We start from the raw sequence: 55,351 nt of genomic DNA, 5'->3' as shown, positions 1-55,351 counted from the left end.
CGGGTGGCGCAGTTGCAGCCGATCATCGAGCAGACCGCGAACGAACTGCTCGATGAGATGGCCGGGCACGATCAGGTCGATCTGCTGGGGGCCTTCGCGGTCCCGCTCCCGGTCACGGTGATCAGCCACCTGCTGGATGTGTCCATCCAGGACCGCGACACCTTCCGCGCCTGGAGCCGGACGCTCGTCGGAACGCCCGATCGCGGCAGCGACCCGGCCCGGGCCTACAGCGAGATCAGCGAGTTCCTGCGAAATATGCTGCGGGACAAGCGCGCATATCCCGGCGATGATCTGCTGTCGACCCTGATCACCGATGACGATGCGCAGCTGAGCGAGCCGGAGATCGTGGGAATGGCCCTGCTACTCCTGGTCGCCGGCCACGAAACCACGGTGAACCTGATCGGCAACGGCACTCTCGCCCTGCTGCACAATCACTCCTGGCTGGAGCGGCTGCGCGCCGATCCGGAGCTGATTCCCGGCGCGATCGAGGAATTCCTGCGCTTCAACGGCCCGGTCGATATGGCGACGCCCCGCTTCACCGTCGAGCCGATCACAGTGGGCGACACCGTCATTCCGGCCGGAGAGATCGTCTACATCGGCCTGGCCGCCGGCAATCGCGACCCCCGCCACTACCCCGACCCGGACGATCTGGACCCCACCGCCGACCGCGCGGGCCACCTCGCTTTCGGCCACGGCATCCACTTCTGCGTCGGCGCTCCCCTGGCCCGCCTGGAGGGCAGGATCGCCTTCACCACTCTGCTCCAGCGCTTCCCGCATCTCAGCCTGGCAGTCGAGGACTCCCGGCTGCGCTGGTATGCGAATCCGGTGATCCACGGGCTCACCGCCTTGCCGGTCCGGCTACAGCCTTAGCGCGTTCATTGCCGGGCGAGGATCGTTGCGGGCGAGCCTGATTCGCTGATCGGTTGCGATCAGAAACGTCACCGGAACCTGTCGGTGGGGCGACTTACGCTGAATCGGCACGTTTTTGCATTGCCTATCAGCGTAAAGAGTTGATCTTCATGGCTGTATTTGCGATTTACGGGGCCACGGGCCATACCGGCCGCTTGGTCACTGCCGAACTCCTCGCTCGCGGAAAGGATGTCATCGTGTCCGGGCGAGATCCGGACGCACTTGCCGGATTGGGCCGGGCCCGGGCGATGGCCGCGCCACTCGATGATCCCGGGGCGCTCCGAGCACTCGCCGAGGCCGCCGATGTGCTCATTCACTGCGCGGGGCCCTTCGCCACCACCGGTTTGCCGGTCGCCACCGCCGCGGTCGACGGCGGTTGTCACTACATCGATCACTCCGTCGAAGTGCACTATGTGAAGCAGCTTTTCGACACCTTCCCCGAGCGAGCACAGCGCGCCGGAATCACCATGCTGCCCAGCGTGAGTTTCTACGGCGGGCTGGGTGATCTGCTGGCGGGCGCGGTCGCGCGGAATATGTCCGATATCGACCGCGTCACCGTGGCCTACGCGGTGCACAACTGGAAGATGACGCACGGGGCGGTGGAAACGGCCCGGCTGCTGTTCGCCGATACCGACCGCATCGGATTCGAGGACGGCGCACCGCGGTTCGGATTCGTGGAACCGCGCAATGCGATCTTCGCCTTCCCGCCGCCGGTCGGGCCGCGCGCCATGATCGCCCCGGTGCCGTTCCCGGAAGCGGTCACCGTGCCCCGGCATGTGCGCACCCGCGCGGTGGAGGCCCAGCTCACCGCCCGCACCTTCGAGGAGGAGCAGGCGTTCAGCAGTGAGAACCCGCCGCCGACGAGCGGGCCGCGAGTGAATTCACCATTACCGCACAGGTTCTGGGGGCGCACGGTGCGGCGGCCGGAAATCTGCGCGGGCGCGATCTGTGGCTGGCCGCCGCACTGACCTCGGTCGAGGCCGCGGTCCGGCTCACGGAGGGCGCGGCCAAGAGCGGAGTGGCAAGTCCCGGTGAGGCTTTCGACTCGACGGAATTCCTGACCACCCTCGCCGACCGCGGCGTGTTCACCCTCGAACTACCGGAACAGCGGTGAGCGGCATGGGTACGGAACCGATCCTCGTCACCGGGGCCGGCGGTGGCAGTCAGGGCGGCACCGGCCGGACCGTCGCCGAAGCGCTGCTGCGGGCGGGCCTTCCGGTGCGTGCGTTCGTGCACCGCGACGATGGCCGTGCCGCCGGGCTGAAGGATCTCGGGGCGGAAATCGTCGTGGGTGATCTCCGCGAGATCACCTCGGTCCTGCCGGCGCTGGAGGGCGTGCGGCGCGCCTACTTCACCTATCCGGTTACCGCCGGAATGCTCGATGCCACAGCGGTTTTCGCGGCTGCGGCACGGGCGAACGAGGTGGAACGGGTGGTCGCGGTCTCCCAGCTCGGCTCGGCACACAATGCGGGCACCCCGCATATGCGCCGGCACTGGGTGGCCGAGCAGGTACTCGATCGTGCGGAGATCGGCGCTGTGCATCTGCGCGCCGCGGTCTTCTTCGAGAACCTGCGCGTGGCCATCGGCGATCGTGGCGAACTGGCGCTGCCACTCGGCTCCGCCGATACCGTGCTGCCGCTGATCGCGGCCGACGATGTCGCCGACGTGGCCGCCGGAGTACTGCGCACGGCGGACCCGGTGGATCCGGTGCTGTGGCTGGCCGGTGAAATCCGCACCACCGGTGCGGCGGCGGCAGCCCTCGGCGTCCCGTACGTCGACGTCGACCCCGAGCGGTGGGCCGAATCCGCCCGGTCGATCTATCGGGACGAGGTCACCGTCGAACACCTCACCCAGCTCTGGACCATGTTCGCCGCCATCGGCTCCGGCCACGAGCTGTTCCAGGTCACCGAATCCATCGAGAGGTACGCCGGTCATCCCCCACGCACCCTGGGGGCAACCGAACGGTAGCCATTGTCCTGGCCGCCCGAACCGCCCCGGTTTGCTACACGATCGCCGCACGGCACGCCGAGCTTTCCACTCCTGCCCGGGGTGGCCGCACAGTCGTGGCAGTCTTCCCCAAGCTCGCGCGACAGCGGGCAGCGACAGACCTGGGAGGGTTCATATGGCGAAGATCGGTAGGCGGAAGCGGTCACGAATGACCACGCAGGCGTTTTTGTCCGGCGCGGGCACCCGACCGGCGGAGGCGCCGGTGAAGAAGAAGGCCGAAGCGCGCGCGGCCAAATCGGCCGAGGTGAGCGCTGCCAAGCCCGCCGCGGCGAGCGCGCCGAAGGCGGCCCCCGCCGCAAAGCCGGTCCCGGCGAGTGCGGCGGGTGCGCCGGATATCAAGGCGCTGGCCGACAAGGTGAAGGAGCGCCGCCGCGAAAAGAGCTGGACCCAGAACGATGTCGCCAAACAGGGCGGACCGGCCACCGGTACGGTCAGCCAGATCGAGCGCTGCCTGATCGAGGAGCCCACGGCGGAGACGCTGACCAAACTCGACGCGGGACTGGAATGGCCGGCCAATACCGCCGAGGCCATCCTGCGCGGGAACCTGGTCGGCGCGTAGGTCCGCTGCCGTCGGCGCGCGCTCAGCGCGCCGGTCGCGGTCCGATGATCGACGCCCGCTCCATCACGCGGATCGCGGGCCAGTAGTCGCTCGCGGCATAGTGCTGGACCGCCCGGTTGTCCCAGAAGGCAATCGAATCGGGCTCCCACTGGAACCGGCACTGGTGTTCGGGCGCATCGGCCTGGCGGCACAGCCGGTCGATCAGCGCCCGGCTCTCGTCCGCGTCCATTCCGTCGATATGCGAGACGAAGACCCGATTGACGTAGAGGTGACGGCGGCCGGTGGCGGCATGCGTGCAGACCACCGGATGAGTGACCGCGGGGTGCTGCACACGCATCTGCGCGCGCTGCTCCTCGGGCACGAAGCGGCCGAACGCCTGGGTGTAATCGTGGACGGCGTCGAGGTTTTCGATCAGCTCCTTGGTCTCGTCATCGAGTGATTCGTAGGCGGCGTACATATCCGAGAACAGGGTGTCGCCACCGAGCGCCGGGATCGAAATGCCGTGCAGGACCGCTCCCATGGACGGCTGCGGGCGCCAGGTCACATCGTGATGCCAGGAGTTCTCGAAACCGGCCACCTCAGCGCTCTTCTCGAAGCGCACCAGTTCCGGCTGGGCGGTGTTGGACGGAATGAACGGGTGAATCTCCAACTCGCCGAACCGCTTCGCGAAGGCGATGTGCTGCTCGGGCGTCATCGGCTGATCGCGGAAGAAGATGACCTTGTATTCGTGCAGCGCCTGCCGGATCTCCGCGATCACCTCGGCGGCGAGCGGCGCGGTGAGGTCGACACCGCTGATCTCCGCACCGATGCTCGCGCCCACCTGCCGCGCCTCGAGATGCTGCCAGCGCAGCGCGGAGAGCCGATCGCGTTCGGCGGCCACATGCGTGAACGGACCCACGATCAGCGGGTACCCGTCCAACCGCGACGGCTGGATCATGCGGTGGCCGACATCGGCGGTCTTCGCGGTCGTTTCCATCAGAACCATCTCCTCGTGCATGCGTAGTCGTATGACTACAGCGCCCGAGTGCTAACGTAGTCAGATGACTACACGTAGTCAATCGTCTACAGCAGACTCTCAGGATGATGCCGACGTCCCGATGGGCCGCGCGGAGGTGGTCGCAGCGGTACTGACCCATGCCGCCGATCTCTTCGCCGAACGCGGACCGGCCGCTACCTCGATTCGCGATATCGCCACCCGCTCCGGCGTCAATCACGGCCTGATCTTCCGGCATTTCGGGGCCAAGGATCAGCTCGTCGCCGCGGTATTGGACTACCTCGGGGCGCATTCGGCCGAGCTCATCGAAGCGAAGGCCGACCGCGCGGTGCTGGAGGCGCAGGTCGAGCGGCAGTGGAAGGTGCTGGCCCGGGCCATTCTCGACGGCTACGAGGTCGGCAAGCTGCAGCAGCGCTTCCCGACCATGTCCAGCCTGGTCGACCAGATCAGGGAGCGCCACGACAACGATCGTGAGGCCCGGCTCGCCGTCGCCAATACCGTTGCCCTGGAAATGGGTTGGCGACTGTTCGAGCCGTTCCTGCGCTCGGCCACCGGATTACAGGGGCTCTCCGAATCGGAACTGCGCGAGGCGATCAATGCCGAGACCAAGCGGATCATCGAACCGCACTGATCGCCCGGAGAAATCCTTGTGGTTCAGCGTGATTCGACCAGTTCGATCGTCGCGTCCAGCACCGCCAGGTCGGTGGAACCGGGGACCAGGATGAATTCGTCCAGCCCGGCGGCTTCCGCGCCGTCGAGTGCGCGGTGCACCGCGGCGGCATCGAAGGTGGTCATCGCCGCGGCGGTGGTCCCGGCGGTCTCGGATCCGAAGAAGGCCAGATAGTCGGCGGTGAACTCGCGCAGCACCGCGGCCGGGTCGGGTACGCCGAGTACGTAGAAGCAGCCACTCACCAAGCGGGGCGCGGTATCTCGCGCGGCGGTGGCCCAGGCCTTCCGGGCCGAATCGGCAGCCCAGGCGATCTCGGCGGGTACGCCGCTGAGGCTGAAGGCGACCACGCCGTCGGCCCACCGGGCCGCGCGGGCGAGCGATTTCGGTCCGAGCGCGCCTGCCAGTATCGGCGGGCCACCCGCTTGCACACAGGGCGGGCCGATGGGGTCGCCATCCGGCGTGGACGGGGTACCGGACCAGAGTTCGCGCAGTTCGGCGACTCCACGCTCCAAGCGGTCGTGACGGTAGCCGAAATCCGCTGCGAGACTGCGGTAATCATCGGGCCGGGCACCGACGCCGACTCCCACCGTCAAGCGCCCGTCCGACAGGACATCGATTGTCGCGGCTTGTTTTGCCACCAGAGCGGGCGGATGCGCGGGCAGCACAGCGACATTGGCGATAATCCGGACGCGCTCGGTCAGTGCCGCGGCCGCCGCCAGCGTCGTCCACATCTCCGGATTGTGGAAGGACATCCGCTCACCACACGAAATACTGGAGAACGGTCCCTGTTCGGCCTGCAGGCACCAATCCACGGTCGAGCGCCGGTCATAGCCCCGGCACATGGTGGGCAGTGCGATACCAATATCCATCCGACCACTGTGCACCGGCCGCGCGGTCGAGATGGCTCGAATGCGACACAGCCCCAGAGTTCGGGCAACCATCATCGGCGCGCAAGGTTGCCGTCACAGTGGGCGGTTAGCTTTCGTCGAATTCGGTCCGGCGGTGCCGGACTGCGGCGAATGGAGTTTGGGTGATGAAGGTCAGAGCTGGTGTGGCGGTGTTGAGTGCGTGTACCGCGGTTGGGCTGATCGCAAGCGGGTGCTCCAGTAGCACTGGGGATTCCAGTGGACGTGACGAGCACGTGCTTTTGTTGTCGGTCGACGGGATGCACGAGTCGGATCTGACGAACTACCTGGCGGCGCACCCGGATTCGACGCTGGCGAAGATGGTCGGGCGAGGCGTGCACTATACCGACGCCCAGACTCCGATTCCCTCGGATTCCTTCCCCGGGCTGATGGCAATGCTGACCGGTGGAACTCCCAAAACCACCGGCGTGTACTACGACGACTCGTGGGCCCGGGATCTGCTGCCCGCAGGCACCACCGACTGCGCGCACACCGCCAAAGGCGCACAGGTCGCGCTGACCGAAGACGCGGACAAGAATTCGCACCGGATCGACGGTGGTCAGGGGCTGACCGGTCTGCCCGACGGTATCGGCAAAATGACCGATGATCCGAGCGCGGTCTTGGATCCGGCCAAGCTGCCGGTCGACCCGGCGAGCTGCAAGCCGATCGCGCCGGCCGACTATCTGAAGGTGAACACCGTCTTCTCGGTGCTGCACGCCGCCGGGGACCGCACCGCGTGGTCGGACAAGCATCCGGCGTACCAGATCGCCAACGGTCACGGCGGCAAGTCGATCGATGACCTGTTCACCCCGGAGATCGACAGCAGCTCCACCGACAACCCGGACGACAAGACCTGGACCCAGAAGAACGATCTCACCCGTCGCTACGACACCTACAAGGTGGACAGCGTGGTGAACGAGATTGCGGGCAAGGATCATTCGGGCGCGCGAGATGCCGGCGTGCCGGCGCTGTTCGGCATGAACTTCCAGACCGTGTCCACAGCGCAGAAGCTGCCCGACTCGAAGGGCTACCAGGCCGACGGTAAGCCGGGCGAACTCCTCAGCGGCGCACTCGACTTCGTCGACCAGCAACTGGGCCGCATGGTGACGGCACTGGATCAGGCCGGGCTGCGGGACAAGACCACGATCGTGCTGACCGCAAAGCACGGCCAGGCTCCCGTCAAGGCCGACACCCTCACCCGCATCGACGACGCCAAGATCATCGACTCGATCGATACCGAATGGGCCGCAACCCATCCCGGTGCACCGAAACTGATCATCCACTCGGTGAACGACTCAGCGCTGCTCATGTGGATGTCGGATCGCTCGGCCGCCGCGGCCGCGTTCGTGAAGCAGAAGCTGCTCGCCGCCACGGGTCTCGGCACCGACATCGCCGGAAATCCCAAGCCGTTCACCGCCTCCGGCGTCGACAAGGACAAGCTCTACGTCGGCGCCGACGCCGCAGCCTTCTTCGGCGTGAACTTCGATGACCCCCGCGTCCCCGACGTATACGCAGGCGTTACCCCCGGCACCGTCTACACCGGCGGCAAATCCAAAATCGCCGAACACGGCGGCATGACGCCGGACGACCGCCACGTCCCACTTATTGTGGTAGGCAATGGGATCGGCAAGCAGGAGCAGAAGGGCGAGGTCGCACTGACTCAGATCGCGCCGACCATCCTGCACCGCCTCGGCCTCGACCCCGTCACACTCGACGCGGTAGCAGCCGAACACACCGCGGTGCTGCCCGGGGCTTAGATCCACAAGGCCCGTGCGCACTTGGCCGGGATCCACTGAAAACCGCTGGGGTGCCGGCGGTGTGGATCCCGGCTGAACGCACGCCCGCGGTTCTGTTGCACAGTCGCCTTCGCAGTGCGAAGTTACCGCGTCACGACGGCACTCGCGTAGCCGTGGGCGCGGCCGCTGAGTTCGGCGTCGAGCGATTCCTGGGCGAACCGCATCTGCTCTCGATATCCGGGCAATTCCAGACGCCGCATCCCCTCCTCCGGCGCGACACTCTCAACGATGGCAGTGATCCACCAGATATTGCCGAACGGGTCACGAACACGTCCCCCACGCTGACCGAAAGCATTGTCGGACAACGCAGTCACCTCGCGAGCACCGGCCCGAAGGGCAGCGCTGAACGCGATATCGGCATCGGGGACGAATACCCGCAACAGAGACGGCATGTCGGGCCAGTCCTGATGCTGGTCGAAAGCGAGCAGAACCGTGTCGCCGACCCGAATCTCAGCATGCCCGATACTCCCGTCCTCGAGCGGCACCCGTCCCAGTTCGATGCCTTCGAAAGCAGCCGTGACGAACTCGAGCAAAGCCGCCGTGTCCGTGGTGACAATCCAAGGGGCAACAGCGGTGTATCCGGCGGGGGCGGTAGTCATCATCAGTTCCTTTCCTCGTGGTCGCTCTGATTGTGGAAGGCAACTAGGTCAGAAAATGTCCTAGTAACCGCCGGCAAATGCTCCTGGCGCATTGGTCTTCCGAGGCGCTACGCTGGCCGCCTCGATCAAGCCGTGGCCTCCCACACATATCCGTCCGGGTCGGCGAACGAACCGATACCGCTGTCCATGACCAGGCCGTGCGGACCATTGCCGTCCGGGGCGACCCCCGCCTCCTTGGCGGCAGCCTTACGCGGGTACAACGCCAGGGTGACCGGCGAGCCCGGCTGCGCGAACTCGGCGTACTTGCCGCCGAAGCTCTTCGTCGCCGTCAAACCGCGATCGGTGTAGAACTGCTTGCTGGCCTTCACATCCGATACGCCCATCAGCAAAACCAGGTCGTCGATCTCGCGGGTGAACGGGCCTACGTCCTTCTTGTTCGAGGTGGCGATCTTCCAGATCGTCCCCTCCGGTGCCTGCACCACCCCGCCGTAACCCCACAGGCTCTTCTTCGCAGGCTCGAGGACGGTGAACCCGGCCTCGACCGCGGTGCCGACGAGGCTGTCGACGGTGGAGGGCTGTGACACCACCAGCGACAAGATGAATCCGCGGAAACCGGTCGTCGGCGCCGGGGAAGCCCGGAACCCGAGCCGCTCCCCCAGCCCGAACGCGGCGTCGTAGATCGCGGCAGCGGCCCGGGGGTCGGCCACCTCGAGCTGAATGTTGATGTCGGTGCTGGTGTTTGCGTTGATTTCCATGCTCATAACGCTAGATTCGGGCCGCCGCGATCACATCCGTGCCGACCACCGAACCCACCACTGAGACGCAGTCGGTGGCTCACCGTCCGACCACGCAGACACCTGCCGGCGCGCGCCGCAGAGTTCGGTCCGTAGGGTGAACTCTCATGGAGTCCGGTACCCAGCTCGAGGATCTACGGTCCGCACTCTCGTGCGTCTACCAGAAGCTCGACGCCGAGAGCCTCACCGAGCCCGACCGCGTCGAGCTGGTGGCTCGCGCCGAGGTGGTTCAGGACCAGATCGACGCGATCCAGAATGCCATCGGCAACGAGGAGCTCGCACCGTAGACTCCTGCGAGCCCGACCGAACCTGTGTCAAATCATCTGTGCGGTGACAGAATCGTGCGATGACAGCTGCCAGAATTGCTTGCCACCAACGACTCTCGGCAATCCTGGCGTCCCGCGGCGATATCGAGCTCGTTGAGTTGGTAGGTAGCGGTCGCGTCGTAAACGTGGGTGTGGGCGGTGACGCGGCGGTCCTCGTCGTCGACGGCGTACCGGTGTTCGCCAAGCGGATACCACTGACCGACCGGGAAGTCGCCAGCCCAAGGCGCCACCACGAACCTGTTCGACCTGCCGGTGTTCTGTCAATACGGTATCGGCGGCCCAAGTTTCAACGCATGGCGCGAGCTGGCGGCGAACAACATCGTCACCGAAGCCGTTCTGCGTGGCGAGACGCAGGCGTTCCCGATCCTCTACCACTGGCGGGTACTACCCGGCCGGTCGCCGATCGCAGCCGAACACGCCGACCCGGCCGCCCCACCGACGACCTCGATGTCGCCCTCACCGCCGCCATGGCCGATACCCACGTACGCCTTGCCACCGAACGATGGGCAGCCGGCGAGGGCCCCGACTCCGCCGCCGACGCAGTCGACACCTGTCTCACCCGCCTCGTCACCCACAATCTCCTGTAGGGGTGACCGAAAGACGCTGGGCGCCAAGACCTGACGTCCTTGTGTGGCATTTCAGATCGGATGTTCGGACGTGCTGGTGCCACCACGCGCCGGGCTGAGCGGCCCGGTCAGGCGGCGAGGACGGTGCGGACGACGGACTCGTCGCCGTCGATTTCGACCAGCCCGAGGGCGCGGGCGTCGCTGAGGGTGAGGGCGCCGGCGGCGAGGCCGAGGATGCAGGCGGGGTCGGCGCGGACGGTGGCATCGAGGGCGCGGCCGTCATGCGGTCCGACCGCGAATCCGGAAGGCGTGGAGCGGAGCTGGAGGGGCGGGCCGCCGATCTCGAGGCCGATCGCCGCCGAGGGGCGGACCTCGACCCGGGTGTCGAGCAGAGCCGGTACCGCCAGGGCGAGCCATTCGGGGCGGAAGGAGTCGCCCTCGGGGCCGCGGAGCATCAGGGGGGTGGACCAGCGGATCAGGCTCTCGATCGGCCTGCGTAGCTCGGCGCCCCACGGTGTCAGGGCGTATTCCACCACACTGCCTGCGCTCGCTAGTCGCCGCTCGATCACACCGGAGGTCTCGAGGTCGCGGAGCCGGTCGGCGAGCAGATTGGTCGCGATGCCGGGCAGACCGTCGATCAGGTCCCGGTAGCGGGCGGGGGCGATTAGGAGCTGGCGGACGATGAGCAGGTTCCAGCGGTCGCCGACGACCTCGAGAGACCGGGCGAGCCCGCAGTACTGGCCGTAGCTACGCATCATTTTCCCACGATCGCTTGATATTTTAAAGTAGACTTGAGTTCATCAATCGTACCTTGACACTGAGCTCGGAGGGGTCCGCCATGGCCGATATCACCAGCAGTGTTCGACCCGCCTGGGTCGATGACGACCTGTTCCCGTTCGAGAGCCGTTTCGTCGATATCGACGGGCACACCGTGCACTACGTCGACGAGGGGTCGGGTCCGACACTGCTGCTCCTGCACGGCAATCCGACCTGGTCGTTCCTCTGGCGCGATGCGATCAGTGCGCTGTGCGGCGAATTCCGTTGTGTCGCACTGGATTATCCTGGCTTCGGGCTGTCGACGGCCCAGCCCGGCTACCGCTACCTGCCCGAAGAGCACGCCGATGTGGTGACCAGGTTCGTCGACACGCTGGGCCTCGAGGGTGTCACTCTGGTCGGGCAGGATTGGGGCGGCGCCATCGGCCTGGCGGTCGCGCAGCGGCGGCCGAAGGTTTTCGACCGATTGGTGCTCGCCAACACGTGGGCATGGCCGGTCAACGGCGACATGCACTTCGAGTCCTTCGCGCGCATCGTCGGCGGACTCCCGATGCGCTTCCTGGTCCGGCGGCTCAACCTGATCGTCAATGCGTTCATCCCCATCGGCCATCGACGCCGGAAGCCGACCGCGGCCGAGATGACCCACTACCGACGGGCGCTCGATACGCCCGAGCGCCGTCAGGCCTGCGCGGTGCTCCCCGGCCGGATCCTCGGCAGCCGGGCCTTTTTCGCCGAGGTCGAAGCCGGCCTCACCGACATCGCCCACCTCCCGACGTTGATCGTGTGGGGCGACGCCGACTTCGCCTTCCGCCCGCAGGAGCGCGAGCGGCTCGAAGCGACGTTCCCGGACCACAAAACCGTGATCGTCGAGGGTTCGGGCATCTACGTGGAGTCCGACGCACCCGAGGAGTTCGTCGCCGCGATCCGCGGCTGGGCAACGACATAGCGGAGGCACGGCCCCGAGCTGCCGGTTGGCATCCATTCGACGGAACAGGCTTGTGCGGCTTGCCGATACGAGAGCGATCCTGCCGGTGGGAGCGGCCGACTGGCCACGGTGTCCCCCGACGGCGTCGTGCAGAACAACCCGACCAACTATCGGGTCAACGCCGACGGCACGATCGACAGCGGATCCCTCGACTTCACCAGCCGCGGCGCCGAGTAGTCCGGAAGAATCGGTTCCTCCACGACCATCTGTGAAGTCAGCTTGCCGAGCAGTCCACCAGCCACACCCCGTCGGTCTTGTGCCACACGGTGTGATTGATGCTGCCGTCGGCGAGTTCGACGTCGACATTGCCGGTATCGCCGTTCTCGGTGACCGACACCAGACGCTTGGGCGGAGGCCCGTCGTCGTGGGTCGCACCCGGGGTTTCCATCAGATCCTGCATGAGCTCACGGCATCCGGGATTGGTGTAGGGCAGCACGACGTGGCCGTCACCGCCGGAGTGCAGGGCATCGTCGATCAGCGCTTGCGCGGTGTCCCGCAGATTTCCCGAGGGCGCGGCCGCGGCGGTCGGCACCCCCAGGGTGAGCGCACCGACGCTCACCATCGTGGCCAAAGTCGCTGCGGCGAAAAGCAGTCGGGTACATCGAATAAAGGTAGGCACAGCCGGATTCCCCTAGGTTTGTTCGTTGTTGTGTTGCGACAGTAGAGGAAGGCACCGACATCGACTGCGCCACCCGAACGCCGGGCGCAGGCCACCGGTTCGAAGAGTCGCCCGTCATGGGCGAGTGCAGTCAGTGCGTGTCACTCACAGGTCGATCGGGAGGTGGGATACGTTGAGCTGCAAGGCTAGTCACTACGAGTCGTTGTTGCTGGATCCACTCGCTCCGCCTGGACTATCCGCCGCGTCGGGTGTGCTGAATCTGCCTGTGGCCAGGGCGGTTTCGCGGTGGCGGGCGGGGAAGCCGGGGCCGAGGTGGACGGAGACGTCGGTGTGGTGGAGGGGCGTGCGGCAGTGGGCGCAGACTACTTCGGCGTGGGTGTCGTGGTGGCAGGTGTTGTGGTGGAGGGTGATCGGGGGGCCGGCTTCGGGGGAGAGCCAGGTGTCGCCCCAGTGCATCATGGCGGCGATGACCGGGAAGAAGTCGCGGCCCTTGGGGGTGAGGTGGTATTCGTGACGGGGTGGGCGGGTCTGGTAGGGGACCTTTTCCATGAGGTCTTCTTCGACCAGGCGGGTCAGGCGCTGGGTGAGGACATTGCGGCTCAGTCCCAGGGTGCGCTCGAAATCGTCGAAGCGCTTGGCGCCGTAGAACGCCTCGCGCAGGACCAGGGGTGTCCACCAGTCACCGATGAGGTCTACGGTGCGGGCTACGGTGCACGGCCAGTTCGCGAAAGTCGTCCGTTTCATGCGACCACGGTATCCAGGCGGGCGGGGACGTACTTGTGCCACGGGGTGCCGACCCATTCGTCGCGGGAGTCGAATTCGGTCAGTTCATTGGGTGCGACGCCGGTGGTGACCTGCGCACCGGTGGCATCGGTGACCGAGAGCCCGAAGCCATTGGGCAGCGAGAGGTGTCCGGAGCGCATGCGATCGGTGGGCTCCACCGGCACCTCGACACTGCCGCGCCGGGTGCTGACACGCACCAGATCGCCGGCGGCCAGGCCGAGCCGGTCGGCGTCGATGACGCTGAGGCGTAGGGTTCCGCCGCTATCACGCTTGCGCCACAGGGGATCTCGGACGATGGTGTTCGCGGTGAAGGCCCGGCGCTCTCCGGCGGAGAGCACAAAGGGCCACTGCCCGCCCGCGGACTCCGGTTCGGGCAGTGTGGCCACCACCTGCAACAGTTCGGCGATGCTCAGCTGTACCTTGTTGTCGCGCAGCCGCTTCCAGGTCTCCTCGTAATCGTCCTCGGTGATGACGACGCCGTGCTCACCCTCGAGAATGGCCTCGAAGAGTCGCTCCCCCGCTTCCAATCCGGTGCCGTATCCGGCGCGTTCGACACTCTCGGGGAACTTGCGCGCGCAGTTGTAGGCCGCCGCCCAGAGCAGGGCGGCCGCTGCCGCACCATTCGGCAGCGTCGGGCCGAGCGTCCGATACAGCAGTACGGGAGCGAGTTTCGACTTGGCGCGATCGGCGAGCACCCCGAGGAAGGCCATGGCGAACGCCTGCCGACCCTCCGCGAGCGCAGCCCGCAGCGGCGCGTAATCGTCCTCGCTCAGCGCGCCGGACGCCTCGACCAGGCGGGCGTGGATCTCCGGCTCCGACAGCACCCCGTCGGGCGCGGGCAGCACCGGGTGGCGGAGGTGGAAGATATTGCGCGGGAAGTCGAAGTTGAAGAACGTCGCCTCGTACTTCTCGAACTGGGTCGCCGCGGGCAGCACGTAGTCGGCCAGGCGCGCGGTCTCGGTCATCGCCACATCGATGACCACCACCAGCTCCAGCGCCTCCAGCGCCGCCCGCATGCGGGCCGAATCCGCCAGGGAGTGCACGGGATTGCTGCTCTCGATGAACATGGCGCGGTAGCGGGCCGGATGATCGGTGAGGATCTCCTCGGTGATCACATTGGCGGGTATCAGGCCGCTGATAATGGGCGCGCCGACCACCGGACTCTTGGGCCACTCCCCCGCCGGATGCCCCCGGTCGTGCCCGATGGCGGCCATACCGGTGAACGCGTACTGGGTTCCGGGCCTGGCCAGATTGCCGGTGAGCAGCCACACCAGCTTCTCCAGATAGCTGACGACGGTGGAGTACCGGTTCATCTGCACGCCGAGATCCTCCAGCGCGGCCACCGATTTCGCCCGCGCCAGCCGATGTGTCGCGGCCACCACCAGATCGATCTCGACATCGGCTATGGCGCAGTACTTCTCGATGGGCACCCCGCGCAGCACCGCGACCACCTCGTCGAGACCCTCAGCGTGCTCGGCCAGCCAGTCGATCTCGATCAGATTGTCGCGCAGCAGGATTGCCGCCATCGCCGACAGCAGATAGACGTCGGTGCCCGGCCGCAATTGCAGATGGAAGTCGGCGAGTTCCGCCGTCTCGGTGCGGACCGGATCGAGCACGATCATCGACCGCTCCGGATCCCGCGCGATCTCCTTGAGCACCGTGCGGGCGCGCGGAAATCCGTGCGACTGATAGGGATTCTTGCCGATGAAGAACGCCACCTCGGCATGCTCGACATCGGCACGCACCGGATGCCCGAACATGCGCGCGCCCACCCAGAAGTCGCCGGTCTTCTCCTGCGCCAGCGCGCTCGACCGGTACTTCATCCCGAAGGCGGCCATGGTGGCGGGCGCGTACGCCCCGCCCAGATGATTGCCCTGGCCGCCACCGCCGTAATAGAAGATCGATTCGCCGCCGTAGCGGAGCCCGACCTCCTGCAGCCGCGCGGTGATCTCGGAAATCGCGGTATCCCAGTCGATTTCCTCGAACTCACCATCGGCCCGGCGGCGCAGCGGAGCGGTGATCCGCCCCGTGCGCCCGTTCTGATAGTGGTCCAGCCGCAGCGCCTTGTTGCAGGTGTACCCCGCCGAGGCGGGATGCAGCTTATCGCCGCGGATCTTCTCGAAGGACCGGCCGTCCGGCCCGAGCAGCACCTGGATGCCGCAGTTGCACTCGCACAGGATGCATGCCGTAGGCCGCCATTCCGTCATCGGTACAGCGTAGGGCAGTTAGTTCACTAGCGCTACTTACTAGTGTAGGGCCAGGTCCAGTCGGCGACCTCCGGAATGTCCGCACCGTGTTCGCGGGTCCAGGCCCGCGCGGTCCAGCGTGCGTCGACCATCTCCTGACGGAGACCGGCCGCCCTGGTCCCGAGCCCCGGCACCCGATCGATGACATCCATGACCAGGTGAAACCGGTCCATGTCATTGAGCATCACCATATCGAAAGGCGTTGTGGTGGTGCCCTTCTCCTTGAACCCGCGCACATGCAGGCCGGAATGGTTGGCACGGCGGTAGGTCAGGCGGTGAATGAGCCACGGATAGCCGTGGAAGGCGAAGATGACGGGGCGGTCGGTGGTGAACATGGTGTCGAAGAGGCTGTCCGACAGACCGTGCGGGTGTTCGTCCTGCGGCTGCAATCGCATCAGGTCAACGATATTGATCACGCGAATCTGCAACTCCGGCAACCGTTCCCGCAATATGGCAGCGGCGGCGAGGATCTCCAGCGTGGGCACGTCACCGGCGCAGGCCAGCACCACATCGGGTGTGGTGCCGATATCGTCATTGTGGCCCGCCCACTCCCAGATGCCCGCGCCTCGGGCGCAGTGCGCGGCGGCCTCCTCCACCGAAAGCCAGTCGGCCTGAGGCTGTTTGCCCGCGACCACAACATTGACGTAGTGGCGCGAGCGCAGGCAGTGGTCGTAGGTCGAGAGCAGGGTATTGGCGTCCGGCGGCAGATACACGCGCACGATCTCGGGCGATTTGTTCAGCACCACATCCAGGAAACCGGGGTCCTGATGGGTGAAGCCATTGTGGTCCTGACGCCAGACATGCGACGACAGCAGGTAATTGAGGCTCGGAATGGGCCGCCGCCAGGCCACCGCCGCACTGGCATCGAGCCATTTGGCGTGCTGGTTGAACATGGCGTCGATAATGTGGATGAAGGCCTCGTAGCAGGTGAAGACGCCGTGCCGCCCGGTGAGCAGATAGCCCTCCAGCAGGCCCTCGCACATATGCTCGGACAGCACCTCGATGACGCGGCCCCTACGGTCCAATTTCACGTCGTACTCACCGATTTCGGCCTGCCAGTCGCGGCCGGTCACGGTGAGGATGTCCTGCAGTCGATTACTGGCGAGTTCATCGGGCGCGAAGGTGAGGAAGTTGTCCGGGTTACCGGCGGTGACATCGCGCAGCCAAGTACCCAGCACCTGGGTCGCCTCATGCATGGTCGTACCCGGTCCGGGCACCTCCACGCCATAGTCACGCCAGTCCGGCAGCCGCAGATCACGCACCAGCATGCCGCCATTGCTCACCGGATTGGCGCTCATGCGGCGGTCCCCGACCGGCACCAGGCGCTGCAGTTCCGCGGCCGGCTGTCCGGCCTCGTCGAACAGCTCACCGGGCCGGTACGATTCGAGCCACTGTTCCAGCACCGCACGGTGTTTCGCATCGGTGCGAGCGGCGGGCAGCGGCACCTGATGCGCACGGAAGGTGCCCTCGACCCGCTCACCGTCGACCACGGGAGGACAGGTCCAGCCCTTCGGGGTGCGCAACACGATCATCGGCCAGATCGCGCGTGTGCCGTCACCGCCGCGGGCAGCCTGCTGAATGGCGGCGATCCGGTCGAGGCAGCCGTCCATGGCGGCCGCCATATCCTGATGCACCGTCGCCGGATCGCTGCCGGAGACGATGACCGGCTCGTAGCCGTAGCCGCGCAGCAGCGAGATCAGTTCGGACTCCGGAATACGTGCCAGAATGGTCGGATTCGCGATCTTGTACTGGTTCAGCGCCAGGATCGGCACCACCGCACCGTCCCGCGCCGGATTGATGAACTTGTTCGCATGCCAACTGCCGGCCAGCGGACCCGTTTCGGCTTCGCCGTCACCGATCACGCAGAATACCGTGAGGCTCGGATTGTCCAGTGCCGCACCGAAAGCATGCAGTAGTGAGTAGCCCAGTTCGCCGCCCTCGTGGAAGGAACCGGGTGTCTCGGGCGCGCAGTGACTGGGCACGCCGCCGGGGAACGAGAACTGTGCGAACAGCGCGGCCATGCCGTCGCCGTCACGCGGAATATGGCTGTACAGCTCGGAATACGTGCCCTCCAGCCAGGCGCACGCATTGGGCCCCGGCCCACCGTGCCCCGGGCCCGCGACGAACACGGCATTCAGATCTCGCGCGAGAATCGCTCGATTCGCGTGCACCCAAACAAGATTCAGTCCGGGCACAGTGCCGAAGTGTCCCAGCAGGCGCGGCTTGATCTGCTCCGGCACGAGCGGCTCTCGCAGCAGCGGATTGGCCATCAGGTAGATCTGCCCGACCGCGAGATAGTTCGCCGCTCGCCACCACGCGTCGATCGTCACCAATTCGTCGCGTTCGAGCGGCCCGGCCACCTCCCCGAGCCGATAGGGCCGCGGAGCGAGCGTCTCGCCGCCCCGCCCGCCGATATTATCGGCCGAGGTATCACTGGCTGCGCCGGTCAACTGCGTCATGCGTCGAGCTCCTCACGCTTGCGGACATCGCTTGGCGAACCTGCGGGCGGGGATTTCATTGCCCAGGCTACCGGCCGCGCGAACCGGCACGCCATTACGACGCACCGCACCCGAGTCTGCTCCGCGCTCGGCGGGAGTGCCCACATTCGTGCAAGGATTCCGAGATGGAAGCCGCGCCCGAGACGAGTACCCCACCGGCGGTCCAGACACGGTTGCGGATTGTGATCGCGCTCTATATCGCGGTCACACTCATCGCATCGGCGGGATTGCTTGCTGTGCAATCGGTCAGCGGGATCGATGCGGCGGTACTGTCGCTGGTGCAGTTCGCCCCCGCTATCGGAGCGCTGATCACCTGGTTGTCCTTCCGCAAGAGCATCACTCGGCTGCTGCCCGCCGAAATCCCCTGGCGGCGGGTGCGAATCGATCTGCCGGCGATTCTCCTGGCGTGCATTGCGATCTGGGTGTTGGGCGCCGCGGGGACGGCCTGGTCCGGGCACACCATGGTCGGGCCCGCCGCGGTCGCGGGCACACCCTTCGCGGTTTTCGTGGTGCTGCAGCTCATCGGGGCATGCGGCGAGGAGATCGGCTGGCGCGGGCTGCTGCAGCCGCTTTTGGAGTCGCGCGTGAGCCGGCTCGCCGCCGTCGCCCTCACCGGGGCGATCTGGGCGCTCTGGCACGTCCAGGCCTTCGCCGCGGGCTTCATATCCGCCATTTCCTTCGTCGTGGCGGCCATGTCGTTCTCGGTACTGCTCGGGTACCTGGGCAATGGCAGCGTTCGCCAGCGGGTCCTGATCGCCTCGATCGGGCATTGGCTGATCAATATCGCGTGGTATCTCGTGGCCGGTGACAACACCCTGGACCGGCCGCAGGTCGTCTTCGTCGCGATCAGCGCGGCACTCGTCGCCGGCGGCGTCATGGCGGTGCGCGCGGTACGCCGCGACGGGTCGCGCCGGCGGCGGGTCGCGGCTTGACAACCGGTCCGTCCCGGTCCAGTATTGCCAGGTCAGCACCTCGCTAGGCGAGGCTCCTGTTCGAACACAGGCCACTGATCCGACGACGTCGAGAGACGCCCAGGGTTAGGACAGATCATCCCGGATTAAGGGTCGATCCAAAGTGGCTTCCCCGCTCGGGGATACGTCGTTCAGTGCTGAAGCTCTGACGAGAGGGGTGCCGGCCAAGCCGTTCGGCTGTGGCCTACTCCCCTGCACGAGTGCGGTTGACCCGTTTTTCCAGGCGCCCCCGTGCGCCCCGGCGGCAAGGAGGTGAAGGGACGATATGAAGTCCGGCGATAGTCCGTATCCGAGTTCGGCGAACCACCGCTCGTTCCCAGCCTGCCGCGAAATAGCTTGCGGCGGCTGACTTTCCGTAAGGAGAAAGTCATGACCTTCACCGTATTCCCGCGTCAGCTCACCGTTCTTTCCATCCTGGGCGATTCGGCCCGGCGCATGAAGGCCCGGCACACCCTGACCGCTGCCGAGCGCCACAACATGCGGGCGTCCTTCCACCGCACGGCCATCTTCACCGCCTCCATGGGTGGGCCCACCTACTACCGGTGACCAGGGCTTTTCACGCGATCAGCCCGATATCGCGACGGCCCTGGCCGACAGCCGGACCGGGGTCCGTCGCAACCACCTTGTGCAATAGCTCGTGGTAGACGTCGCGGAAATCGACGGTGGTCTTCAGATCGCCATTGTCGAGGTCGGTGAGACCGGGTTCGTCGCCATAGAATCCGCCCCGGATCGGGGCGCCGGCGACGAATACCGGGCCCGCCGTGCCATGGTCGGTGCCCTGCGAGGCATTGGCGGCGACCCGGCGTCCGAATTCGCTGTAGGCCAACAGAACTACGTCACGACCACGCGGATGGGTGGCCATATCCGCGAGGAAACCGGAGACCGCCGTATCCAAGCGGCCCAGTAATTGCTGCTGGGTGCGGCGTTCGTCGGCGTGGGTGTCGAAGCCGCCCAGGCTGACCGAGTAGACCTGGGTCGGGACACCGGCTTTGATGCAGGTGCCGACCAGGTCGAGTTGAGCCTGCAGCGGATTGTCCGGCGATTTCGCGGGCGGCTCGATCGTCGAGAATGCCTGCAGCACAGCCTCGTCCGCACCGTAGCCGGCACACACCAGCGCCTGCGCCGCACTGTCGTGCGGATCCACCGTCGCCAGCCCGCTCAGCGCGGCCGCCATCTCGGCCGACAGCGGTGCGGAGGCCGGATCCAAGGCTGCGGCAGTGTATTTCGCGCCGATCGCCAGCTGCGGCAGCACCGGTCCGATACTGACCGCGCGAATGGGATCACCGCCGGTGGCATCCAGCCAGCGGCCGATCCATCCGGAATTGACCGGCTCATCCGGTGCGGCGGTCTGCCAGATATCCATCGACCGGAAGTGGCTGTGATCGGGTCGCGGATAGCCGACGCCACGAACAATGGCCAGATTGTGCTGCTGCCACAGCTGTGCGAAACCCTTCATGGCGGGATTGAGCCCCAGCTGCTCATCCAGCCGGAGCACCTCCTCCGGCTGATAGGACAGCTCGGGGCGGGCGGCGTGATATGCGCTGTCCGCGTAGGGGATTACCGTATTGATACCGTCGTTACCGCCGTAGAGGGTCAGCAGCACCAGTACCCCCGAGCCCGCCGCAAGCGGTGTCGTGGCCGCACGATGGTGCAGTTCGTCCCAGGTCACGCCGGCGGCGCCCAGGACGCCGAGAGCGCCGAGCACACTGCTGCCGACGAGGAAGTTCCGGCGGTTGAATTCCGGCATGGGGCAATGCCTTTCCGCTCAGCTGGTCAGATATTCGGGAGTGTTCAGGGCAATGGCCGTCAGCCGGATCGGATCACCGTGCACCGAGGCCAGTACCGCGGCGCTGCGGTCGGACCAGTGGCCGATGCCGAGCCGATGGCCGACGGCATCGATGCGGTCGGTGGTGCCGGTCCCGGAAAGCCAGCTCAGATCGGCTTTCTGCGCCAGTCCGGTGGCCGCGCGCAGGCGGGTTTGCGCGGCCGCGGTGGACAGCCACGCCTGGCCGCTGGACCAGCCGCCCACCGAGGGGGGATAGAAGGGCACCTGCCCGAGCGTGCGCAGCACGTTCACCTGTGTCTTGACCTGGGCGTCGGTGCCCATGGGCACGGCGAGGGCCCGGACGGCACCGATCAGCCATTCCACCGGTCCCTGTACGACAGTGCCGGTGCCACTGAGGAATTCGGCATCGGTGAGGACGGCGACCACCAGCCGGGTGATATCGCGGCCGGGTCCATAGGCGGCCGTCAGCCGGTCGAGCGCGGCTGCCGAAGGGGGCGCGTCGGCGGCCAGCTGCTGCCACATTCGGCCCGCCACGAACCGCGCGGACTCGGGACGCGCGAGCACCGCGGTACAGAATTCCCGCGCATCGAGCGAACCCGTCACGCCCAGAACCGTTTTCGAGCCGGTGTCATGGCGCTTCGGATCGAGCCGGGGCGAACCGTCCGCGGCAATCGTCCAGCCGGTCAGGGCGCGGGCGCCCTCACGGACATCGGTCTCGCTGTACCCGTTGCCGTGTCCGAGGGCGAACAGCTCCATGAATTCCCGAGACAGGTTCTCATTGGGCGCTTTCGCGGTATTGGCGGTTCCGTCGAGCCAGCGCAGCATGGCCGGATCGGTGAGCATCGCGTAGGCCAGCGTGCCGAAATCGCCCGCGCCCAGCCGGCGTAACGTCTCGTTCTGCCCTGCCATCTCGGTGGCGCTGCGCACCTTGCTCGCAGAGGTCGCGAAGTGGTTGTGCCACAGTAGCGTCAGCTTCTCCGGCAGCGGCCGCTGCGCGGTCGCCATGCGGCGCACCCACCAGCCGGTCAGGGTTTGCAGCTGGCCGGTGAGGTCGCTCTGATAGCGCTTGCGGACATCGGTGGCAGCGTCCCTGCCCGGGCGCACCGGTTCGGTGAAGACCGGCAGCGGCGTCAGTCCCGCACCGGGATCGGCGGACCCGTCCAGTTGGGCGCGGAGATAGTCGGCGACAGGCAGCGTATGCGCTGCATCGATCTCCGATCCGGTCGCTCCGAAGCCCGCGCGCCGCAGCACTCGGGCGCATTGCATCCACTGCACCGATTGCGACCCCATCAGCCGAGTATCGGCCTGTGAGCGGGCATTTGTGCCCCCGCGGAGGGCAACCTTCAGCCGATCTTCAGTCGGGTCGCGGTTTAGTGCCGGCGTGCCACGGGTACCCGATGACCGGAGTGATACCGATGATTGAAGACAGCTACGACAATATCGAGCCGGCCTTCGAGGAACTTGCGGTCGCCGTCGAATCCAAAGATCCGAAACGAGAAGTGCTGCGCGAGCGAGTGATCGAGCGCTGCCTGCCGCTGGCGGATCACATCGCACGCCGATACTCCGGGCGCGGTGAGGCTTTCGAGGATTTACAGCAGGTGGCTCGCGTCGGCTTGATCCAGGCGGTGGACCGGTTCGAAATCTCCCGGGGCGCACCTTTTCTGTCCTTCGCCGTCCCCACCATTATGGGCGAGGTGCGCCGCCACTTTCGCGATCACACCTGGGCGGTGCGAGTTCCCCGCCGTACCAAGGAGATTCAACCACGTCTGGCGAGCGCGGTCGAAACCCTCGCACAGCGACTCGGCCGCATGCCCAACGCCCGCGAGGTCGCCGACGAACTCGAAGTCGGCCTCCTGGACGTCACCCGCGCCCTGATCGCCGCCAATGGCTACCAATCGTCCCCGCTCGACGCGATGATCAACGATGACGGCGAGTACTCCCCCATGTCTGCCGCTGCCTCCCTCGGCGATACCGACCCCGGCTACAACCTCGTCGAACAGCAGCTGGCGGTCCGCCCGCATCCGCGCCAACTCCCCCGCCGCGAACGCGAACTGCTGATCATGCGCTTCTTCGAATCGAAGACCCAGAAGCAGATCGCCGATCACCTGGGCATCTCCCAGATGCACGTCTCGCGCATCCTGGCGAAAACCCTCAATCACCTCCGCGAAGAAGTGCTGCAGGACTGAGACGGCCGTTGCCGAGGACCTGCAGCAGAGCGGGCGGACCGCGGTGCTCGTGCAGTGTGATCGGACCCCTGTTGCCGTACTGGGCATTACCGACCAGATGCGACCCGAGGCGTCCGCCACGGTCACCACTATCACCGAATTGACCGGCGCCACAACGGTATTGCTCACCGGTGACAACCGCGCCACTGCGCTGCGGCTGGCCGATCAGGTCGGTATCACCGATGTGCGCGCCGGACTGCTGCCCGAGGGACAAAGTCACCGCGGTGCTCGAGCTCGAGGCTCAGCCCCGATCAGTGACCGGCGGCGGACTCCACTACTGCCGCGACCTCGAGGGGGTGCGATACCAGGGAGGCGTGGGAGGCGTCGAGTTCGGTGGTGTGGGCGTTCATACGGGAGGCCATAAAGCGCTGGGAGGCGGGCGGGATCACGTGGTCCTGCGCCGAGACGATGTACCAGCTCGGGGTGTTCGCCCAGGCGGGGGCCGCGGAGGGTTCGATATTCGCGGAGACGGCGAGGGAATGCTGGTGGGCGATCATGACGGCTGCGGTCGCGGGGCTGACGTCTTGTGCGAAGACCGAATTGAACAGGTCGGGGGCGACGTAGCCGTCGAGATTGTGACCGGCGATGCCGTTGGGGTCATCGACGACGCGCAGTTGCAGGGCCGGTGGCAGCAGCCGGCTGCCGGGGAATCGGATGGGATCCAAGGCCTGGAAGGCGACCTCACCCTGGACGGGGGCGAAAGCGGCCACGTAGACCAGTGATTCGACCTTCGGGTCGTGGATCTGGGTGATGACCGTGCCGCCGTACGAATGACCGACCAGGACCACCGGGCCGGCGATGGTGTCGAGGGTGCGCTGCACCGCGGCCGCGTCGAAGGCCGGGCCGCGCAGCGGATTGTCCGGTACCACCACCTGATAGCCGTCATCGCGCAATTTCGCGGCCACACCGTCCCAGCTGGTGGTGTCGGCGAATGCGCCGTGCACGAGAACAACCGTCGGCAGCGGGTCGGCGTGCGCCGGAGCCGCACCGACCGCGACACCGAGTGCCAGGGCCACTGCCGCGAGGACACCGCGTGCTCTACTTCGGAATTGCATGGACAGAACCTGCTTTCCGCTCTCGAGAAGGTCGAGCGGTTACAGCCTTGCATGAAGGCCGGGGCAGCGCAGCACCTCCCCGGTGTTTTCGATCATTCCGTGACCGAACCGGCGGAGCATTCCGTGACCGAACCGGCGGAGCATTCCGTGACCGAACCGGCGGAGCATTCCGTGACCGAACCGGTCAGGGTTCGAGCCGCGCTATTCGGTCGAAATACCCACCCGCAGTAGCAGATTCAGCAACGTGGTGCGTTCGGCCGCGGACAGATCGGCGAAGGAATCGGCGAGGACCTCGTCGGCGACCCGGTTTCCGGCGGCCAGGACCTGGGCGCCGGTGGCGGTGAGGCGGTGTTCGATGGTGCGGCCGTGGCCGGAAGCGCGGTCGATGAGGCCGCGCGCCGCCAAGCGATTGGCTAGGGTGCCGAAGGCCTGTTCGCTCTGGAAGGTTTCTTCGGCCAGGGCGCGTGCACTGGAGCCGGGGTCACGGGCTATGGCGCGCAAGGCATCCCACTGCGCCAGGGTCGCGCCGACACCGGTGAGCGCGCGGTCCAGTGCGCGATGGTGGCGGTACAGGGCTTGTTTGACGGCCCTTCCCAATCGCTTCCATCAGGACCCGGCCGATGTTCCGGCCGCGCAACTGGCTGTGCGACAGGCGAATATGGTCGCGCTGCGGCATTTCGCGAGTGATCCGTATATGCACGACCCGTCACTGCTGGCGCGACTGTCCGGCGTCACGTCCCCGCCCTGCTGGTGTGGGGCGCGAGCGACCGGGTCGTCACGCCGGTGTACGGCGCGGCCCATGCCGCGGCTTTCGGCAATGCGCGGCTCGAAATCATCAGCGAGGCAGGGCATCTGCCGCACATGGAACAGCCGGACGCCAACCTCGCCGTTCTCGACGCGTTCGCGAATCAGGTCAGCGGGACTCCCGCGCGATAGGCCTCGACGGCGGCCTGGGTCTCCTCGTTGACCAGGTCGAAGTTGATCTGCGCACCGGCGGCGGCTCCCGCCGCGGCTGCCGCGCCGACCTGCGCGGACAGATCGGTGACATTGCCCGCCAACCACACTCCGGGCACGTCGGCGCGGCCGGTGGGGTCGCTCGGGAGGTACTCACCCATACCCGAGGGATGCTCCTTGGGCAGGAGTCCCAGCGGTGCAAGGAAACTCGCGTCCGCGACCATGCGTGATCCGACCACCACCGCCTCGCGTTCGACCACGGTGCCATCGGAAAGTCGCAGTCCCGCAAGCCGATCCCCGGCGATCTCCACCGCGGTCACCTCGCCGGTCACCACCCGAATGTCGCGGGCTGCGAATTGTTCGGCCTGCTCCTCGGTCAGCGGTACGGAGGTATGCGCGAAGTAGGTGATATCCGGACTCCACTGCCGGAACAGCAGGGCCTGATGCACCGACATCGGACCGCTCGCCAGCACGCCGATGGCCTGATCGCGCACCTCCCAGCCGTGGCAGTACGGGCAGTGGATCACATCGTGGCCCCAACGGCTCTGCAGCCCAGGGATATTCGGCAATTCGTCGACCAGGCCCGTGGTCACCAGCAATCGCCTCGCCCGAACGGTCCGGCCGTCGGTGAGTGTCACGGTGAATCCGGTACCGTCCTGCGCCGCGGTGGCCACCGTGCCCGCCACCACCTGGCCGCCGAACTGCCGCACCTCGACCCGTCCGCGCTCGACCAGGTCCTTCGGGGATATGCCCTCGCGGGCCAGCAGCCCGTGCACACCGTCGGCGGGGGCATTACGCGGATGGCCCGCATCGATCACCACCACCGAGCGCCGGGCGCGCGCGAGCATGAGCGCCCCGTTCAATCCGGCCGCGCCGCCGCCGACCACCACCACGTCATAACTGTTTGCCAACTGATCCGTCATCAGTGACCACCTCCTTGATGAGGACCATGCGAGAACACCCACAATTTCGGCAAGAAAAGTTGCTGATACGGCAAACTCGGAGGATGGACGAAGAACTCGACCAAGCGCTCGACGCAGTGGGGCCACGGCTGCGTGACCTGCGACGACAACGCGAAACGACGCTCGCCGAGCTGTCGAAGACGACCGGTATCTCGGTCAGCACGCTGTCGCGGCTGGAATCGGGGGCGCGGCGGCCGACACTGGAATTGCTGCTGCCGCTCGCCAAGGCGCACGGCGTCACCCTCGATGAGCTCGTCGGCGCGCCGCCCACCGGCGATCCGCGGATTCATCTGCGCCCGGTCAGCCGCGGCGGCATGACCATGGTTCCGCTCACTCGCCGGGCCGGGGGCATCCAGGCCTTCAAGCTGGTGATTCCGGCGAACAGCCGCAATGAACCGGATCCGCGGACGCATGAGGGTTACGAGTGGCTCTACGTTCTCAACGGCCGGCTGCGAGTTGTGCTGGGCGAGCACGATTTTGTGATGAATCCGGGCGAGGCGGCCGAATTCGATACCCGGGAGCCACACTGGTTCGGCCCGGCGGATGAGGGCGAATCGGTCGAATTCCTCAGTCTGTTCGGCAAACAGGGGGAACGCGCGCACCTGCGGGCCCGCCCGAAGGATCGCTCCTGAGCGACCGCTAACCGACCAAGCACTTGCTTGTTTTGAGGGAGTGGACTACCAATGAGGTTCGATCCACATACTCGCCGCGCCACCGAGCGCGGCCCGCACCGAAGGAAGTAGATGGACGACTTCGGTCATCGCACCGGGGCCGCACTGGTGCTCGGCGCCAGCGGCGGCCTGGGACTGGTTACGGCGCGCATGCTCATCGAACGCGGCAGCAATGTCGCGCTGACCTACTTCCGATCGGCCGGCAAGCTCGATCCACTGCTGGAGCTGGCCAAGGCCGCGGGCCGCACGGCCGCGGCATGGCAACTCGACCTCACCGATGCGGCGCAGACCGCCGAGGTGATCGCGCAGGTGGCCGCCGATTCCGGTGGCATCCACACGCTCGTCTATGCCGCCGGACCGCATATTCCGATGCGGCATCTGAGCCGAATCACGCCGGAGGACTTCAAGTCTCAGATGATCGACGATGCGGTGGGCTTCTTCCATGCCGCCCACGCCGCGCTCCCCCATCTGCGCGCCTGCGAGGGCAATATCGTCGCGATCACCACCGCGGCCACCACCCGCTTCCCGATTCGGGACGGGCTCTCGAGTGCACCCAAGGCGGCGGTCGAGGCCCTGATCCGGGGTATCGCGGCCGAGGAGGGCCGCTTCGGCATTCGCGCCAATTGCGTCGGCCCGGGCATGACCACCGACGGTATGGCCGATCGGCTCATCACATCCGGTGATCTCGACCAGAACGCGCTCGATATCACCCGGGCCAATATTCCGCTCCGGCGCTTCGGCGATGCCGAGGACATTGCCGAGGCGGTATGTTTCCTCGCCTCCGATCGCGCGGATTTCATCAGCGGCCAGAAATTGGATATCGACGGCGGATACGGCGTGTAGCAGCCCACCGCGGCGGCGCGCCCCGGGCCGATCCGGGTCCGAGTCATTCAAGATGACACACAGATCGGTCCGGACGAGGTCGGAAGGCGGTATTCGACATGTTCAGTGCGGCGTCGGAAGCGGTGACGGGAAATCCGGCGCCCTTCACCTGGGTTACCGCATTGTCGATGCTCATCTTCTGCGGAATCCTGTGGCTGATAGTCGAATACATGCGAACACACACCCGAGCCTCCATGTGGCTCTGGGGTCTGTCGCTGCTGACTTTTCCACTGTGGATCTGGGGCCCAGGCCGCGATATCGGGCTGATCAACTGGTTCTCGTGGGCGAAGATCCTTTCTGTGCTCATTCCGCTGACCGTGGTCGGGGCCATGCGCATCGCGGTGGCCGAGCAGCGGGCGGGGCGCGTATGGGAACTACTGCGCAATCCGCGCTTCCTGTGGTTCCCGTACGCGATTCTGTTCTTGAATATCGCCGAGGCCACACTCCGGGATTTTCAGCTCGACAATCTCTGGAATGCGGCTGTGGGCGTGGGACTGTGCCTCACCATTCCCTACAGCCCGCGCTTCTGGGCGGTGCTGCCCGGACGTCATGCGGAGCTGGTCGCCTACACCACGATGGCGTGGAACTTCCTGTACACCACCTGGAATCTCTGCTTCACCTTCGGCGGTTATCCGCCACAGGAGGAGCATTTCGCCGCCAGTATCTGCATTCTGGCTGTCGCCGAGATCTATCCGCTGGTCAAGGGACGGCCGGAGCTCTACATCATGGCCCGGATCTATACGCTGCCGGTGCTGATGCTGACCATCGCCATCTACAACATCTTCCCGAAGGTGATGCCGTCCGACGGCTGGTTCGACAATGATGTGTGGCGAGTGTGGGGTGTGGTGAACTTCGTGCTCACGATCCCCTATTTATTCTGGTACACATGGCAATTGGAGTCCGGGCGGGCGTTCATCATGTTCCGGCGCGGGCCGGCTCGGCAGGAGTTTCTGCACGAGCACGGCGATGACGTCAAACGCCTGATGGCGCTGAACTCCTCATTGGATGCCGGCCGGGAGACCAGCGGAAAGGCCTGAGCCTCAGCAGCGAACGGCGTAGGCGGTGTGCGGCGCCGGGTGCAGGTCACAGTGGCTGCTGTAGTTCGGCTGATTGTCGGGCGCTTGAATATTCGCATTGCCGAAGGTGGTGCCATTGCTCGCAGGGCCGTTACCGAAGGTGGTGCCATTGGTCGCGGGGCCGTTCCCGAAGGTGGCGCCATTGCTCGGGGGGCCGTTCCCCACGGTGTTGGACGAGGCGTTCGCCAGGGCCGGCGCCAGCGTAGCCGGAACGATTACAAAAGCGCCGACGAGCGCGAAAGCTGCTGCGGTGGTGCGGGCACCGTTGCGCAACCGCTGTGCGATCAGAGGGTATTTCTTCATACCCTGACAACGAGATCGCCCTTGGCACAGTTCATTTCGGAGATGTTTCGACTGCGCTTCCCCGCCGTTATCTTCGCCGTGCCGCGGGCGGGCCTCCTAGTCTTTGACCACGATGCCGATCGCGGCGGCGAACGTGGGGGCGAGATCGAGGAGTTGCGTCGAAGTGATGGTCGCGCCCGCGAGTGCTTCGACGCCGTCAGTGACATTGAGGTAGCGCGCGCTGCGCAGATCCACCTTCTTCAGCTCGGCTTTACGCATGGACAGCGCCTGCACCTCCGAACCCGGGAAGCTGACGGAGGTCAACTTCGCCTCACTGATATCGATATGCCGCAGTACACAATCGACGAAAGACACATCGTTGAGATGAGCGCCGCGCAGGTTCACCGAATCGAATTTGCAGTTGTAGAACCGGACCCGGCGCAGCCGTGCCCCGAATGCCTCGACACCCGAGAAGGCATTCATCACCAATTCGGTATCCAGCCAAGAACTATCCGACAGGTCGGTACGGATCCACTGGGTGCCGTGGATCCACACATCATTGAAGCGAGCGTGCCGCATGGTCCCCCCGGACACCGTGGCGGCCGTTATCGCGCATTCGGTGAATTGCGCGCCCCGGGCCTGAACCTCATCCAGTTGCAGCCCGTCGAAGAGCGCACAGTCGTACTCCCCCTCCATCCCGATCTCGTCGTGCTCCACCAGGTGGCGTGCGAACGACAGGTCGGCCAACTCCCGCGGCATCAGAAGTCCTCACATGATCGGTAATCGAAGCCGATGACATACGTCGCGGCCCCTCGACCGTAGCCGAGGGTTTCAGGATCATCGCGAGGCGGAGCGCCCTGCATACGTCCGCAGCGCGCGGTGATATACAGGCGTGAACCTTCGCACCGAAACTGACGGAAACGACTGCTAGGAGCGAATTTGACGTCCATTCAGACCATTACCTCCGCACTGGCGGGGCTGGATTCGATCCGCGGCGAGTTGGCCGATTTCTATCGCGATCTGCACGCGCATCCCGAACTGTCCGGAGTCGAGTTCCGCACCGCCGATCAGGTGGCGCGGCAGGCGACGGCGCTCGGGTACCAGGTGACCACCGAGATCGGCGGCACCGGCGTGGTGGCGGTGCTGGCGAACGGTCCGGGGCCGACGGTGCTGGTGCGGGCGGACTTCGACGCACTGCCCATCCAGGAGGCGACCGGACTGCCGTACCAGTCGCGCATCGACGGGGTGATGCACGCCTGCGGCCACGATATGCACGCCACCTGTCTGCTGGGTGCGCTGAAACTGCTCGGCGACGCCCGGGCGTCCTGGTCGGGAACACTGCTGGCGGTCTTCCAGCCCGCCGAGGAGACCGGCCGGGGCGCGCAGGGAATGATCGACGACGATCTCTTCGCCCGCTTCGGTACTCCCGATATCGTGCTCGCACAGCACACGGCCCCGGTTCCGGTGGGCCTGATCGGCGGGCACAGCGGTATCGCGGCGGCGGCCACCGATGCGCTGCGCATCGTGATGCACGGGCACGGCGGGCACGGTTCCCGCCCCGAGGCCACGGTCGATCCGGTGGTGATGGCGGCGGCCACGGTCATGCGCCTGCAGACCATCGTGTCCCGCGAGATCGCGGCCGATGAGGCCGCGGTGGTGACGGTCGGGGCGATGCGGGCCGGGACCAAGGACAACATCATTCCCGATGACGCTGAGCTGCAACTCAATATCCGCACGTTCACGCCGGAGGTGCGCACGCGGGTGCTCGCGGCCGTGGACCGGATCGTGCGGGCCGAGGCGGCGGCGGCCGGTGCGCAGTGGGCGCCGGACACCTCGGTCATCGATGCCTTCCCGGTCATGGTCAATGACGCCGATGCGATGCGGCGGACGCTCGGCGCGTTCGGTGCGGTGTTCGGCAATGACAAGGTGTTCGATCCCGGCCGGATCACCGGCAGCGAGGATGCCGGAAATTTCGCGACCGCGGCCGGAGTTCCGCTGTGCTACTGGATGTTCGGCGTTCTCGATCCGGCGGTGTTCGGCGGTTCCGATCCCGTGCAGATCCTGCATGACCTCATCGGCGGGAAGCTCGATCTGAAGACTGTTCCGGGTCCGCATACGGCGGGTTACGCTCCCGTCGTGGATCCGGCGATCAAGGTCGGGGTCACGGCCATGACCACCGCCGCCCTCACCTGGCTCGGAGAGGCTCGATCGTGACGACCATCGGGGTTACCGGGTGCACCGGCAAGCTGGGATCGATGGTGGCGCAGCGGCTCTCCGAGGCGGGCGCGGATCTGCGCTTGATCGCGCGTACTCCGGGCAAGGAGCTGCCGGTTCCCGATGCCGAAGTCCGGTATGCGGAATACGGCGACGGGCAGCTGTTCGAGGCGGCGACCGCCGGGGTGGACACGCTGCTGCTGGTGTCGGCCATGGAGAGTGAGCTGCGGGTGGCCGAGCACACCACCGCCATCGATGCCGCAGTCGCGGCGGGGGTGCGGCGCATCGTCTACATCTCGTTCCAGGGTGCGGCGCCGGAGGCGACCTTCACGTTCGCGCGCGATCACTGGTACACCGAGCAGCACATCCGGCAGACGGGTGTGGAGTTCACGATCTTGCGGGACAACAACTATCAGCTGCATCTGCCCGGGCTGGCCGATCCGGAGACCGGGGTGATTCGCGGACCCGCCGGTACCGGGCGGGTTGCCGCCGTGGCGCACGAGGACATCGCGGAGGTCGCGACCGCCGTACTGCTCGACGGCACGCTGCTGCCCGGCGAAGTCCGCGATGTCACCGGACCGCAGGCCCTGACGCTCGCCGAGGTCGCCGGCATTCTCAGCAGGCACGCCGGCCGGACCATCACCTATGAGCCGGAATCGATTCCCGAGGCGTATGCGAGCCGGGCCGGATACGGCGCACCCGAGTGGATGGTCGCGGGCTGGGTCACCTCCTACGAGGCCATCGCCACCGGCGAATTGGCCGCTGTGTCGGACACGGTGCAGGCGATCACCGGGCACCTGCCGACCACATTCGATCGATATCTCACCGACCATCCCGATATCCTCAGCAAGCTGTCCACGTCATGACTTCCGGGCAGGCGCCGAGTTGTTCGGGGCACAGGCGAAAGGGTGATCATGCGGGTCGTCGCTGAAATTCTCGTCGGCCTGCTGGCCGCACTGCACCTCTACATCATGGTCATGGAAATGTTCCTCTGGACCACACCCCGCGTCCGCGCCTCCTTCGGCAGCACGGCCGAATTCGCCGAGCAGACAAAGGTTCTCGCGGCCAACCAGGGCCTCTACAACGGATTCCTCGCCGCCGGCCTGATCTGGGGCCTGATCGCCTCGGATCCGGTGGGCCACGATGCCCAGATCTTCTTCACCGCCTGCGTTGTGGTGGCGGGCCTGTACGGCGGCGCGACAGCCAGCCGCCGCATCCTGCTCGCGCAGGCGCTGCCGGGCGCGATCGCGCTAGCCGCGGTATTGCTCGCCGGATAGCCGGTTCTGTACCGCCACTACCCTTTCACCATGACGGCAAGTACTCCACTCAGTCCGGCGTCCACTACCGAAGCGGCATTGTCCGCCGGTGATCTCGCGCTGCTGCGTACGGCGATCGCGGAATCGTTCGCCTCTCGGGAGCGGGGGCGCCATCCATTCGGTGCGCTCGTGGCCGACGAGAACGGGGTGATCGTCGCGCGGCGGGGTAATAATTCCGCGCCGCCGGAGGGGGATCCGACCCAGCATGCCGAGCTCTCCGCCGCTGCGGAGGCGGTAAAGCACCTCACGGCAGCCGAACTCGCGCGCGCCACGTTGTACACGAGCGCCGAACCCTGCGTCATGTGCGCGGGGGCCATTTACTGGACCGGTATCGGACGGGTTGTGTACGCCCTCTCCGAGGAGAAGCTGCTCGGGCTCACCGGCGACAATCCGGAAAACCCCACCTTCGCGCTGCCCTGCCGTGAGGTTTTCGCGCGCGGTCAGCGCCGCATCGAGGTGCACGGGCCGATGCTGGAGGACGAGGCGGCGGGCGCGCATGAGGGGTTCTGGCAATAGCCGCAACACATTTCGTCACATGCCGTTGCATTCGATGAGCGGGGGCGGGTAGTCCGGGGCGAGGAGCGGGGCTCGCCAGGGTTTGTGGATGTCGGCGCCGGGGAGGTGGGCGAGTTCGGGGAGCCAGCGGCGGGCGTAGGCGCCGTCGGGGTCGAAGCGGTCGGCCTGGCGGATGGGGTTCAGGACTCGGTTGGGGCGGGAGTCGGTGCCGGTGCCCGCGGCCCACTGCCAGTTGAGCTGGTTGTTCGCGACATCACCGTCGACGAGCCAGCGCTGGAAATGGGCTGCGCCGATACGCCAGTCGATGCCGAGGGATTTACTCAGGAAGCTCGCCGCGATCAGGCGGGCGCGGCCCGGCATCCAGCCTTCGGCCAGGAGTTGGCGCATACCCGCGTCGATGACCGGATATCCGGTGCGGCCGGCGCACCAGGCCGCGACGGCTTGCGGATCATTGCGCCAGGGTGTGGGGCGGGGGCGATAGTCCTCGGTGGCGACCTCGGGCCGGGCGGCCAGGATCTGATTGTTGAAGTCGCGCCAGGCCAATTGGCGGGCGAACGCGTAGCCGCCGGGGGTGGACAGGTCGGTGCGCCGGACCATTTCGGTGGGTGAGAGGCAGCCGAAGTGCAGGTAGGACGCCAGCCGGGAGGTGGCGTCGGCAGCCAGATCGTCACTGGCGGAGGCGTATTCCCCGATGGGTCCGGAAAGCCAGTCGCGCAACAGCTTTCGTCCGGTGGTCTCGCCTCCCACGGCCAGGTTCGGTGAGCTCTCCGCCGACGTCAGAGCGGTGAGATCGGGCAGCTCCGCACCGGCGATATCCGGCACCGTCACCCCGGCCGGCCGTGCCACCGCACTGCGCAGCGGGGTCTCCAGCCAGCGACGGAAGTACGGCGTGAAAACCGCGAAGTGATCCCGCCCGGTCGCCGGGCGCAGATCCGGAGGATCGACGACGCTCACCGATCCGGAATGCACCGTCAGCCGACAATCATTGCGCCCCAATCGATCCCGAAGCCGCCGGGCGCGCTCGGCGCTGTACCCGCTCACATCCGAGGCGATATGCACCTCCGTCGCGCCGGTCTCGGCAACCACCTCCGCTACCTGCTCCGCGATATCGCCCCGCCGCACCACAAGCCGCCCGCCGACGGCCCGCAACTCAGCATCGAGCTCACCGAGCGCCGCCAACAGGAACCGAATTCGATTCGCCGACAGCGATGCCCGCTCGAGAATGCGGTCGTCGAGAACAAACAGCGGCACCACGGCATCGGCGCGGCAGGCCGCAGCCAACACCGGATTGTCACGCACCCGCAGATCCCTCGTGAACAGGGCAACTGCGACGCTCATCGGAGATCTACCCTAGGCATCCGGCCATCGTAGCTTCGACCCAGCGAACAATGAGTAGGCATCCGCCATTGTCGGCGATCAGTGACCGATCACGCGACACCCGGCGACTTTCCACCTCGCTCACGGGCCACCGTCCTCGCCGCATCACCCCCCTGAACCCTCCGCGTTCCGCCCCTCGCCCTGCGGGTAGCTATCGCTTGGTCGGAGCGCGTATCACTGACCGATCACACGACACCCGGCGACTTTCCACCTCGCTCACGGGCCACCGGGCTTGCCGCATCACCCTCATGAACGCCCCGTGTCCTGCCCCTCGCAGTGCGAGTAGCTATCGCTTGCTCAGAGCGCGTATCGCTTCCGCGAGTGCGGGCGCGTCGGTCAGGTCATCGAGAACGACGTCGGCGTCGTCCAGGCTCGATGATGGAGTTCCGCCCGCAGCGACGGCGATGACGTGGGCTCCGCCCTGCCGCGCGGTTTCGATATCGCCGGGGCTGTCGCCGATGAGGACGGTGTTCCAGTGGCCATAGCCGTTCGGGTTTTGGGCCGGCGCACGGGATTGCGCGAGGGCGACGAGTGCCGGGCGGTGTGCGTCGTCGTCGCCGTACGCACCATTGTCGAGGTCGAGATAGCCTCGCAAGCCGAAGATTTCGAGTTTCAAACGTGCGACTGCGCGGGTATTGCCCGTCAGTACGGACTGCCGTATATCGGGGAGAGCAGCCAGATAGGTCAGCGCCTCTTCCGCACCCGGCAAGATGCGGCCCTGCTGACGCAATTGGTCTCGCCGCACGGTGTAGGCGGCTAAGAGAGCGTCGGCGAAAGCCGGGAAGGGCGTGGGCTCCGGTATGCCGTGCAGCGCGGCCGTTGCCGCGTAGATATCAGGCTCGGTTCGACCGGTGATATGCGGCATCTGCCGCAGAATGCAGCCGGTGACCTGCTCGAATGCGTCCGCGAACGCCGCACGGCCGACACCGCGCGTCTCGATCAACGTATGGTCGATATCCCAGAGCACCAGTGCACCCGTGTTGTGCACGAATACCATCCGAAATCGCACCTCCGGTCCTACTCTGGCTCACATGGCCATGACGTCACGGCCCAATGACGATATCGGCGCGCGGATCCGGCTGCATCGTGAGCGGAGCGGACGTACGCAATCCGTTATTGCCGGGTTGGCGGGCATCAGTACCGATTACCTCGGGCAGGTCGAGCGCGGACGAAAGATGCCGAGCGCGAGTGTGATTCAAGCGCTGGCGGCGGCTCTCCGTGTGGGACCGGGTGCGCTACTCGGCGACACCCCCTCGGACACAACAAGGCTGGTATCCGGAAGTGGTGATCGTCTCGCTTTGGCGCTGATGTCCGGCGGCGGTGATCCGGTCGATGTCGACGAGCTAGCCACCCGTATCGATCACGCCTGGAAGACCTGGCAGATCAGCCGTCACCGCTACAGCGGGCTGTTGCCGACGCTGCCTGCATTGATCCGCGACACCGAAGCGACGCTCCGCAGCCTCCGACGAGGTCCCCAGCGCAGGCAGATAGCCACTGTCGCGAGCGATCTCTACGGGTTGCTACGCACCGTCACACGAAGAGTGGAGCGCACCGATCTGTCATTCTTGGTGGCAGACCGCGGTTTACGCTCGGCCGAGGACGCCGACGACCCCATTCGCCTTGCGGTTGCACGGTGGAATCTCGGTCACACACTGCTGATGGCAGGCGAGCATGAGGCGGCGATCGAACTCACCACGCTCGCGGCCGGCAGTGTGATCACCGAAGCCGGTCCGACCCCTGCCGCGATCGCAATGACGGGTGCCCTGCAACTTGTTGCAGCAGTTGCCGAAGCACGTGCGGGCCGACTTTGGGAAGCGAGGGACCGGCTGAGCACGGTGCATCCGATCGCAGTGCGCTCACAACCGGCAGGCAATGTCGGGCACACCATGTTCAGTCCACTCAATGTCGAGCTTCACGCAATAGCGATCGAACTTCAGGCCGGCGACGCGATCGAAGCGCTACGAATCGCAGATCAGCTCGATGCAAGCGAATGCCCGTCGATAGAAAGGCGTTTCACCTTTGCCCTCGACCTGGCTCGGGCATACGAGTTACGCCGCGAGGAAACCGGAACACTCCTGCATCTGCTCGACGCCGAGCGAGTAGCACCCGAAGACCTCGATCACTGCCCCGCAGCGCAGGAAATGGTGCGGCGTCTGCTGCACAGCGCACGCTCGACTAATCGAACCCAAGCTGCGGCCCTGGCCGACCGCCTGGGCATGGATACCTGACCCGGTCCGCCGGGTAACCCGGTCTCCGAGACCGGGTTACCTCCCGACCACGGCTCTACCGTCATCGGCAGCACCACTCGTTCGGTGCGAACGATGACCATCTGGGGCCGGGAGGAATCGGGAAATGGAATACGTCGCTGCTCTGACACTCGCTGCTCTGACACTCGCTACGGTCATGTTCGCGACCGGGCTAGCTTTGCGCCACAACATATACCGGCCGCGCCGCTGCGCTGCAACGACCGTCGCCGACCTTCAGGCGCGGCTGGCCGCCGATCGCACGTTCCTGCCGATCGCAAGGGGGTGGTGATTGTGCTCGAAATACCTACTGCCATAGGCTATTTACGCTCGGACGTATCTCGCTCTCGCCAGCCTTGGGATGAGATTCAAATCCGTAGCCTCGCAAGGCGACTCGGGTATGTGCTGGCGAAGACTGTCGTATTCAGTGCGCGCACTGATGATCCGACGCAGCGGGTGATCGATGCTGTTCGCGCCATCGACGCCGAAGCGGTGGTTATACCTGGGATCGACCATTTCGAGGGGTATCTGCCTCCGGAGCTGCTCGCGGTCGCTGATGTCATTACCGTGTCGCCCGAGCAGACCTTCGCGCGGTGGTTTATTCCGCCCGATGCTCCCGCTGATAGGAGTGCTCGATGACAACGGCTCTGACGATGCGTTGGTGGCAGGAGCCCATACAAAACGGGTGCGGGGCGGGGGTCGGCCACACTGTCGGCGGTGCACGAGGATCGATCGGCGTACAGCTCGAAGCGGTCGGCGTCGAGAAAGACCATCCTGGCCAGATTGCGTTCGGCTACCGGCATCTGATCCAGATCGCAGTACAGCAGACCGGCCAGCCGGTTGTAGACCAGCACGTCGATGCGATGGTTGAGAATCAGCGCCGGATAGTCCGACATGGAGTCGAGCAGCCTGCGCAGTTGCGGGCGAACCGTGCCCGGATAGCTGGTCGGCTGCGGTCTGCCACGGCGTGCTGTCCTTCACCGGCTGCGATGTCCTGCCCCCGTTCGTCGCACACAGTGCCGTCCACCTGAACGACCAGCGCTACACCGAGATCGCCGACAGCTACCGGCAACACCTCGCGACCGCGTTCACCGCCGAACCGATCCCCTACCGCTCGGAATCGGGCGGCGACTACACGGGCCTGACCTACCAGGACGGTTCAGAGCTGGTACCGGGTCGAGAACCCCACGGCACCAGCGGATTCGCACTCCACATCGCCGCCCCGAGCTGACGGTGCCGATCGTGGTGTCAGCAAATCCAGATCCCGTGTACCCGCCCATGACGGTGACGCGAAACGTAGCGCCGACCAGGAACTGGTGGCGGGATCTTCTCGACGTTTACGGCCCTCAGTTCCTGGTGAGCGTTGTTTCGGTTGCGGGAGAGGGGCATACGGTGGCGGCGCGGCCTGTGCGGTCACGAACCGCGCGGACGTTGGTGACCGGGAGAGCAGGTGGTGGGGAAATCCGGTGGTGCGGTCCGTGATCACGTGGTCACACTGCAACGGTGGTGAGGATGGAAACGGCTGGGCGGGTATCGATCCGAAGCCGGGCGATCGGGTGGAGTCTGACCTCGTGGGTGTTGTTCGCCGGTTCCGGGCCGTTGGCCGAAGCGGTGATGGTGGCGGGCTGGCCTCCGGCGGCGGTGACTTCGGCGCGGATCGTGTTGGCGGCGGGTCTGCTGGTGCCGCTCGTCGCGGTGGTGCGGCCGCGGGCGCTGCGCTTCCGCCGTGCCGATCTGTGGCCGCTGCTCGGCTACGGGATTCTCGGCGTCGCAGGTGTGCAACTGCTGTTCTTCGTTGCGGTGGAACGGGTTCCGGTCGGGGTGGCGATGGTGCTGGTCAATCTTGCACCGGCGCTGGTGGCGCTCTGGGTGCAGATAGTGCGGCGCACTCGACTGCCGGGGGCGGTGTGGCTGGGCATCGGGTCGGCCGTGGCCGGGTTGGGCCTGGTCGCGCAGATCTGGCAGGGCGACCGGTTGGACATGCTCGGTGTGGCCGCCGGGCTGGGCTCGGCGATCTGCTCGGCCGGGTACTTCCTGCTCGGCGAACACGGTGCGAGCAAGCATGACTCGATCGGGCTGACTGCGGCCGGGCTGGCCATCGGCGCAGTGGCGGTGACGGTATTCACCCCGCCCTGGACACTGCCCGCGGGATTACTCACCGCGCCGACTGTGCTGGGTGGCCTGCACACGCCGGTGTGGCTGGTGCTGCTGGTCCTGGCTCTCGCCGGGACCGTGCTGCCCTACCTGGCCGGGCTTCGTGCCCTGCGCGATCTCCCCTCGGCGTCGGCCAGCGTACTGGCCGTGGTGGAACCGCTGGTCGCCGCGGCGCTGGCCTGGCTACTGCTCGGCCAGTCACTCGGGCCGATGCAGATCGTCGGGGTGGCGATCATGCTGATCGGCGCAATGCTGGTGCAGCTGAACATGTCCGAGGCCGCTCGCGTTACCGAGAATCGAGAGTGGCAATAGTGGGTGATCGGCTCGCGAGCAGCGAGCCGATCCGCCCGAGCTCACCAGCCGGAGCCGGAACCACCCGATCCGGTGTTGGCGAGAATGGTGCCGATGATCATTTGGGCGAGCCCGGCGACAGAGCCAAGAAATTCCACGATGTCCTCCGCTATCTCCTCCGCCGATTGTCCGGCGTAGGCGTGAACCTAGCCCAGCAAACTTCTGGAAGACAGATGTTTCATAAAATTCGGTTTGGCTATGACCGGACGCGCGGTCGAGGCACAGACCCTGGCGACAGACACGGAGGTACGGGTCAGTTCGAGGTGATGAGTCCGGCGAGGAGCGTGCGCAGCGAGGTGGGGGTGCGGTCCAGGAGGCTGCTGAGAGTTGCTCCGGTGGTGGAGAATTCGCCGTTTCGGGAGGCGTGGAACATGCCCAGCAACATTGCCGCCCGGGGTGCGGGAAGGCCGTGTTCGATCAAACCGGCTACCCACTCTTCGTCGTCCATCACAACCCGGTGGATGGGACGGCCGGTGAGGTCGGTGAGGATTTCGGCAATGTCTTTGAGGTCCAGGGCATTCGGTGCGGTCAGCGGTGGAGTGGGGCCGTCGAATCGGGATTCTTCGGCGAGGATGCGGGCGGTGGCGGCGGCGAGGTCGCGGTGGGCGGTCCAGGAGACCGGCCCGTCGGCGGGGGCGGCGAGTTCGCCGGTTTCGAGGGCGCGGCCCAGCAGCAGGGGGACGGTGCTGGCGTAGAAACCGTTGCGGAGCGATGTGTAGGGGGTACCGGTTTCGGCCAGGTAGCGCTCGGTGGCGGCGTGGTCGGACATGGGGGCGAAGAACGAATCGGCCGCTGCGCCTTGATGACTCGTGTAGAGGATGCGCCCGGCGCCCGCGGCGCGGGCGGCATCGATCGCCGCGGTGTGCTGAGCGACCGCGGAACCACCGGTTTCGTTGGACGAGACGATCAGCACCTGCGTGGCGCCCTCGAATGCCGGCGCAAGGGAATCCGGGTCGGCGAAGTCGCCCTGCCGAACGCGCACACCACGTGCGGCGAGGTTTGCGGCGCGGGCGGTATCGCGAACGCTGACACCGACGCGGTCCGCCGGAATCCGCTCGAGCAACTGCTGGACTATCTGGGAGCCGAGGGTGCCCGTGGCACCGGTAACGATGATCATGATCCGCTTCTTTCAACTGTTATCACTGGAATTATCAATATGTTATCACTGATAATTCAACGATAGCAACGATGCGTTATCGTTGTTACATGTCGGACGCCAAAACAGCCGGTAGCAACAGGGACGAGACGCGCGCACAGCTCGTGGAGGTCGCGGCGCGGCTCATTCACGAGCACGGTGCGGCGGCTGTCACCACGCGCGCCGTCGCCCAGGCGGCCGGTATGCAGGCACCGACGATCTATCGGCTGTTCGGCGATAAGGACGGACTGCTCGATGCCGTCACCGAGCACGTCTTCGCCGCCTATATCGCCGGAAAGAAGCTCGCCGAGGACGACAGCGACCCGGTCGTGGCGCTGCGCGCGGGCTGGGACACGCATATCGGCTTCGGGCTGGCCAATGCGGCGCTGTTCGGGCTGATCAATGATCCGGCACGCAATCCCGGAACGTCCGCGGCCAATACCGCGGGCGCGGCGGTGCTACGCGCACGGGTGCATCGAGTGGCGGTGATCGGCCGGCTCCGAGTGCCCGAGCGCCGCGCGGCAGAACTGATTCGCGCCGCGGGCACGGGCACGGTTCTCACGCTGCTGTCCATGCCGGAGCAGGATCGGGATCCTGATCTCGCGGACGCCATGTTCGACGCGGTGATGCGGTCGATCCTCACCGATGCGCCCGCCCTGGCCCAGGACAGTCCGCTGGCGGCCGCGGTCGCCTTCCGCACGGTGGTGCCGGAACTGCCGATGCTCACCGCGACCGAACGCGCGCTGATGTCGGAATGGCTGGACCGGGCTACCACTCCGCAGCAGGGTGGCCGACCGGCCTGAGGCCGGCGACAAACGCGGCCGCCGCCCGATGCGAGCACACCCGGACGCATTCGATGTGCCGATACGCGCGGCGGCGCATGACCCAATCACGCAGCACGGCTGCGATATCGAGCATTGGCGGCACCCACCCGGGCACGCTAGCCTCGTGCGCATGGGGCTGGCTGTGGCAACGCACGTACTCGCTGATGCGCTGAAGGACGGTGACGACCCCGAGCACCTCGAATATCTGCGCGAACAGTTCGCTGCGATCAATGATCTGCTTGCCGGGGAAGGACTTCCGGCACACACCGAGTCGGAGGTGCGTGGGGCCGCGAGCATGCGGAGTCGGCTGGGCGGTGTTCCCTACAGCTTCGTGCACTATCTGCGGCGCGCGTATGCGCGGGCGCATGAGAAGCCCGATGAGGCGCTGACACCGGTCGCCGCCGACGAGAATCCCGCCGACGATCCGGCGGTCGATCAGCTCACCTATATGTTCGAGTCGCATCTGCTCTGCCACTCGGACTGCGAAGGCTATTACGTACCGGTCGATTTCACGGAAGTTCTCTTCCCTGAAGATGATTCGGGTCTACCCGGAGGCATGGTCGGATCGAGCAATGCACTGCTGCGTGAACTCGTCTATGTCGCACCGTATCTCGGGATCACACTCGTCGACGGCGAGTTGTCCCAGACCGAAATCGATCGGCTGTGTGAAGAATTCGATGACGACAGCCCGCTGTACCGCGAGAAGGAGACGTGGCTGCTCCTCTTCGAGGCAGCCCGCGTCTCCATCGAGAACCGCACCGTCATCACCTTCTGCTGAGTACGCGGCGATCAGCGCGGACTGAGCCGGATCAGCGGGTACTGCCGATCGGTACCGTGCGGTAGCGCTGGTTCCCACCGTCCTGGACCGAACCGCCTCACCGGGCGCGGTCGCGCTGATAGGTCCGGCACTGGTGATCGACCATATCGGCGAAGGCGCGCGCCAACGGAGTGAGCGCTTCCCAGCGGCGGACCGCCCACCCGACCGGCAGCGGCGGGATGTACGGCAGCGGCAGGAATCGCAGCGGGGTCGTCGATGCTCCGGCGGCATACGGGAGATCGGGCACCACGGCGTGCCCGACACCGAGTTCGGCGAGCAGCACGGCGGTATTCCAGTCGGTGACACCGGTTTCCGAGGTGAGCCGGACGCCCAGCCGAGTCAGCGCGGCATCGAGGTGGATTCGGGACGCGGAATTGTCGGGCAGCCGTATGTGGCGGATATCGGCGAGATCGGCGGGCATGATCGAACATCGGCCGGCGAGCGGATCGTCCTCGCGAACGGCCAGCACCCAGGGCAGCTCCATGACGGGCCGCTGTTCGATGCCGTGCACCGATCCGTGAATCGTCACCCAGGCCAGATCGACCGCGCCCTCGGTGAGCCAATCGAAACAGCTGCGGCTGGAGATTATCGTGCGAAAATCCAGTGTCGCCCGCGGAAAGCGCTGCCGGAAATCGATGATCGCATCCGACATGAAGTGCCGGATCGTCGTCGCACCCGTGGTGACCCGTACCGATCCGGCCTCACCGCGGGCGGATTCGCCGAGCTGCCGCAGGGCCGAATCCAGTCCGGCGATCCCGTCGCTGGCCGCCGCTTGCAGCACCAGCCCCTCCGGCGTGGGCGTCACGCCGTGCAGTCCTCGTTCCAAAAGCCTTACGCCGGTAGCCTGTTCGAGCCGCTTCACATGCTGACTCACCGCGGATTGGGAGCAGGACAGCTCGCGCGCGACCGCGCTGAGGCTGCCCGCCTGGCAGACGGCCACGAACACCCGCAGATCATCGAAGGTCATGCGCACATCTGCCACCGTAGAGCCCGCCCCTCCCAAGCCCGATCTTGGGGAATCCCAAGCCAACCCGAGGATTGACCCGCGCACCGCACGTCGCCGATGATCGATGCGGGCCCAGGGCGGCAACCCGCCCCCTCTCCCCGGCGTCCGGACGTCGGTGGAAGTCGGGACGGGTGCCGACCCGCCACCATGAGAAGACCTGCGCCCGTGCGCAATCGACACTTCGAACGGAGTCGAAATGACTGCTGGACCCACCCCGTCGGTGCACGTTCGAGCCATGATCACCTGGCTGGCCATCTTCCCGATGGTCGCCGTGGGCATGACGCTCATGGCGCCGTTCAGCACGACCTGGCCGCCGGTGCTGCGGGCACTCGTGCTCACCGCGGTCGTCGTTCCCAGCGCGGTGTACCTGGTGGTGCCCCGCCTATTGGCAGCACACCACCGGATCACCCACCGAACCACCGGCCGGAAGCGCCTGGATCAGAGCCACCCCGAATGCCGGGCGCGATCCATCGCGCCCAGTCGCGAATTGGCGTCCACCTTCGAATAGATGCCGTGCAGATGAGTTTTCACCGTATTGATGGACACCCCCGGGTCGGCGGCGATCTGCGGTGCGGTGCGACCGGACGGCAGCTGCTCCAACACCACCATCTCGGTATCGGTGAGCGGCGGATTCGAGGCCCGCTGCCGGGAATTGGGGTGCCGGCGAATCAGCTCGGCGAAGGCGTCGTAGTTGCCGAATCGGCCCGCATACGTATCGAGCAGATCGACGGCGTGCGGAATATCGAAGAAGGGGCGCAGAATTCGCTCCGGCGCAGCGGTTCGCAGCGCTTTCTCGATACTGCTGTGCACCTTTGCCGGCGTACTCGAATCCTGCTGCGACAGGGCATTCAGCAACCATCCGGTAATCGCGGTGACGGGGTGCAGGCTGTCCGCGGTCGCGAGCAGCGGATCCAGCAGCGCCCGTGCGGTGATCGGCCGACCGGCGGCCTGCGCCAGGGCGGCCCGGGCCACCGTGATCTCCGGGGTGTCGCCTATGGCGGCGCGCGCCCGCTCGACCAATAGCAGCGCGCCGTGCGGCTCGTGTACCCGCAGCATCACCCAAACCGCGTGCGGGATCAGGCCGCTGCTGGTCACCGGCGCCGGATGTTTGACCAGCAGTTCGAGCAGACCGTGCCGCACGGCCTCGGCCGCGGCGCCCTTGTCGGCGGCGCGCTCGAACTGCAGCAGCAGCCCGACCACCTGCGCATGGCAGCCGCCGACCGGGCCGATCGAACCGTCCCGGCGGGCGTGGCCGGCCAGCGCGGCGCCGATGTAGTCCGGATTCGGTTCCTCGCCATGCAGATACGCGCCCAGCGCTGCCAACGTCATGGCCTGCGTGGTGTCGGCGCTCAGCGGTACGTCGTGCGCGGTGGCAATGGCGAGACTGCGTTCGGCCCGCTCCCGCATGGTGGTGACCGCGCCGACCACACCGGCCGCCAGGGCCAGCCGGGTCACCGCGTGAATGGCCAGGCGCGGTCGCCCGGCATGCTCGGCCAGCGCCAGACCGGATTTCAGCAACTGCTCGCCGCGCTCCACCTCACCGCGAGCGACCAGCGCGGTCGCGGTCTGGATGGCCGCATAGCAGTCGATATCCGCCTGGCCGGTGGAGGGAATCGATTCGGGAATCTCGAAGTCGCCCAGGCCGATACCACCCGATACCGCGATATCGGCGGTGATGGCCAGGGTGAGTGAATCGAGCCAGCAGACGGGCACGAAGGATTCGCACTGCTCACCGCGGGCCCGGGCGACCGCGAGATAGGCCGGCGCATCGGCGGTATCGCCGTCGGACAGCGCGGTCACCACCCGCAGCAGCCACAGGAACGGATCGTCCGCGAGCGCGGGCTGGGAGCGCTGCAGCTGTCCGAAAAGGTCGGCGCCGTCACCGTCGAGCACCATGGCCATACCCGCGTCCGACAGGAACTCGGTCAGCGCGCCGCGATCGGGCACCTCGAGCAGCTGATGCAGCGCCTGCGACCGCATGCCCATGTCCCGGAACCAGTCGGCAGCCCGAATATGCAGCTCCGAGCGGTTCTCCCGGCCCAGCCGATACGCCTCGGCGCGAAAGTGGCAGCGCAGGATCGGGTGATATTCGAACCACTGCTCGCCATCGCTCAGCGTGCTGGTGAGCGGGAATTCCAGGCGCCCGAGCTCGTGCATCGCATGCTCGGCGCCGTCGCCGACCAGTGCGTCGGCCAGCGATTCGGTGAAGGTGTCGAGAATGCTGGTGTAGGTCAGGAACATTCGCAGATGCACCGGAAGATCGGTGATGAATTCATCGGCCAGATAATCGGATACGGCATGCGGTGCGCGGGCCAGCGCGGTGAGCGCGGCGCCCTGCTCGTCCGGATGGTCGGCGAGCTGACTGGCGACGATCCGGACCAGCGCGGGCCAGCCCTCGGTCAGCTCCTGCACGATCGCGAGTTCGGCATCGGTGAGACGGCAGCCGTGCTGCCCGCACAGCTCGGCGATCTGGCCGGTGGTCAGGGTGAGATCGTCGAAGCCGAGCCGGGTCAGGCCGCCGCGCAGATCGAGCGAATGCCAGCGCAGCGGCGGCGCGACCCGGCCGGAGATGATCGTGGTCACGGTCAGCGGCGAATTCTGCAGGAAGTGTTCGAGTCCCGCGAGCACCCGCGCATCGGTGAGCAGATGCGCATCGTCGATCACCAGCACCGTCGGGGCGGCATGACTGGCCAGCGCCGCGCCCAGTGCGACGGCATCGGAGATCTGCGTGCCGGGCATCATGCGGCGCGGCGCGTCGGTGCGAGTGACGCCGAGCGCGTGGCGCAGCGCGGCCCAGAAGGCGGTGCCCTCGTTCATCTCATCGGTGACCGTGCACCAGGCGACACCGGTGCGGGGATACTGGCCGCCGTCGCGGTGCTCGAGCCAGTCCGCCAGCAGTACGGACTTGCCGCTACCGGCGGGCGCGCAAATCAGCAGCACACTCGTATTGGCCGTATCCACAGCACTATCGAGACGTTTCTCCAGAGTCGGCCGGGAAATTGTTGGAAATGCCGGAATCGGAACGCCAGACGGCCGAACCAACGGAATTGTCACCGTGCCTCCTGCACCGAGAGCCGATACTTCGCCAACGCAGCTGCATGGGCGAATTTACCGGATGGGAGTGCTATGACAGTGAATCCGTTTGATCTTGGTGTGTCCATGTCCGTCAAATACTGCACGCCCGGGTCACCCGAAATGGGTGATGCCGCTTACACACGCCGAGGCCATGTTTCGGGCAAGGGCGAAATAATCGGGAATCACAGGGCGGCGGCCATTCTGGTGCCGACCATCGGGAGCGTTGTCCTCGGCAAGGCATCGAGGCGCGCTGAGAGCGGTTACGAGGACACGCTGGCGGGGGTGCGCGAAATGCGGCCGCCCAGGCGCTCGTTGACGACAAACCCGTGCTGCCGGCACCAGGCCGCGAGCCGGGGAACGGCCGAATCGTCATCGCGGTAGGTGGGGACCAGCTGGCCGACGATGTACAGGTGATGGGCGTCGGCGGCGCGGCACAGGTGCTGTAGCGTCGCGGTGCCCAGGCCGGTGCCGCGCAGTTCGGGATTGACCGTGATGTTGTCGAGTTTGATGGTGTCGGCGTACACGTCGAACACCACGTCGACGAGATGGTCACTGCGGCGCAGGGTTTCGATATCCGACGGCAGGGGGCGCAGTACGCCGGGCAGGTGGTCGGCCAGTCGTGTTCTCGCGCCGTCGTCGGGGGCGGCGCGGGTCACGGCGAGCAGCTGCTCGGTGAGATCCGAGACGGCGATCCGGTCGCCGAGCGCGGCCAGGGGACGCGCATCCGCGCTGTTGTCGGTGATCACCCGCAGTTGCCGGACCCAGTGCGGTGCGGTCGGCTCGTACTCGGCGGTGAGCTCGGCGAGGGTGGATTCCAGACCGACCACGGCATCACGGCTGCGCAGATAGCCGCCGGACAGCACGCCCCAGCGGCGATCGTCCGCACCCACGCCGTGCTGGGCCAGCTCGCGCAGCAGCACATCGCGGCGACCCGACGCATTGGCGATCGGCGCACCCGGTAACCGGTGCAACCAGCGCCGCCACCCGCCGAGATTGGCGCGAATGCGGCTGGCCGCGACATCACCACTGGCCGCCAGGTAGTTGCACAGAGCTTGCTGACGTCTGTCCAGTAGCTCCTGCGCATGATCGAACCCCGGCGGATCGGGTAGCGAATTGCCGTCACTCATAGCAACCAAGCTAGCGTTCAGTGCACTACTAGCAGGCAACCGGCACGCTCGTGATTTTCCACACCGGGTGGTAGCGGCCCTCGCGACGTCAGCGCGGCGGGGTTTGCTGATAGTTCCAGACCGGATTCGGGGGCGGCCGATAATCCGACAGCGCCGCGACCCGATCGATCAGATCGCGCTCGAACCGACGAGCCTGCGGACGAGTCATCCGCATCGAATACCGAAGACCGGCACGGGCTTTCCGCCGACTGCGGCGGGTAAGCAGCTGCGCCAGCTGAGGTTCCGCACCCAGGGTGCGGGCGATCGGCTGAGAAATGGTGGCGCGCAGCCATTTCCGTTCGGTGCCCAGCACCCAGCGGTAGGCCAGGCCGAAGATGATGAGATCGACCACGACCGGCAGCGCCAGCACCACCAGGGCGGGACCGTGCGACCGCGGCGCGTCGAAGATGGCGTGCATGGCCACGGCCAGGCCGTAGAAGAGCGCGAAAACACCCACCCTCCAGCCCCAGGACCGATCGGTCCGGATGAGCAGCAGCACCACGCCGACACCGGCGAGCGCCGACATCGCCCAGTGCGAGGTCAAGGCGGTGAGCAGCCGCAGCACCGCCACGATGAGGACATCGGCCACCGGCTCCTGCGGTGCGGCCAGCGCGGTCTGCGCGCTGTAGAGCACGTCCTCGGCGATCTGCGCGCCCAGACCCACGAAGCCGCCGATCAGCAGACCGTGTATCGGACGAGTCAGCAGCGGGCGGAACAGCACCGCGACCACCGCGATACCGATGACCTTGATGAACTCCTCGTCGATGGGCGCGGCGATGGCCGACTGCCAGCTGATCGCGAACCGGTCCCCCGCCAGATTCGCGATCACCGTGGTGACATTGTCATTGGCCCACAACGCCATCCCTGGCCAGACGGTGACACCCCAGAGGAAACCCATGACGATCGGGGCGACCAGCCTGCGACGAGCCCGAAACGGGTCCAGCGCGAACAGGATCGCCCCGAAAACGAACAGTGTCAGCGCGGTGATCGGCAATGCCGCCAATGCCGGTGTGCCGCCGAACCAGAACAGGCCCGCCGCCTGGAGCACGAACCACACCGGCCCGAGAACCACCGCACAGCAGTACACCCAGAACAGGGCCGAGCGCGGCTGGAACCACCTCATGCCTGCACCGCCCTGCTCGATTCGAGGACGGCCTGGATGAGCGCGCGACCCGCTTCGGGGGTCGAACCGCTGACGGTGATCGTCACCCCGACACCACCGCTGTCGGCCACCGCGCACACCCCGCCCGTCACCTTGGGCAGCACACACAGCAGTCCGTGAAAGGAACCCGCATCGACGGTGCCGCCGTCGAAATGCGCTTTCGGATCACTCGCGCGGATCGGCAGCAGCATCCGCGGGCCCGCGGTATCGAAGTCGGTGATGCCGTAGACCGCGGAGAGGCCGAGCCGCGTCTCACCGTCCTCGGAGCGGAACAGCGCCCTGGACTCGTCGCCGGTGGCAATGCGGCGCATGGCCTGTGGGACCGCGAAGGTGACCGCATTGTTCGGATCCGCGTTCGCGTCCAGCGAGCCGAATCCGGTGGCGGTCAGCGTGATGTGGGTGCCGGCGGCGACATCGGTTTCCCGGGTCGGCACCACGGCGTTCAGTACCGCGGGCACCACCGCGATCGCGGCCAGCGCACCGACAGTCGCCAGCGCGGGCAGCACCGAATGAACAAGACGCACCATCAGTTCCAGCCTCCCGGTCCGTGCGGTACGCCGACCACAGCGGCACGCGCCCGAATGGGATCGGTGGCCGGGCACTTACGATTGTCGCGAGTTAACCACATGCCGGCGCAACGACCGTGGATGCACGCCGGTGCCCACCCATGGATTCGGCTCCCGGAGCAGTTCTCCGAGAGCCGAATTCGCACCGCGTACCGTGCTGTTGCCAGAACAGATTCGCGTGCTGTGGCTAGAACAGATTCGCCAGCCCCGACAGCGGGCCCGGCAGGCCGGCCACATGGTTCTTCACTCCGGTCAGCACCGGATTGGGGGTCGCGGCCCGGAGCCGGTCGAGTTCGGTCTGCATGGTCGAGAGGGTCTCCTCGTAGCAGCCCTCGACCAGATCCGTATCCTCCGGATCACCCGGCTGCGTCGACCAATCCAGCGCGGGCAGGAAGCTCACGTCCACATGCGAGGGCAGCGGGATCTGCGGCAGAATCGGCGCCACTCCGAAGGGCAGGCCGACGGTGTACGGAAACACCTTGGCGCGCACCAGCTTGTCCAGCCCGAGCAGTTTGGCGGTGCGCTCACCGCGACTCAGAACGAAGATCGAATCGTGGCCGCCGTTGGCGACCGCCGGGATCACCGGCACGCCCATTTTGAGCGCCAGCCGAATGAAGCCCTTGCGGCCGGCGAAATCCACCTTGCCGCGATCGGTCCAGGGGCGGCACGCCTCCCAGTCCCCGCCCGGATAGACCATGACCGCGCCGCCGTCCTTGAGCCCGTTCGTGGCCGCCTCCTGCGAAGCCGGAATCACACCGAACGTGCGCAGCGTGTCACCGAGACCCGGTGCGCGCAAAAGGATTTCATGCGCCACACCGTAGGTGGGCTCATTCGGGCGGCGGTCCAGGGCCGCCATGAAGGTGATCCACACCTCGGGCGCCCAGTAGATCGACGAGTGATTGCCGATCACGAGCGCCGGTCCGGATGCCGGCAGATTCTCGATGCCCGTCACCTTCGGCGTGAAGTAACTGGTGTAGGCCCGGGCCACCGGAAGCAGCGGGTGGTTCGGGTCGGGAAGTACCGTCGTATTACTCATGGGTGTGTTCCTGTCGTATTGCCTTGCCGGAGACGGGCGGCACGCGACTACACACTGACGCTGATCGAGCGACGTCGAACCGAATTCAATTGCCCCCGGCCCACATCCCCATTGATAGTCCCGACGGTCGCGTAGAGCGATCCAGTTTGGCAGTGCGTGTGCGTCGCAACGTTGCGACCTGTGCCCGTCACCGTCCTCCTGCCCTTTCGAGGTTATCAACCCAAGCAATTGCTTGTTAGGAAGTGTGCGAAACCCAACATCCCCGGCGTGATTCCAGCGAAGGTGGGTACCTCGACCCTAAGATGCACATTCGCTCCGACTCTTTGCGTCGTGGCGATGATCTTGTGTTGCAATGCAACTGGGCGCATACGCACCTGACGTAAGGAGCTCCCCCGGGTTGACAGGACCGCAAGACATAGTCAGATGCGCATATCCGTGTAGACGAATATCGGAAGGGTCCGGATGTCCCGGGCCCCTCCGATGGATGCGGTCGCGTTCCTCGATTCAGTTCGTGCCGCGGCGGCGGTAGAGCGCGCCGGCCGCCAGGTAACCCACCAGACCGATTCCGGCACACCAGATTACGGCTGTCAGGGCATTGTCACCGATCGGTGTGCCCATGAGCAGGCCGCGGACGGTTTCGGTGACGGAGGTGACGGGCTGATGTTCGGCGAAACCGCGCAGCCAGGTCGGCAGGGTGTGCACCGGCACGAAAGCGCTACTGACGTAAGGCAGGAACATGAAGCTGAAGGTGAATCCATTGGCCGCCTCCGGATTCGGCGCGAGCAGGCCCAGTGCGGCCGCCAGCCACGACAGCGCCAGAATGTACAGCGCGAGCACTCCGAGCACGGCGAGCCAGCGCATCGGGTCGCCGGTGGGCCGGAAGCCCAGGGCCACCGCGACCACGATCACCAGACCGGTGGTGATCAGATTGCGCAGTACGCTTTCGATCACGTGCCCGGTGAGCATCGAGGAGCGCGAGACCGCCATGGTGCGAAACCGATCGACAATGCCATTGTGCATATCGGTGGAGACGCCGACCGCGGTGGACGCGGAGCCGAAACCCGCGCACAGCAGGATGATTCCGGGCACCACATAGTCGATGTACGCGCCGCTGACATTGATCGCGCCGCCGAAGACGTAGACGAACATCAGCAGGATCATCAGCGGGATCAAGAAGGTCATGATCATGGTGTCCGGACTGCGGAGCGTATGCCGGAGATTGCGGCCGACCATGGTGGTCGAATCCTGGGCCGCGCGAACCAGAGTGCTCACAGCTGTGCGCCTTTCGAGGAATTGCCGGTCAGCGCGAAGAAGACATCGTCGAGATCCGGTGTGTGAATGGCCAATTGACCGATGGTGAGATCGTGATCGTCGAAACGATCGAGCAGCCTGCGGATATCACCGACACTGCCGTCCGAGGGCACCGCCAGCACCAGCTGTTCGGCATCGATCTCCGCGGCGGGCACCGCTCGCGCGGCCGCCGCCAGACCCTGCTCGTCGGCGAAGCTCAGGCGGATGTGACCGCCGGGAGCGAGCCGCTTCAATTCATCGGCGGTGCCCTCGGCCACGATCCGGCCGTCGTCGAGCACCGCGATGCGGTCCGCGAGCTGATCGGCCTCATCCAGGTACTGGGTGGTGAGCAGAATGGTCACACCGTCGCTGACCAGACCGCGGATGACCGACCACAGCTCGCGGCGGCTGCGCGGATCGAGGCCGGTGGTCGGCTCGTCGAGGAAGACGATGGCCGGCTCGCCCATCAGGCTCATAGCCAGATCGAGCCGGCGCACCATACCGCCGGAGTAGGAGCCGGTGCGCTTGGGCGCGGCTTCGACCAGATCGAACTGCTTGAGCAATCGTGTTGTGCGCTTTGCGGTTTCGGCCGCCCCGAGATGCAGCAGCCGGCCCACGAGTCGCAGGTTCTCCTCCCCCGTCAGGATCGGATCGACCGCGGACGACTGCCCCGTCACCCCGATGATCGCGCGCACCGCATCGGGCTCGCGCACCGGATCGTGGCCGCCGACCCGGATCTCGCCGCCGTCGGGCCTGCCCAGGGTGGCGAGAATTCGGACTATGGTGGTCTTACCCGCGCCGTTCGGCCCGAGCAGCGAAAAGACTGTTCCGGCAGGAACTTTCAGATCGACGCCGCGCAGCACCGGGTGCTGCCCGAAGGATTTGGTCAGCCCGGACACTTCGATGGCGGGCCGGAGGCTGGTGGATGTCATGGGGTCCCCGATCAGAAACTGTTTATGTCGTACACTCTGTTTATAGGCTACACAGTTTCTTGGATGACGCAAGATGTGTGGAGACAACGAAGACAGGAGGTCGCATGGAGACGCCCGAGGAGCAGGCCCTGCCCAAATTGGTCAGACTGCTGTGGGACCTCGACGATCCCGGCAGCCGCGGCCCGAAACGCGGTATGAGCCTGGACGAGATCCTCGAGGCCGCGATCGCCGTTGCCGATGCCGAAGGCTACGCCGCACTCTCGATGAGCCGCGTCGCCAAACAACTCGGCTTCACCACCATGTCCCTCTACCGCTACGTGGACAGCAAGGAGACACTCGTCGAGCTCCTGCTCGACCGCCTCGTCGGCGCACCCCCCGCGCTACCGGCCGATGCCGGCTGGCGCGCCGGGCTCGAAGCCTGGGCCTGGGGCGAGTTCCGTGCCATCCGCGTCCACCCCTGGTGGCTCGACATCCCGATCAGCGCTCCCCCACTGGGCCCGAAGAATATGGACTGGCTCGAAGCCGGCCTCACCGCAATGGCCGACGCCCCCCTCCCCGAGCCCGTCAAATTGCAAATGGTGACGAACCTTTCGCTGTACGTCATCGGCCGCGCCCGCTTCCTCAAGGACACCGTCCAACGATCCGAAGGCGACACCGACTACGCCGCCATCCTCGCCCAGGTCCTCGACCCCACCCGCTACCCCGCCATCACCAGCGCCCTCTCCCACCGAGCCTTCGACGATGACGACATGCACTGGGAAGAAGCCGATTTCCGCTTCTCCCTGGACCGCCTCCTAGACGGCTACGAACACTTCATCACCAGATACACATCCACAAGCCCCTGATCCGAGGCTCATTCGCACTCCGCGACACGACACGAACTCGACTCGGATCCGCGACTCGCCGAGGCAGCGGCGATACCCTGATCGCATCTCCGCGCTTGCCCGTCACAAGCCGAAAGCGCGCCGTACCGTGAGGATATGACCGCCGTGCATGAGTCACTCATGACGATCGAGGAGTTCGAGGAACTCGCCCGGGCGGCCGATCGTATTGCGGAGGGTGTGCGGCTCGAGTTCGTCAACGGGAAGCTGGGGGCCAAGGCAGTGCCGGACGGGGACCACAGTCGAATCATCCAGTGGCTGATCCGCATCTTCCTCACCGCTCGCCCCGACCTGTTCCTGACACCGGTGCAGGGCCTCCAGAAATGCCGGGGGGCATCCGCTTCGTATCGGGCGTCAACGATATTGCGCGCCCAGCGCGCCCGCCATGCGAAGTACGGGTCGGAATCCGCCGAGACGGTCAGGGTTCGGATCCAAGCCGGAGAGCGCAGGACTGCCAGCAGGCGGTCCAGTACGGCTTCACGCTCATCGTTCGCCCAGTCGAGACAGGCCGAAGCACCGGTGCGGAGGTCCTCGACGAGAGCGGTCAGGTCCGCATAGCGGTCCGATGTCGGTGTCATCCAACTGGTTTCGGCGGCGACGAGCGCGAGGGTACGCTTCGCATCCGGGTACCGGTCGATGACGGTGCCGTAATCGTCGTGCCTGGCCATCTGCAGCAGGAGGCCGATTGCCTGATCGCGGACCTGATCATCGCGATCGTCCTCGGTCAGAGCAGCCGCCAGCCCGGTGACCTGCGCGATATGCAGGGCATAGTCGTTGCGTCCGGGACTGGAGAAAACCCCTGCATTCCGCAGGAGCCAGTGGCGCGCAACGGGATCCGATGCATCGGCCAGCCCCTGAAGAACATACTGGCGCCCACTCGATTTCGTGTGCTGAGCCAACCAGACAAGATCCGGCGCCGTACCGGGGATAGCGCCCAGTGCCGCAACAGCACCGCGGACAAAGCAAGAAGCCACGCCGATCGTGCGCAGTAATGGGATGTCTTCCGGCGTTCCAGCCTCCGCGAGTAACGACAGACCAGCCAGAACAGGTCTGCGGTCACTGCTATTGCGCACCAGCCAGATTCCGAGTTGCCGGAGCCGTTCCGGATCGGGCGCGGGCAGCGGTATGTCCTCCTTCGCGTACTCACCGTCAAATATCGACATTTCCGGGCGAGTGAACACATCGCGAATTGGCTCCGGCCGGGCCTCGGGGTCGGCGATGTATGACTCCCACGCCGCGACAAGGGTTGCGCTGCGCTCTTCGGAGGTACTGGTTTCGCACGATCTACGCTGCGCAACAGCCATATCCGGGAGGGGATCACCACCGTCGGGCAGCGGTCCATCGGTATGCAGGCGGTGCAGCCGAGCAATGTGGACGAACAGGGAATCCGGGTGCTCGAGCGCGCTGCGCTCGCAGGGAGCACTCAACGGAGGAAGGTGGACTCGATTCTCTTGGTCACGCCGACCACGTTACCGAGTACCCGGCGGAACCCGCCGGTGGGTATGCGAAAGGCCCCCGGTGGGCGCCGGGGGCCTTTCGGTGGATCGGTTACTTCTTGCGGTCGCGCTTTTCGCGGACGCGGACGTTCACCTGGACCGGCGAACCGTCGAAGTTGAACTCTTCGCGGAGTTTGCGCTCGATGAAGCGGCGGTAGCCGGCCTCGAGGAAGCCCGTGGTGAAGAGGACGAACGTCGGGGGACGCGTGGAGGCCTGGGTGGCGAACATGACTCGGGGGAGGCGGCCGCCGCGCATGGGGGGCGGGGTGGCGGCCACTACTTCCTTGAGCCAGTTGTTCAGGCGGCCGGTGGAGATGCGCTTGTCCCAGGAATCCAGTGCGGTTTCCATTGCGGGAACGAGCTTTTGCACGGCGCGGCCGGTGCTGGCCGAGATGTTCACCCGCTGCGCCCAGCGGACCTGCACCATTTCCCGATCGATTTCGCGTTCCAGCTGCTCACGGCGATCCTCGTCGACCAGATCCCACTTGTTGTAGGCGATCACCAGGGCCCGGCCGGTCTCCGAGATCATGGTGATGACACGCAGATCCTGCTCAGTGATCGGCTGCGAGGCATCGATGAGGATGACCGCCACCTCGGCGGCTTCGATGGCCGACTTGGTGCGCAGCGAGGCATAGAACTCGGTGCCGCTGGCATTGCCGACCTTGCGCCGCAGACCGGCGGTGTCGACGAAACGCCAAGGCTTGCCGCCCAATTGGACCAGCGAGTCGACCGGGTCGACGGTGGTGCCGGCCACATCGTGCACGACCGACCGCTCCACGCCCGAAAGCTTGTTGATCAGACTGGATTTGCCGACGTTCGGCTTGCCGACCAGCGCGACACGGCGCGGGCCGCCGACCAGACCTGTTCCCTCACGGGGGGTTTCGGGCAGCTGGATGAGAA

Annotated in this window: 59 protein-coding genes, 2 pseudogenes and 1 riboswitch (2 of these 62 cut by a window edge); of the genes and pseudogenes, 31 read left to right on the top strand and 30 right to left on the bottom strand. The window is 66.3% G+C overall.

Annotation, left to right across the window (positions count from 1 at the left end; genetic code table 11):
* From OG716_RS02705 to OG716_RS02690, 4 genes are all read left to right on the top strand, one after another.
* On the top strand, positions 1-870 hold the 3' portion of the coding sequence (locus OG716_RS02705; protein ID WP_405136109.1) for a cytochrome P450. It extends 324 nt beyond the left edge of the window; 870 of the gene's 1,194 nt are visible here — the last part of the coding sequence; the start codon falls outside the window, past its left edge; its stop codon occupies positions 868-870.
* Between the two features lie 149 nt (positions 871-1,019).
* The gene (locus OG716_RS02700) at positions 1,020-1,877 is read left to right on the top strand and encodes a saccharopine dehydrogenase NADP-binding domain-containing protein (protein ID WP_405136108.1); all 858 of its coding nucleotides are present in this window, start codon (positions 1,020-1,022) and stop codon (positions 1,875-1,877) included.
* Between the two features lie 151 nt (positions 1,878-2,028).
* Positions 2,029-2,877, top strand: coding sequence for an NAD(P)H-binding protein (locus tag OG716_RS02695; protein ID WP_405136107.1), 849 nt, complete (start codon positions 2,029-2,031; stop codon positions 2,875-2,877).
* Between the two features lie 187 nt (positions 2,878-3,064).
* A complete protein-coding gene (locus tag OG716_RS02690) occupies positions 3,065-3,475 on the top strand; it encodes a helix-turn-helix domain-containing protein (protein ID WP_405136106.1) in 411 nt (136 codons plus the stop codon).
* A 22-nt stretch (positions 3,476-3,497) separates the two neighbouring features.
* Here the strand turns inward: OG716_RS02690 and OG716_RS02685 are convergent, their stop codons facing one another.
* Positions 3,498-4,451, bottom strand: coding sequence for a TauD/TfdA dioxygenase family protein (locus OG716_RS02685; protein ID WP_405136105.1), 954 nt, complete (start codon positions 4,449-4,451; stop codon positions 3,498-3,500).
* 64 nt (positions 4,452-4,515) lie between these two features.
* On the opposite strand from OG716_RS02685, the gene OG716_RS02680 reads away from it, so the two are divergent.
* The gene (locus tag OG716_RS02680) at positions 4,516-5,100 is read left to right on the top strand and encodes a TetR/AcrR family transcriptional regulator (RefSeq protein ID WP_405136104.1); all 585 of its coding nucleotides are present in this window, start codon (positions 4,516-4,518) and stop codon (positions 5,098-5,100) included.
* A gap of 23 nt (positions 5,101-5,123) precedes the next feature.
* Here OG716_RS02680 and OG716_RS02675 read toward each other — a convergent pair whose 3' ends face one another.
* Positions 5,124-6,008, bottom strand: coding sequence for an LLM class flavin-dependent oxidoreductase (locus OG716_RS02675; RefSeq protein WP_405136103.1), 885 nt, complete (start codon positions 6,006-6,008; stop codon positions 5,124-5,126).
* 272 nt (positions 6,009-6,280) lie between these two features.
* On the opposite strand from OG716_RS02675, the gene OG716_RS02670 reads away from it, so the two are divergent.
* Positions 6,281-7,801 (top strand): alkaline phosphatase family protein, encoded by a 1,521-nt coding sequence (locus OG716_RS02670; protein WP_405136102.1) that lies wholly within the window; start codon positions 6,281-6,283, stop codon positions 7,799-7,801.
* Positions 7,802-7,923: 122 nt separating this feature from the next.
* Here the strand turns inward: OG716_RS02670 and OG716_RS02665 are convergent, their stop codons facing one another.
* Entirely contained in the window at positions 7,924-8,439 is a 516-nt protein-coding gene (locus OG716_RS02665; RefSeq protein WP_405136101.1) for a VOC family protein, read from the bottom strand.
* Positions 8,440-8,564: 125 nt separating this feature from the next.
* On the bottom strand, positions 8,565-9,194 hold the full coding sequence (locus tag OG716_RS02660; protein ID WP_405136100.1) for a glyoxalase: 630 nt from the start codon (positions 9,192-9,194) through the stop codon (positions 8,565-8,567).
* 146 nt (positions 9,195-9,340) lie between these two features.
* Between OG716_RS02660 and OG716_RS02655 the strand changes: the two genes are divergently transcribed.
* Positions 9,341-9,520, top strand: coding sequence for a hypothetical protein (locus OG716_RS02655; protein ID WP_405136099.1), 180 nt, complete (start codon positions 9,341-9,343; stop codon positions 9,518-9,520).
* Positions 9,521-9,927: 407 nt separating this feature from the next.
* On the opposite strand, the gene OG716_RS02650 is transcribed toward OG716_RS02655, so the two are convergent.
* Together OG716_RS02650 and OG716_RS02645 are read right to left on the bottom strand one after the other, a co-directional pair.
* Complete coding sequence (locus tag OG716_RS02650) at positions 9,928-10,134, bottom strand: hypothetical protein (protein WP_405136098.1); 207 nt, start codon at positions 10,132-10,134, stop codon at positions 9,928-9,930.
* 119 nt (positions 10,135-10,253) lie between these two features.
* Positions 10,254-10,880: a winged helix-turn-helix transcriptional regulator gene (locus tag OG716_RS02645; RefSeq protein ID WP_405139481.1), complete on the bottom strand. Its 627-nt coding sequence runs from the start codon at positions 10,878-10,880 to the stop codon at positions 10,254-10,256.
* Between the two features lie 83 nt (positions 10,881-10,963).
* Between OG716_RS02645 and OG716_RS02640 the strand changes: the two genes are divergently transcribed.
* Positions 10,964-11,845, top strand: coding sequence for an alpha/beta fold hydrolase (locus OG716_RS02640; RefSeq protein WP_405136097.1), 882 nt, complete (start codon positions 10,964-10,966; stop codon positions 11,843-11,845).
* Between the two features lie 253 nt (positions 11,846-12,098).
* Here the strand turns inward: OG716_RS02640 and OG716_RS02635 are convergent, their stop codons facing one another.
* The 4 genes from OG716_RS02635 to OG716_RS02620 all read right to left on the bottom strand — a co-directional run bounded on the left by OG716_RS02635 (position 12,099) and on the right by OG716_RS02620 (position 17,991).
* Positions 12,099-12,446, bottom strand: a complete 348-nt coding sequence (locus tag OG716_RS02635; protein ID WP_405136096.1) for a hypothetical protein — start codon at positions 12,444-12,446, stop codon at positions 12,099-12,101.
* A 249-nt stretch (positions 12,447-12,695) separates the two neighbouring features.
* Positions 12,696-13,247, bottom strand: coding sequence for a winged helix-turn-helix transcriptional regulator (locus tag OG716_RS02630; RefSeq protein WP_405136095.1), 552 nt, complete (start codon positions 13,245-13,247; stop codon positions 12,696-12,698).
* Positions 13,244-15,493: a molybdopterin-dependent oxidoreductase gene (locus tag OG716_RS02625; protein WP_405136094.1), complete on the bottom strand. Its 2,250-nt coding sequence runs from the start codon at positions 15,491-15,493 to the stop codon at positions 13,244-13,246. The genes OG716_RS02630 and OG716_RS02625 overlap by 4 nt, the downstream gene beginning before the upstream one ends.
* A gap of 32 nt (positions 15,494-15,525) precedes the next feature.
* The gene (locus tag OG716_RS02620) at positions 15,526-17,991 is read right to left on the bottom strand and encodes a phosphoketolase (RefSeq protein WP_405136093.1); all 2,466 of its coding nucleotides are present in this window, start codon (positions 17,989-17,991) and stop codon (positions 15,526-15,528) included.
* Positions 17,992-18,155: 164 nt separating this feature from the next.
* Here OG716_RS02620 and OG716_RS02615 point away from each other — a divergent pair, with 164 nt between their 5' ends.
* Positions 18,156-18,962, top strand: coding sequence for a CPBP family intramembrane glutamic endopeptidase (locus tag OG716_RS02615; protein WP_405136092.1), 807 nt, complete (start codon positions 18,156-18,158; stop codon positions 18,960-18,962).
* 32 nt (positions 18,963-18,994) lie between these two features.
* A riboswitch (M-box (ykoK) riboswitch) is annotated at positions 18,995-19,165 on the top strand.
* 205 nt (positions 19,166-19,370) lie between these two features.
* Positions 19,371-19,547: a hypothetical protein gene (locus tag OG716_RS02610; RefSeq protein ID WP_405136091.1), complete on the top strand. Its 177-nt coding sequence runs from the start codon at positions 19,371-19,373 to the stop codon at positions 19,545-19,547.
* A gap of 10 nt (positions 19,548-19,557) precedes the next feature.
* Here OG716_RS02610 and OG716_RS02605 read toward each other — a convergent pair whose 3' ends face one another.
* Both OG716_RS02605 and OG716_RS02600 read right to left on the bottom strand, forming a co-directional pair.
* Positions 19,558-20,748 carry a DUF1501 domain-containing protein gene (locus tag OG716_RS02605; RefSeq protein WP_405136090.1) on the bottom strand — a complete coding sequence of 397 codons (1,191 nt, stop codon included), beginning with the start codon at positions 20,746-20,748 and terminating at the stop codon, positions 19,558-19,560.
* An 18-nt stretch (positions 20,749-20,766) separates the two neighbouring features.
* Positions 20,767-22,077: a DUF1800 family protein gene (locus OG716_RS02600; protein WP_405136089.1), complete on the bottom strand. Its 1,311-nt coding sequence runs from the start codon at positions 22,075-22,077 to the stop codon at positions 20,767-20,769.
* A 125-nt stretch (positions 22,078-22,202) separates the two neighbouring features.
* On the opposite strand from OG716_RS02600, the gene OG716_RS02595 reads away from it, so the two are divergent.
* Together OG716_RS02595 and OG716_RS02590 are read left to right on the top strand one after the other, a co-directional pair.
* Complete coding sequence (locus OG716_RS02595; RefSeq protein ID WP_405136088.1) at positions 22,203-22,973, top strand: RNA polymerase sigma factor SigF; 771 nt, start codon at positions 22,203-22,205, stop codon at positions 22,971-22,973.
* A complete protein-coding gene (locus OG716_RS02590; protein WP_405139479.1) occupies positions 22,888-23,376 on the top strand; it encodes an HAD family hydrolase in 489 nt (162 codons plus the stop codon). The genes OG716_RS02595 and OG716_RS02590 overlap by 86 nt, the downstream gene beginning before the upstream one ends.
* Here the strand turns inward: OG716_RS02590 and OG716_RS02585 are convergent.
* Positions 23,264-24,067 (bottom strand): alpha/beta fold hydrolase, encoded by an 804-nt coding sequence (locus OG716_RS02585; RefSeq protein ID WP_405136087.1) that lies wholly within the window; start codon positions 24,065-24,067, stop codon positions 23,264-23,266. The genes OG716_RS02590 and OG716_RS02585 overlap by 113 nt on opposite strands.
* Before the next feature lie 201 nt (positions 24,068-24,268).
* Positions 24,269-24,664, bottom strand: coding sequence for a MarR family winged helix-turn-helix transcriptional regulator (locus OG716_RS02580; RefSeq protein ID WP_405136086.1), 396 nt, complete (start codon positions 24,662-24,664; stop codon positions 24,269-24,271).
* Between the two features lie 147 nt (positions 24,665-24,811).
* Here OG716_RS02580 and OG716_RS02575 point away from each other — a divergent pair, with 147 nt between their 5' ends.
* Positions 24,812-25,003, top strand: coding sequence for an alpha/beta fold hydrolase (locus OG716_RS02575; protein WP_405139477.1), 192 nt, complete (start codon positions 24,812-24,814; stop codon positions 25,001-25,003).
* Here the strand turns inward: OG716_RS02575 and OG716_RS02570 are convergent.
* On the bottom strand, positions 24,976-25,944 hold the full coding sequence (locus tag OG716_RS02570) for an NAD(P)/FAD-dependent oxidoreductase (RefSeq protein ID WP_405136085.1): 969 nt from the start codon (positions 25,942-25,944) through the stop codon (positions 24,976-24,978). The genes OG716_RS02575 and OG716_RS02570 overlap by 28 nt on opposite strands.
* Before the next feature lie 83 nt (positions 25,945-26,027).
* On the opposite strand from OG716_RS02570, the gene OG716_RS02565 reads away from it, so the two are divergent.
* The 3 genes from OG716_RS02565 to OG716_RS02555 all read left to right on the top strand — a co-directional run bounded on the left by OG716_RS02565 (position 26,028) and on the right by OG716_RS02555 (position 28,573).
* The gene (locus tag OG716_RS02565) at positions 26,028-26,615 is read left to right on the top strand and encodes a helix-turn-helix domain-containing protein (protein WP_405136084.1); all 588 of its coding nucleotides are present in this window, start codon (positions 26,028-26,030) and stop codon (positions 26,613-26,615) included.
* 111 nt (positions 26,616-26,726) lie between these two features.
* A complete protein-coding gene (locus OG716_RS02560) occupies positions 26,727-27,497 on the top strand; it encodes an SDR family NAD(P)-dependent oxidoreductase (RefSeq protein ID WP_405136083.1) in 771 nt (256 codons plus the stop codon).
* 98 nt (positions 27,498-27,595) lie between these two features.
* Entirely contained in the window at positions 27,596-28,573 is a 978-nt protein-coding gene (locus OG716_RS02555) for a hypothetical protein (RefSeq protein ID WP_405136082.1), read from the top strand.
* A gap of 3 nt (positions 28,574-28,576) precedes the next feature.
* Here OG716_RS02555 and OG716_RS02550 read toward each other — a convergent pair whose 3' ends face one another.
* Together OG716_RS02550 and OG716_RS02545 are read right to left on the bottom strand one after the other, a co-directional pair.
* The gene (locus OG716_RS02550) at positions 28,577-28,915 is read right to left on the bottom strand and encodes a hypothetical protein (RefSeq protein WP_405136081.1); all 339 of its coding nucleotides are present in this window, start codon (positions 28,913-28,915) and stop codon (positions 28,577-28,579) included.
* Between the two features lie 96 nt (positions 28,916-29,011).
* Entirely contained in the window at positions 29,012-29,653 is a 642-nt protein-coding gene (locus OG716_RS02545; RefSeq protein WP_405136080.1) for a pentapeptide repeat-containing protein, read from the bottom strand.
* Between the two features lie 180 nt (positions 29,654-29,833).
* On the opposite strand from OG716_RS02545, the gene OG716_RS02540 reads away from it, so the two are divergent.
* The 4 genes from OG716_RS02540 to OG716_RS02525 are packed head-to-tail and all read left to right on the top strand — an operon-like array spanning position 29,834 to position 32,940.
* The gene (locus tag OG716_RS02540; RefSeq protein ID WP_405136079.1) at positions 29,834-31,108 is read left to right on the top strand and encodes an amidohydrolase; all 1,275 of its coding nucleotides are present in this window, start codon (positions 29,834-29,836) and stop codon (positions 31,106-31,108) included.
* On the top strand, positions 31,105-31,974 hold the full coding sequence (locus OG716_RS02535; protein ID WP_405136078.1) for an SDR family oxidoreductase: 870 nt from the start codon (positions 31,105-31,107) through the stop codon (positions 31,972-31,974). Before OG716_RS02540 ends, OG716_RS02535 begins: the two co-directional genes overlap by 4 nt.
* Positions 31,975-32,022: 48 nt before the next feature.
* A complete protein-coding gene (locus OG716_RS02530) occupies positions 32,023-32,385 on the top strand; it encodes a DUF1304 domain-containing protein (protein WP_405136077.1) in 363 nt (120 codons plus the stop codon).
* A gap of 30 nt (positions 32,386-32,415) precedes the next feature.
* Entirely contained in the window at positions 32,416-32,940 is a 525-nt protein-coding gene (locus OG716_RS02525; RefSeq protein WP_405136076.1) for a nucleoside deaminase, read from the top strand.
* Positions 32,941-32,955: 15 nt separating this feature from the next.
* Here OG716_RS02525 and OG716_RS02520 read toward each other — a convergent pair whose 3' ends face one another.
* Both OG716_RS02520 and OG716_RS02515 read right to left on the bottom strand, forming a co-directional pair.
* A complete protein-coding gene (locus tag OG716_RS02520; protein WP_405136075.1) occupies positions 32,956-34,278 on the bottom strand; it encodes a cryptochrome/photolyase family protein in 1,323 nt (440 codons plus the stop codon).
* A gap of 325 nt (positions 34,279-34,603) precedes the next feature.
* On the bottom strand, positions 34,604-35,305 hold the full coding sequence (locus OG716_RS02515) for a haloacid dehalogenase-like hydrolase (protein WP_405136074.1): 702 nt from the start codon (positions 35,303-35,305) through the stop codon (positions 34,604-34,606).
* Between OG716_RS02515 and OG716_RS02510 the strand changes: the two are divergent.
* From OG716_RS02510 to OG716_RS02500, 3 genes and pseudogenes are all read left to right on the top strand, one after another.
* Positions 35,193-35,543, top strand: a pseudogene (locus tag OG716_RS02510) (helix-turn-helix domain-containing protein); the annotation flags it as partial. The gene OG716_RS02515 and the pseudogene OG716_RS02510 sit on opposite strands and share 113 nt — an antisense overlap.
* Before the next feature lie 72 nt (positions 35,544-35,615).
* Positions 35,616-36,545, top strand: a complete 930-nt coding sequence (locus OG716_RS02505) for a hypothetical protein (protein WP_405140300.1) — start codon at positions 35,616-35,618, stop codon at positions 36,543-36,545.
* Positions 36,546-36,962: 417 nt separating this feature from the next.
* On the top strand, positions 36,963-37,199 hold the full coding sequence (locus OG716_RS02500) for a hypothetical protein (protein WP_405136073.1): 237 nt from the start codon (positions 36,963-36,965) through the stop codon (positions 37,197-37,199).
* Positions 37,200-37,264: 65 nt separating this feature from the next.
* Here OG716_RS02500 and OG716_RS02495 read toward each other — a convergent pair.
* Positions 37,265-37,477 (bottom strand): annotated as a pseudogene (locus OG716_RS02495) (XRE family transcriptional regulator); the annotation flags it as partial.
* Between the two features lie 50 nt (positions 37,478-37,527).
* Between OG716_RS02495 and OG716_RS02490 the strand changes: the two are divergent.
* Together OG716_RS02490 and OG716_RS02485 are read left to right on the top strand one after the other, a co-directional pair.
* Positions 37,528-37,791, top strand: coding sequence for a hypothetical protein (locus OG716_RS02490; protein ID WP_405136072.1), 264 nt, complete (start codon positions 37,528-37,530; stop codon positions 37,789-37,791).
* 281 nt (positions 37,792-38,072) lie between these two features.
* A complete protein-coding gene (locus OG716_RS02485; protein ID WP_405136071.1) occupies positions 38,073-39,026 on the top strand; it encodes an EamA family transporter in 954 nt (317 codons plus the stop codon).
* A 292-nt stretch (positions 39,027-39,318) separates the two neighbouring features.
* On the opposite strand, the gene OG716_RS02480 is transcribed toward OG716_RS02485, so the two are convergent.
* A complete protein-coding gene (locus tag OG716_RS02480) occupies positions 39,319-40,182 on the bottom strand; it encodes an NAD(P)H-binding protein (protein ID WP_405136070.1) in 864 nt (287 codons plus the stop codon).
* An 89-nt stretch (positions 40,183-40,271) separates the two neighbouring features.
* Here OG716_RS02480 and OG716_RS02475 point away from each other — a divergent pair, with 89 nt between their 5' ends.
* On the top strand, positions 40,272-41,003 hold the full coding sequence (locus OG716_RS02475; protein ID WP_405136069.1) for a TetR/AcrR family transcriptional regulator: 732 nt from the start codon (positions 40,272-40,274) through the stop codon (positions 41,001-41,003).
* Between the two features lie 151 nt (positions 41,004-41,154).
* Complete coding sequence (locus tag OG716_RS02470; protein ID WP_405136068.1) at positions 41,155-41,802, top strand: hypothetical protein; 648 nt, start codon at positions 41,155-41,157, stop codon at positions 41,800-41,802.
* A 97-nt stretch (positions 41,803-41,899) separates the two neighbouring features.
* Here the strand turns inward: OG716_RS02470 and OG716_RS02465 are convergent, their stop codons facing one another.
* On the bottom strand, positions 41,900-42,808 hold the full coding sequence (locus OG716_RS02465; RefSeq protein WP_405139475.1) for a LysR family transcriptional regulator: 909 nt from the start codon (positions 42,806-42,808) through the stop codon (positions 41,900-41,902).
* A gap of 235 nt (positions 42,809-43,043) precedes the next feature.
* On the opposite strand from OG716_RS02465, the gene OG716_RS02460 reads away from it, so the two are divergent.
* Positions 43,044-43,355, top strand: a complete 312-nt coding sequence (locus OG716_RS02460; protein WP_405136067.1) for a hypothetical protein — start codon at positions 43,044-43,046, stop codon at positions 43,353-43,355.
* On the opposite strand, the gene OG716_RS02455 is transcribed toward OG716_RS02460, so the two are convergent.
* The 7 genes from OG716_RS02455 to OG716_RS02425 form a co-directional block, all read right to left on the bottom strand.
* A complete protein-coding gene (locus tag OG716_RS02455) occupies positions 43,286-45,808 on the bottom strand; it encodes an AAA family ATPase (protein ID WP_405136066.1) in 2,523 nt (840 codons plus the stop codon). The genes OG716_RS02460 and OG716_RS02455 overlap by 70 nt on opposite strands.
* A gap of 374 nt (positions 45,809-46,182) precedes the next feature.
* Positions 46,183-47,049 (bottom strand): hypothetical protein, encoded by an 867-nt coding sequence (locus tag OG716_RS02450; RefSeq protein ID WP_405136065.1) that lies wholly within the window; start codon positions 47,047-47,049, stop codon positions 46,183-46,185.
* A gap of 88 nt (positions 47,050-47,137) precedes the next feature.
* Positions 47,138-48,211, bottom strand: a complete 1,074-nt coding sequence (locus OG716_RS02445) for a PrsW family intramembrane metalloprotease (RefSeq protein WP_405136064.1) — start codon at positions 48,209-48,211, stop codon at positions 47,138-47,140.
* Positions 48,208-48,777, bottom strand: a complete 570-nt coding sequence (locus tag OG716_RS02440; RefSeq protein WP_405136063.1) for a hypothetical protein — start codon at positions 48,775-48,777, stop codon at positions 48,208-48,210. The genes OG716_RS02445 and OG716_RS02440 overlap by 4 nt, the downstream gene beginning before the upstream one ends.
* A 226-nt stretch (positions 48,778-49,003) precedes the next feature.
* Positions 49,004-49,852, bottom strand: a complete 849-nt coding sequence (locus OG716_RS02435) for a lysophospholipid acyltransferase family protein (RefSeq protein WP_405136062.1) — start codon at positions 49,850-49,852, stop codon at positions 49,004-49,006.
* Positions 49,853-50,356: 504 nt separating this feature from the next.
* Positions 50,357-51,085, bottom strand: coding sequence for an ABC transporter permease (locus OG716_RS02430; protein ID WP_405139473.1), 729 nt, complete (start codon positions 51,083-51,085; stop codon positions 50,357-50,359).
* 35 nt (positions 51,086-51,120) lie between these two features.
* Positions 51,121-52,074: an ATP-binding cassette domain-containing protein gene (locus OG716_RS02425; protein WP_405136061.1), complete on the bottom strand. Its 954-nt coding sequence runs from the start codon at positions 52,072-52,074 to the stop codon at positions 51,121-51,123.
* A gap of 104 nt (positions 52,075-52,178) precedes the next feature.
* Here OG716_RS02425 and OG716_RS02420 point away from each other — a divergent pair, with 104 nt between their 5' ends.
* From OG716_RS02420 to OG716_RS02410, 3 genes are all read left to right on the top strand, one after another.
* Entirely contained in the window at positions 52,179-52,919 is a 741-nt protein-coding gene (locus tag OG716_RS02420) for a TetR/AcrR family transcriptional regulator (protein ID WP_405136060.1), read from the top strand.
* A 159-nt stretch (positions 52,920-53,078) separates the two neighbouring features.
* Complete coding sequence (locus tag OG716_RS02415) at positions 53,079-53,513, top strand: hypothetical protein (RefSeq protein ID WP_405136059.1); 435 nt, start codon at positions 53,079-53,081, stop codon at positions 53,511-53,513.
* Positions 53,514-53,611: 98 nt separating this feature from the next.
* Positions 53,612-53,947 carry a hypothetical protein gene (locus tag OG716_RS02410; protein WP_405136058.1) on the top strand — a complete coding sequence of 112 codons (336 nt, stop codon included), beginning with the start codon at positions 53,612-53,614 and terminating at the stop codon, positions 53,945-53,947.
* Between the two features lie 556 nt (positions 53,948-54,503).
* On the opposite strand, the gene der is transcribed toward OG716_RS02410, so the two are convergent.
* Positions 54,504-55,351 carry the 3' portion of a ribosome biogenesis GTPase Der gene (gene der, locus OG716_RS02405; RefSeq protein WP_355125922.1) on the bottom strand. 568 nt of this gene lie beyond the right edge of the window, so only the last 848 of its 1,416 coding nucleotides appear in the window; the start codon falls outside the window, past its right edge — the gene reads right to left on this strand; the stop codon is at positions 54,504-54,506.

Source organism: Nocardia sp. NBC_01388 (genome assembly GCF_045040085.1).
GTDB lineage: Bacteria > Actinomycetota > Actinomycetes > Mycobacteriales > Mycobacteriaceae > Nocardia.
This window is presented reverse-complemented; position numbering and strand designations above follow the sequence as displayed.

Bases quoted from the DNA above. Each gene is read 5' to 3' on its own strand.
- OG716_RS02700 (WP_405136108.1), top strand. From the start codon at position 1,020: ATGGCTGTATTTGCGATTTACGGGGCCACGGGCCATACCGGCCGCTTG.
- OG716_RS02695 (WP_405136107.1), top strand. From the start codon at position 2,029: ATGGGTACGGAACCGATCCTCGTCACCGGGGCCGGCGGTGGCAGTCAG.
- OG716_RS02690 (WP_405136106.1), top strand. From the start codon at position 3,065: ATGACCACGCAGGCGTTTTTGTCCGGCGCGGGCACCCGACCGGCGGAG.
- OG716_RS02685 (WP_405136105.1), bottom strand. From the start codon at position 4,451: ATGGAAACGACCGCGAAGACCGCCGATGTCGGCCACCGCATGATCCAG.
- OG716_RS02680 (WP_405136104.1), top strand. From the start codon at position 4,516: ATGACTACACGTAGTCAATCGTCTACAGCAGACTCTCAGGATGATGCC.
- OG716_RS02675 (WP_405136103.1), bottom strand. From the start codon at position 6,008: ATGGATATTGGTATCGCACTGCCCACCATGTGCCGGGGCTATGACCGG.
- OG716_RS02665 (WP_405136101.1), bottom strand. From the start codon at position 8,439: ATGACTACCGCCCCCGCCGGATACACCGCTGTTGCCCCTTGGATTGTC.
- OG716_RS02660 (WP_405136100.1), bottom strand. From the start codon at position 9,194: ATGGAAATCAACGCAAACACCAGCACCGACATCAACATTCAGCTCGAG.
- OG716_RS02655 (WP_405136099.1), top strand. From the start codon at position 9,341: ATGGAGTCCGGTACCCAGCTCGAGGATCTACGGTCCGCACTCTCGTGC.
- OG716_RS02645 (WP_405139481.1), bottom strand. From the start codon at position 10,880: ATGCGTAGCTACGGCCAGTACTGCGGGCTCGCCCGGTCTCTCGAGGTC.
- OG716_RS02640 (WP_405136097.1), top strand. From the start codon at position 10,964: ATGGCCGATATCACCAGCAGTGTTCGACCCGCCTGGGTCGATGACGAC.
- OG716_RS02635 (WP_405136096.1), bottom strand. From the start codon at position 12,446: ATGGTGAGCGTCGGTGCGCTCACCCTGGGGGTGCCGACCGCCGCGGCC.
- OG716_RS02630 (WP_405136095.1), bottom strand. From the start codon at position 13,247: ATGAAACGGACGACTTTCGCGAACTGGCCGTGCACCGTAGCCCGCACC.
- OG716_RS02625 (WP_405136094.1), bottom strand. From the start codon at position 15,493: ATGACGGAATGGCGGCCTACGGCATGCATCCTGTGCGAGTGCAACTGC.
- OG716_RS02620 (WP_405136093.1), bottom strand. From the start codon at position 17,991: ATGACGCAGTTGACCGGCGCAGCCAGTGATACCTCGGCCGATAATATC.
- OG716_RS02615 (WP_405136092.1), top strand. From the start codon at position 18,156: ATGGAAGCCGCGCCCGAGACGAGTACCCCACCGGCGGTCCAGACACGG.
- OG716_RS02610 (WP_405136091.1), top strand. From the start codon at position 19,371: ATGACCTTCACCGTATTCCCGCGTCAGCTCACCGTTCTTTCCATCCTG.
- OG716_RS02605 (WP_405136090.1), bottom strand. From the start codon at position 20,748: ATGCCGGAATTCAACCGCCGGAACTTCCTCGTCGGCAGCAGTGTGCTC.
- OG716_RS02600 (WP_405136089.1), bottom strand. From the start codon at position 22,077: ATGGGGTCGCAATCGGTGCAGTGGATGCAATGCGCCCGAGTGCTGCGG.
- OG716_RS02595 (WP_405136088.1), top strand. From the start codon at position 22,203: ATGATTGAAGACAGCTACGACAATATCGAGCCGGCCTTCGAGGAACTT.
- OG716_RS02585 (WP_405136087.1), bottom strand. From the start codon at position 24,067: ATGCAATTCCGAAGTAGAGCACGCGGTGTCCTCGCGGCAGTGGCCCTG.
- OG716_RS02570 (WP_405136085.1), bottom strand. From the start codon at position 25,944: ATGACGGATCAGTTGGCAAACAGTTATGACGTGGTGGTGGTCGGCGGC.
- OG716_RS02565 (WP_405136084.1), top strand. From the start codon at position 26,028: ATGGACGAAGAACTCGACCAAGCGCTCGACGCAGTGGGGCCACGGCTG.
- OG716_RS02560 (WP_405136083.1), top strand. From the start codon at position 26,727: ATGGACGACTTCGGTCATCGCACCGGGGCCGCACTGGTGCTCGGCGCC.
- OG716_RS02555 (WP_405136082.1), top strand. From the start codon at position 27,596: ATGTTCAGTGCGGCGTCGGAAGCGGTGACGGGAAATCCGGCGCCCTTC.
- OG716_RS02550 (WP_405136081.1), bottom strand. From the start codon at position 28,915: ATGAAGAAATACCCTCTGATCGCACAGCGGTTGCGCAACGGTGCCCGC.
- OG716_RS02545 (WP_405136080.1), bottom strand. From the start codon at position 29,653: ATGCCGCGGGAGTTGGCCGACCTGTCGTTCGCACGCCACCTGGTGGAG.
- OG716_RS02530 (WP_405136077.1), top strand. From the start codon at position 32,023: ATGCGGGTCGTCGCTGAAATTCTCGTCGGCCTGCTGGCCGCACTGCAC.
- OG716_RS02525 (WP_405136076.1), top strand. From the start codon at position 32,416: ATGACGGCAAGTACTCCACTCAGTCCGGCGTCCACTACCGAAGCGGCA.
- OG716_RS02520 (WP_405136075.1), bottom strand. From the start codon at position 34,278: ATGAGCGTCGCAGTTGCCCTGTTCACGAGGGATCTGCGGGTGCGTGAC.
- OG716_RS02485 (WP_405136071.1), top strand. From the start codon at position 38,073: ATGGAAACGGCTGGGCGGGTATCGATCCGAAGCCGGGCGATCGGGTGG.
- OG716_RS02480 (WP_405136070.1), bottom strand. From the start codon at position 40,182: ATGATCATCGTTACCGGTGCCACGGGCACCCTCGGCTCCCAGATAGTC.
- OG716_RS02475 (WP_405136069.1), top strand. From the start codon at position 40,272: ATGTCGGACGCCAAAACAGCCGGTAGCAACAGGGACGAGACGCGCGCA.
- OG716_RS02470 (WP_405136068.1), top strand. From the start codon at position 41,155: ATGGGGCTGGCTGTGGCAACGCACGTACTCGCTGATGCGCTGAAGGAC.
- OG716_RS02465 (WP_405139475.1), bottom strand. From the start codon at position 42,808: ATGACCTTCGATGATCTGCGGGTGTTCGTGGCCGTCTGCCAGGCGGGC.
- OG716_RS02460 (WP_405136067.1), top strand. From the start codon at position 43,044: ATGACTGCTGGACCCACCCCGTCGGTGCACGTTCGAGCCATGATCACC.
- OG716_RS02450 (WP_405136065.1), bottom strand. From the start codon at position 47,049: ATGAGTGACGGCAATTCGCTACCCGATCCGCCGGGGTTCGATCATGCG.
- OG716_RS02445 (WP_405136064.1), bottom strand. From the start codon at position 48,211: ATGAGGTGGTTCCAGCCGCGCTCGGCCCTGTTCTGGGTGTACTGCTGT.
- OG716_RS02440 (WP_405136063.1), bottom strand. From the start codon at position 48,777: ATGGTGCGTCTTGTTCATTCGGTGCTGCCCGCGCTGGCGACTGTCGGT.
- OG716_RS02435 (WP_405136062.1), bottom strand. From the start codon at position 49,852: ATGAGTAATACGACGGTACTTCCCGACCCGAACCACCCGCTGCTTCCG.
- OG716_RS02430 (WP_405139473.1), bottom strand. From the start codon at position 51,085: ATGGTCGGCCGCAATCTCCGGCATACGCTCCGCAGTCCGGACACCATG.
- OG716_RS02425 (WP_405136061.1), bottom strand. From the start codon at position 52,074: ATGACATCCACCAGCCTCCGGCCCGCCATCGAAGTGTCCGGGCTGACC.
- OG716_RS02420 (WP_405136060.1), top strand. From the start codon at position 52,179: ATGGAGACGCCCGAGGAGCAGGCCCTGCCCAAATTGGTCAGACTGCTG.
- OG716_RS02415 (WP_405136059.1), top strand. From the start codon at position 53,079: ATGACGATCGAGGAGTTCGAGGAACTCGCCCGGGCGGCCGATCGTATT.